This is a genomic window from Aeromonas sp. FDAARGOS 1410, assembly GCF_019048745.1.
GTDB lineage: Bacteria > Pseudomonadota > Gammaproteobacteria > Enterobacterales > Aeromonadaceae > Aeromonas > Aeromonas jandaei.
Genome location: NZ_CP077401.1, coordinates 592,501 through 650,171, shown reverse-complemented (window position 1 = coordinate 650,171; position 57,671 = coordinate 592,501). Strand labels below are relative to the sequence as shown.

At 58.8% G+C, this 57,671-nt stretch carries 49 protein-coding genes and 2 rRNA genes (2 of these 51 only partly in view); 29 read left to right on the top strand and 22 right to left on the bottom strand.

Annotation, left to right across the window (positions count from 1 at the left end; all coding sequences use genetic code 11):
* From hslV to mgtE, 14 genes are all read left to right on the top strand, one after another.
* Window positions 1-387: the 3' portion of an ATP-dependent protease subunit HslV gene (gene hslV, locus I6L40_RS03030; protein ID WP_216994973.1), read on the top strand. It extends 147 nt beyond the left edge of the window; the window shows 387 of its 534 coding nt (coding positions 148-534); its start codon lies beyond the left edge, outside the window; its stop codon occupies window positions 385-387.
* 67 nt (window positions 388-454) lie between these two features.
* Window positions 455-1,783: an HslU--HslV peptidase ATPase subunit gene (hslU, locus tag I6L40_RS03025; RefSeq protein WP_033115662.1), complete on the top strand. Its 1,329-nt coding sequence runs from the start codon at window positions 455-457 to the stop codon at window positions 1,781-1,783.
* 258 nt (window positions 1,784-2,041) lie between these two features.
* On the top strand, window positions 2,042-2,683 hold the full coding sequence (locus tag I6L40_RS03020) for a TetR/AcrR family transcriptional regulator (RefSeq protein WP_216994972.1): 642 nt from the start codon (window positions 2,042-2,044) through the stop codon (window positions 2,681-2,683).
* Entirely contained in the window at window positions 2,680-3,648 is a 969-nt protein-coding gene (gene hlyD / locus I6L40_RS03015; protein WP_216994971.1) for a secretion protein HlyD, read from the top strand. The genes I6L40_RS03020 and hlyD overlap by 4 nt, the downstream gene beginning before the upstream one ends.
* Entirely contained in the window at window positions 3,645-5,414 is a 1,770-nt protein-coding gene (locus I6L40_RS03010) for an ATP-binding cassette domain-containing protein (RefSeq protein ID WP_216994970.1), read from the top strand. The genes hlyD and I6L40_RS03010 overlap by 4 nt, the downstream gene beginning before the upstream one ends.
* Window positions 5,411-6,520 (top strand): ABC transporter permease, encoded by a 1,110-nt coding sequence (locus I6L40_RS03005; protein WP_216994969.1) that lies wholly within the window; start codon window positions 5,411-5,413, stop codon window positions 6,518-6,520. The genes I6L40_RS03010 and I6L40_RS03005 overlap by 4 nt, the downstream gene beginning before the upstream one ends.
* Before the next feature lie 3 nt (window positions 6,521-6,523).
* The gene (locus I6L40_RS03000; protein ID WP_216994968.1) at window positions 6,524-7,612 is read left to right on the top strand and encodes an ABC transporter permease; all 1,089 of its coding nucleotides are present in this window, start codon (window positions 6,524-6,526) and stop codon (window positions 7,610-7,612) included.
* Between the two features lie 305 nt (window positions 7,613-7,917).
* Entirely contained in the window at window positions 7,918-10,464 is a 2,547-nt protein-coding gene (nirB, locus tag I6L40_RS02995) for a nitrite reductase large subunit NirB (protein WP_071913920.1), read from the top strand.
* Window positions 10,464-10,781, top strand: coding sequence for a nitrite reductase small subunit NirD (gene nirD / locus I6L40_RS02990; protein WP_071914036.1), 318 nt, complete (start codon window positions 10,464-10,466; stop codon window positions 10,779-10,781). The genes nirB and nirD overlap by 1 nt, the downstream gene beginning before the upstream one ends.
* A gap of 57 nt (window positions 10,782-10,838) precedes the next feature.
* Entirely contained in the window at window positions 10,839-11,651 is an 813-nt protein-coding gene (gene nirC / locus I6L40_RS02985; RefSeq protein WP_071913918.1) for a nitrite transporter NirC, read from the top strand.
* Window positions 11,652-11,663: 12 nt separating this feature from the next.
* Window positions 11,664-13,064 (top strand): siroheme synthase CysG, encoded by a 1,401-nt coding sequence (gene cysG / locus I6L40_RS02980; RefSeq protein WP_071913916.1) that lies wholly within the window; start codon window positions 11,664-11,666, stop codon window positions 13,062-13,064.
* A 166-nt stretch (window positions 13,065-13,230) separates the two neighbouring features.
* A complete protein-coding gene (locus I6L40_RS02975) occupies window positions 13,231-14,193 on the top strand; it encodes a YopT-type cysteine protease domain-containing protein (protein ID WP_071914033.1) in 963 nt (320 codons plus the stop codon).
* Entirely contained in the window at window positions 14,190-14,585 is a 396-nt protein-coding gene (locus I6L40_RS02970; RefSeq protein ID WP_041209779.1) for a CesT family type III secretion system chaperone, read from the top strand. Before I6L40_RS02975 ends, I6L40_RS02970 begins: the two co-directional genes overlap by 4 nt.
* Before the next feature lie 354 nt (window positions 14,586-14,939).
* Window positions 14,940-16,364 (top strand): magnesium transporter, encoded by a 1,425-nt coding sequence (gene mgtE, locus I6L40_RS02965; RefSeq protein WP_216994967.1) that lies wholly within the window; start codon window positions 14,940-14,942, stop codon window positions 16,362-16,364.
* 86 nt (window positions 16,365-16,450) lie between these two features.
* Here mgtE and I6L40_RS02960 read toward each other — a convergent pair whose 3' ends face one another.
* Window positions 16,451-17,428: a hypothetical protein gene (locus I6L40_RS02960; protein WP_254204073.1), complete on the bottom strand. Its 978-nt coding sequence runs from the start codon at window positions 17,426-17,428 to the stop codon at window positions 16,451-16,453.
* 346 nt (window positions 17,429-17,774) lie between these two features.
* Between I6L40_RS02960 and I6L40_RS02955 the strand changes: the two genes are divergently transcribed.
* A complete protein-coding gene (locus tag I6L40_RS02955) occupies window positions 17,775-19,760 on the top strand; it encodes a bifunctional 2',3'-cyclic-nucleotide 2'-phosphodiesterase/3'-nucleotidase (RefSeq protein WP_216994966.1) in 1,986 nt (661 codons plus the stop codon).
* Window positions 19,761-19,931: 171 nt separating this feature from the next.
* Here the strand turns inward: I6L40_RS02955 and I6L40_RS02950 are convergent, their stop codons facing one another.
* From I6L40_RS02950 to I6L40_RS02935, 4 genes are all read right to left on the bottom strand, one after another.
* A complete protein-coding gene (locus tag I6L40_RS02950; protein WP_033115673.1) occupies window positions 19,932-20,897 on the bottom strand; it encodes an ABC transporter permease in 966 nt (321 codons plus the stop codon).
* A 2-nt stretch (window positions 20,898-20,899) separates the two neighbouring features.
* Window positions 20,900-22,015 (bottom strand): ABC transporter permease, encoded by a 1,116-nt coding sequence (locus I6L40_RS02945; RefSeq protein ID WP_041209784.1) that lies wholly within the window; start codon window positions 22,013-22,015, stop codon window positions 20,900-20,902.
* Window positions 22,015-23,580 (bottom strand): ABC transporter ATP-binding protein, encoded by a 1,566-nt coding sequence (locus I6L40_RS02940; RefSeq protein WP_041209785.1) that lies wholly within the window; start codon window positions 23,578-23,580, stop codon window positions 22,015-22,017. Before I6L40_RS02940 ends, I6L40_RS02945 begins: the two co-directional genes overlap by 1 nt.
* 91 nt (window positions 23,581-23,671) lie before the next feature.
* Window positions 23,672-24,670: a BMP family protein gene (locus tag I6L40_RS02935; protein WP_033115676.1), complete on the bottom strand. Its 999-nt coding sequence runs from the start codon at window positions 24,668-24,670 to the stop codon at window positions 23,672-23,674.
* A gap of 508 nt (window positions 24,671-25,178) precedes the next feature.
* Here I6L40_RS02935 and uvrD point away from each other — a divergent pair.
* The 4 genes from uvrD to I6L40_RS02915 all read left to right on the top strand — a co-directional run bounded on the left by uvrD (window position 25,179) and on the right by I6L40_RS02915 (window position 29,822).
* Window positions 25,179-27,350 carry a DNA helicase II gene (gene uvrD / locus I6L40_RS02930; protein ID WP_041209786.1) on the top strand — a complete coding sequence of 724 codons (2,172 nt, stop codon included), beginning with the start codon at window positions 25,179-25,181 and terminating at the stop codon, window positions 27,348-27,350.
* Between the two features lie 213 nt (window positions 27,351-27,563).
* On the top strand, window positions 27,564-28,673 hold the full coding sequence (locus I6L40_RS02925) for a hypothetical protein (protein ID WP_216994965.1): 1,110 nt from the start codon (window positions 27,564-27,566) through the stop codon (window positions 28,671-28,673).
* A gap of 28 nt (window positions 28,674-28,701) precedes the next feature.
* Window positions 28,702-29,151: a hypothetical protein gene (locus tag I6L40_RS02920; RefSeq protein WP_216994964.1), complete on the top strand. Its 450-nt coding sequence runs from the start codon at window positions 28,702-28,704 to the stop codon at window positions 29,149-29,151.
* Window positions 29,148-29,822: a hypothetical protein gene (locus tag I6L40_RS02915; RefSeq protein ID WP_216994963.1), complete on the top strand. Its 675-nt coding sequence runs from the start codon at window positions 29,148-29,150 to the stop codon at window positions 29,820-29,822. Before I6L40_RS02920 ends, I6L40_RS02915 begins: the two co-directional genes overlap by 4 nt.
* 84 nt (window positions 29,823-29,906) lie before the next feature.
* Here the strand turns inward: I6L40_RS02915 and I6L40_RS02910 are convergent, their stop codons facing one another.
* The gene (locus tag I6L40_RS02910; RefSeq protein WP_216994962.1) at window positions 29,907-30,437 is read right to left on the bottom strand and encodes a transposase; all 531 of its coding nucleotides are present in this window, start codon (window positions 30,435-30,437) and stop codon (window positions 29,907-29,909) included.
* A gap of 672 nt (window positions 30,438-31,109) precedes the next feature.
* Window positions 31,110-31,307: a putative selenium delivery protein YdfZ gene (gene ydfZ, locus I6L40_RS02905; RefSeq protein ID WP_005357022.1), complete on the bottom strand. Its 198-nt coding sequence runs from the start codon at window positions 31,305-31,307 to the stop codon at window positions 31,110-31,112.
* A 77-nt stretch (window positions 31,308-31,384) separates the two neighbouring features.
* On the opposite strand from ydfZ, the gene I6L40_RS02900 reads away from it, so the two are divergent.
* Window positions 31,385-31,777 carry a hypothetical protein gene (locus tag I6L40_RS02900; protein ID WP_216994961.1) on the top strand — a complete coding sequence of 131 codons (393 nt, stop codon included), beginning with the start codon at window positions 31,385-31,387 and terminating at the stop codon, window positions 31,775-31,777.
* Window positions 31,778-31,935: 158 nt separating this feature from the next.
* On the top strand, window positions 31,936-32,436 hold the full coding sequence (locus I6L40_RS02895) for a DUF1993 domain-containing protein (RefSeq protein WP_216994960.1): 501 nt from the start codon (window positions 31,936-31,938) through the stop codon (window positions 32,434-32,436).
* 102 nt (window positions 32,437-32,538) lie between these two features.
* On the opposite strand, the gene I6L40_RS02890 is transcribed toward I6L40_RS02895, so the two are convergent.
* The 6 genes from I6L40_RS02890 to I6L40_RS02865 all read right to left on the bottom strand — a co-directional run bounded on the left by I6L40_RS02890 (window position 32,539) and on the right by I6L40_RS02865 (window position 37,063).
* Window positions 32,539-32,985, bottom strand: coding sequence for an SRPBCC family protein (locus tag I6L40_RS02890; RefSeq protein WP_216994959.1), 447 nt, complete (start codon window positions 32,983-32,985; stop codon window positions 32,539-32,541).
* A gap of 79 nt (window positions 32,986-33,064) precedes the next feature.
* The gene (locus I6L40_RS02885; RefSeq protein ID WP_156854398.1) at window positions 33,065-33,577 is read right to left on the bottom strand and encodes a cupin domain-containing protein; all 513 of its coding nucleotides are present in this window, start codon (window positions 33,575-33,577) and stop codon (window positions 33,065-33,067) included.
* Between the two features lie 239 nt (window positions 33,578-33,816).
* Window positions 33,817-34,482 carry a DUF3313 domain-containing protein gene (locus I6L40_RS02880; RefSeq protein ID WP_216994958.1) on the bottom strand — a complete coding sequence of 222 codons (666 nt, stop codon included), beginning with the start codon at window positions 34,480-34,482 and terminating at the stop codon, window positions 33,817-33,819.
* Between the two features lie 229 nt (window positions 34,483-34,711).
* Complete coding sequence (locus I6L40_RS02875) at window positions 34,712-35,347, bottom strand: LysE family translocator (protein WP_216994957.1); 636 nt, start codon at window positions 35,345-35,347, stop codon at window positions 34,712-34,714.
* A 40-nt stretch (window positions 35,348-35,387) separates the two neighbouring features.
* Window positions 35,388-36,209, bottom strand: a complete 822-nt coding sequence (locus I6L40_RS02870) for an AraC family transcriptional regulator (RefSeq protein ID WP_041209800.1) — start codon at window positions 36,207-36,209, stop codon at window positions 35,388-35,390.
* A gap of 74 nt (window positions 36,210-36,283) precedes the next feature.
* Window positions 36,284-37,063 (bottom strand): ABC transporter substrate-binding protein, encoded by a 780-nt coding sequence (locus tag I6L40_RS02865; RefSeq protein WP_254204072.1) that lies wholly within the window; start codon window positions 37,061-37,063, stop codon window positions 36,284-36,286.
* Between the two features lie 205 nt (window positions 37,064-37,268).
* On the opposite strand from I6L40_RS02865, the gene I6L40_RS02860 reads away from it, so the two are divergent.
* Window positions 37,269-37,808: a hypothetical protein gene (locus I6L40_RS02860; RefSeq protein WP_216994956.1), complete on the top strand. Its 540-nt coding sequence runs from the start codon at window positions 37,269-37,271 to the stop codon at window positions 37,806-37,808.
* A 44-nt stretch (window positions 37,809-37,852) separates the two neighbouring features.
* Here the strand turns inward: I6L40_RS02860 and I6L40_RS02855 are convergent, their stop codons facing one another.
* The 5 genes from I6L40_RS02855 to rfaD all read right to left on the bottom strand — a co-directional run bounded on the left by I6L40_RS02855 (window position 37,853) and on the right by rfaD (window position 44,330).
* Entirely contained in the window at window positions 37,853-39,052 is a 1,200-nt protein-coding gene (locus tag I6L40_RS02855; RefSeq protein WP_216995403.1) for a 3-deoxy-D-manno-octulosonic acid transferase, read from the bottom strand.
* A 135-nt stretch (window positions 39,053-39,187) separates the two neighbouring features.
* Window positions 39,188-40,285 carry a glycosyltransferase family 9 protein gene (locus I6L40_RS02850; protein WP_071913891.1) on the bottom strand — a complete coding sequence of 366 codons (1,098 nt, stop codon included), beginning with the start codon at window positions 40,283-40,285 and terminating at the stop codon, window positions 39,188-39,190.
* Entirely contained in the window at window positions 40,269-41,492 is a 1,224-nt protein-coding gene (locus tag I6L40_RS02845) for an O-antigen ligase (RefSeq protein ID WP_216994955.1), read from the bottom strand. Before I6L40_RS02845 ends, I6L40_RS02850 begins: the two co-directional genes overlap by 17 nt.
* Window positions 41,493-41,507: 15 nt before the next feature.
* The gene (locus I6L40_RS02840; protein WP_071913887.1) at window positions 41,508-43,268 is read right to left on the bottom strand and encodes a polysaccharide deacetylase family protein; all 1,761 of its coding nucleotides are present in this window, start codon (window positions 43,266-43,268) and stop codon (window positions 41,508-41,510) included.
* A 108-nt stretch (window positions 43,269-43,376) separates the two neighbouring features.
* Window positions 43,377-44,330, bottom strand: a complete 954-nt coding sequence (gene rfaD, locus I6L40_RS02835; protein ID WP_042029589.1) for an ADP-glyceromanno-heptose 6-epimerase — start codon at window positions 44,328-44,330, stop codon at window positions 43,377-43,379.
* A 157-nt stretch (window positions 44,331-44,487) separates the two neighbouring features.
* On the opposite strand from rfaD, the gene I6L40_RS02830 reads away from it, so the two are divergent.
* The 5 genes from I6L40_RS02830 to I6L40_RS02810 all read left to right on the top strand — a co-directional run bounded on the left by I6L40_RS02830 (window position 44,488) and on the right by I6L40_RS02810 (window position 50,546).
* Complete coding sequence (locus I6L40_RS02830) at window positions 44,488-45,132, top strand: TetR/AcrR family transcriptional regulator (RefSeq protein ID WP_071913885.1); 645 nt, start codon at window positions 44,488-44,490, stop codon at window positions 45,130-45,132.
* A 115-nt stretch (window positions 45,133-45,247) separates the two neighbouring features.
* A complete protein-coding gene (locus I6L40_RS02825) occupies window positions 45,248-46,438 on the top strand; it encodes a glycine C-acetyltransferase (protein WP_071913883.1) in 1,191 nt (396 codons plus the stop codon).
* 60 nt (window positions 46,439-46,498) lie between these two features.
* Entirely contained in the window at window positions 46,499-47,527 is a 1,029-nt protein-coding gene (tdh, locus tag I6L40_RS02820) for an L-threonine 3-dehydrogenase (protein WP_071913880.1), read from the top strand.
* A 196-nt stretch (window positions 47,528-47,723) separates the two neighbouring features.
* Complete coding sequence (locus I6L40_RS02815; RefSeq protein WP_041209812.1) at window positions 47,724-48,179, top strand: cytochrome c5 family protein; 456 nt, start codon at window positions 47,724-47,726, stop codon at window positions 48,177-48,179.
* A gap of 90 nt (window positions 48,180-48,269) precedes the next feature.
* A complete protein-coding gene (locus tag I6L40_RS02810) occupies window positions 48,270-50,546 on the top strand; it encodes a bifunctional diguanylate cyclase/phosphodiesterase (protein WP_071913878.1) in 2,277 nt (758 codons plus the stop codon).
* 2 nt (window positions 50,547-50,548) lie between these two features.
* On the opposite strand, the gene rep is transcribed toward I6L40_RS02810, so the two are convergent.
* Complete coding sequence (gene rep / locus I6L40_RS02805; protein ID WP_071913876.1) at window positions 50,549-52,561, bottom strand: DNA helicase Rep; 2,013 nt, start codon at window positions 52,559-52,561, stop codon at window positions 50,549-50,551.
* A gap of 181 nt (window positions 52,562-52,742) precedes the next feature.
* On the opposite strand from rep, the gene I6L40_RS02800 reads away from it, so the two are divergent.
* Window positions 52,743-53,963: a cysteine desulfurase gene (locus I6L40_RS02800; RefSeq protein WP_071913874.1), complete on the top strand. Its 1,221-nt coding sequence runs from the start codon at window positions 52,743-52,745 to the stop codon at window positions 53,961-53,963.
* 13 nt (window positions 53,964-53,976) lie between these two features.
* A complete protein-coding gene (locus I6L40_RS02795; protein ID WP_071913872.1) occupies window positions 53,977-54,411 on the top strand; it encodes a SufE family protein in 435 nt (144 codons plus the stop codon).
* Between the two features lie 21 nt (window positions 54,412-54,432).
* Here the strand turns inward: I6L40_RS02795 and tcdA are convergent, their stop codons facing one another.
* From tcdA to I6L40_RS02780, 3 genes are all read right to left on the bottom strand, one after another.
* Window positions 54,433-55,269 (bottom strand): tRNA cyclic N6-threonylcarbamoyladenosine(37) synthase TcdA, encoded by an 837-nt coding sequence (gene tcdA, locus I6L40_RS02790; protein WP_071913869.1) that lies wholly within the window; start codon window positions 55,267-55,269, stop codon window positions 54,433-54,435.
* Window positions 55,270-55,462: 193 nt separating this feature from the next.
* A 5S ribosomal RNA gene (rrf, locus tag I6L40_RS02785) occupies window positions 55,463-55,577 on the bottom strand.
* Between the two features lie 81 nt (window positions 55,578-55,658).
* Window positions 55,659-57,671 (bottom strand): 23S ribosomal RNA (locus I6L40_RS02780) (it continues 877 nt past the right edge of the window).

The following is a 57,671-nucleotide window of genomic DNA, read 5'->3' as shown; positions in this document are numbered from 1 at the left end:
GGTACCGCCGACGCCTTCACCCTGCTCGAACGCTTCGAAGCCAAACTGCAGGCCCATCAGGGTAATCTGGAGCGCGCCGCCGTGGCGCTGGCCAAAGATTGGCGCACCGATCGCGCCCTGCGCCGCCTCGAAGCGCTGCTGGCCGTGGCCGACGAACACAAATCCTTCATCATCACCGGCAACGGTGACGTGGTGCAGCCGGAGCACGATCTCATCGCCATCGGCAGCGGCGGCAACTTCGCCCAGTCCGCGGCCATCGCCCTGCTGGAAAACACCGATCTGGATGCCAGGAGCATCGTCGAGAAGGCGCTCAAGATCGCCGGCGACATCTGCGTCTTCACCAACCAGCACCACACCGTCGAAGTGCTGGACTATTCGGCCAAATAAGCCGGCTACATAGCAACCAATTCTCCAAGGGGTGGGCACTGCCCGCCCCTGATACAGGAACTCCATCATGTCCGAGATGACCCCGAGAGAAATCGTCCACGAACTGGATCGTCACATCATTGGTCAGGCCGATGCCAAGCGCGCGGTGGCCGTCGCCCTGCGCAACCGCTGGCGCCGGATGCAGCTCAACGAAGAGATGCGCCATGAAGTGACCCCGAAGAACATCCTGATGATCGGCCCGACCGGTGTCGGCAAAACCGAGATCGCCCGTCGTCTGGCCAAGCTGGCCAACGCCCCCTTCATCAAGGTGGAAGCGACCAAGTTCACCGAAGTGGGCTATGTCGGCAAGGAAGTGGACAGCATCATTCGCGATCTGACCGATGTCGCCATCAAGCTGGTGCGCGAGACCGAGATGGAGAAGATGAAATACCGCGCCGAGGAAGCCGCCGAAGAGCGCATTCTCGATGCGCTGCTGCCCAACCCGCGCAACACCTGGGGTGAGGAAGAGAAAGCCGACAACTCCAACACCCGCCAGATCTTCCGCAAGAAACTGCGCGAAGGTCAGCTGGATGACAAGGAGATCGAGCTGGATCTGGCCGCCTCCCCGATGGGCGTCGAAATCATGACCCCGCCGGGCATGGAAGAGATGGCCAACCAGCTGCAGGGGCTGTTCCAGAACCTGGGCCAGAACCAGAAGAAGAAGCGCAAGATCAAGGTCAAAGAGGCCATGAAGGCGCTGATCGAAGAGGAAGCGGCCAAGCTGGTCAACCCGGAAGAGCTGAAGCAAAAGGCCATCGCTGCGGTCGAGAACAACGGCATCGTCTTCCTCGACGAGATCGACAAGATCTGCAAGCGCGGCGAGAGCTCCGGCCCCGATGTCTCCCGTGAAGGGGTTCAGCGCGACCTGCTGCCGCTGGTCGAGGGCTGCACCGTCAACACCAAGCACGGCATGGTCAAGACCGACCATATCCTGTTTGTCGCCTCCGGTGCCTTCCAGATCGCCAAGCCGTCCGACCTCATCCCCGAGCTGCAGGGCCGTCTGCCGATCCGGGTCGAGCTGACCGCGCTGACCACCGAAGATTTCGAGCGGATCCTGACCGAGCCGAACGCCTCCCTGACCGATCAGTACAAGGCGCTGATGGCCACCGAAGGGGTCAATATCGAGTTCACCCAGGATGGTATCCGCCGTCTGGCCGAAGCGGCCTGGCAGGTCAACGAGCGTACCGAGAACATCGGTGCCCGCCGTCTGCACACCGTGATGGAACGCCTGATGGAAGATATCTCCTACGACGCCTCCGAGAAGTCCGGCGAGACCTTCGTCATCAACACCGACTACGTCAACGCACACCTCGGCAAGCTGATTGAAGACGAGGATCTGAGCCGCTTTATTCTGTAAACGCGCCCCTCCCGATAAAACGCCTCCCTTCGCGGAGGCGTTTTTATTTCTCCACCACCTCCGTCATCTGCCCGGATTCTGGCCCACACCTGCGGCAACCCGTTCAATCCCAAGCCGTTTCCAAACCTCTCCTTGCCAACGCCCGCCGTTTTTCATCTCCGCTGAAATCTGCTCAAAAAAAGATCTTTCCTATTCTCGGCGGCTGATTTATACATACGTATAAATCAGATCAAAATCTGTGCAGCAGGAACCAGAACAATGAATCCAACCCGGCAGAAACTGCTCGATACCGGCCTCGCCATCGCCACCGAGAAGGGGCTGCGCGGCCTGACGGTGCGCGAGCTGGCGGCGGCGGCCGAGGTGAACCTCGGCTCCTTCGTCTACCACTTCGGCAACCGCGACGCCTTTATCGACGAGCTGGTGGAGCTCTGGTATGCCCCCCTCTATGACGAGCTCAAGGCGGTGGCTGCCAAAGGCTCCTACCCCTCTGCCATCGCCATGTTCGAGGCCACCATGGAGGCGCTGATCGGGCTGGTGGCGCGCCAGCGCGGCTTTATCAACCACCTGTTTGGCGATGCGCTGGCGGGTGAAGGGGCGGCCCAGCGCTTTCTGCTCAGCCTGCCGCGCCGTCATCCCCTGCTGCTGATCGAGCAGGTACGGATGGCACAGGCGGAAGGGTCGCTGGTCGCGGGTCACCCGCTCCAGCTGATGATCTTCATCATGGGGTCGGTCGGCCTGCCGCTGGTGATCGCCGGCAGCGGTCGCCAGCTCGGCTGGCTGCCCGAACAGGCCGCCCCCTTTCTCAGTCAGATAGACAGCCCTGAGGCCGCCAGACAACGGCTGGTATGGGCCCTGTGCGGCCTGCGCCCCACCGACATGAAAGAAGGAGAAGCGGCATGAAACAACGCATTGCAATCGTGGCCCTGCTGCTAACCGTTATCGGTGGCTACCTCTGGTGGCAGGGGCGCCCGGCCGACGGTTCCATCCTCTACGGCAACGTCGATATTCGCGACGTCAATCTGGCCTTTCGGGTCGGCGGCCGGGTCGATCAGGTGCTGGTCGATGAGGGGGATAGGGTAAAAGCCGGTCAACTGCTGGCCCGCCTCGATCCGGTTCCCCTCACCCACAGCCGCGACAGCGCCCGCGCCAATCTGGCCGCGCTCACTGCCGCCAACACCTTGATCCACAAAGGCTATCGCAGCGAAGAGACCGACCGCGCCCGGGCCGCACTGGCCGCCGCCGAAGCCGCTGCACTGGAAGCCGACCAGCAGTGGCGCCGCCAGAGCGCACTGGCCGCCACCGGCGCCATCTCCCGCGGTCAGCTCGATACCGCCCGCTCCCAGCGGGATCAGACGCAGGCGCAGGTACGCTCGGCACGCGAACAGCTCGCCCAGCTCGAAACCGGCTACCGCCCGGAGGAAATCGCCCAGTCCGATGCCCAGCTGGAAGGGGCCAAAGCGGCGCTCGCCAGTGCCGAGCTGGCGCTGGCAGATGCCAACCTGACCGCCCCCAGCGATGGCATCATCATCAGTCGCGCCATCGAGAACGGCAGCATGGTGCAAAGCGGAGCGACCGCCTTCAACCTCTCCCTGACCGCGCCAGTCTGGGTGCGCGCCTATGTGGAGGAGCCCTGGCTCGGCCACTTCCCGAGCGGCGCCAAAGTGACCCTCACCACCGACTCGCGGCCGGACAAGCCCTATCACGGGGTGGTGGGATTTGTCTCGCCGACCGCCGAGTTCACCCCGAAATCGGTGGAGACGCCTGACTTGCGCACTCACCTCGTCTACCGGCTGCGCATCGTGGTGCAGGATCCCGACCCGGCCCTGCGCCAAGGGATGCCGGTCACCGTCAGGCTGGCCCCATGAGCTGCGCCATCTCCCTCGAGGGGCTCACCAAACGCTTTGGTGAGCGGGTCGCCCTCAACGCCATCTCGGCCACCATTCCGGCTGGCGGCATCACCGGGCTGGTCGGCCCCGACGGCGCGGGCAAGAGCACTTTGCTGCGCCTGCTGGCCGGTCTGCTGATCCCCGAAGCGGGCACCATCCGGGTGCTGGGGCTGGATCCGGTGAGCGAGGGGGATCTGCTGCGTCAGCGCCTCGGCTACATGCCCCAGCAGTTCGGCCTCTACGAGGATCTCAGCGTGCTGGAGAACCTCACCCTCTACGCTGACTTGCGCGGTGTACTGGAGCCCGAACGCACGCCCACCTTCGCGCGGCTGCTCGCCTTCACCGATCTCGCCCGTTTCACCGCACGGCCGGCAGGCAAGCTCTCTGGCGGGATGAAGCAGAAACTCGGGCTGGCCTGCGCCCTGCTCGGCACCCCGGATGTGCTGCTGCTCGACGAACCCGGGGTCGGGGTCGATCCCATCTCCCGCCGCGCCCTCTGGCAGATGGTGCGCGAGCTGGCCAAGGGAGGGATGACGGTGCTCTGGAGTACCGCCTATCTCGATGAGGCGGAACTGTGCGACCACGTGCTGCTGATGGCGGATGGCGAGGTGCGCACCAGCGGCACCCCGGCCGATCTGATGGGAGCCATGGCCAGCCGCTGCTGGCTGCTGGAGGCGGGGCAACTGGATGGCCGCGAGCGGCGCGCCCTGCTGCGCCGGGCACTGGCTCACCCGGCGGTGATGGATGGCGCGGTGGCGGGGGAGCGGGTTCGCCTGCTGCTGCACCCAGGCGTGACGCCCCCGCCGCTGGCGGAGCTGCATCTCGCCAACGGCGCCTTTCAACCGGCCCAGCCCCGGCTGGAGGATGCCTTTATCGACCTGCTCGGCGGCGGCCCCGGCGGGGAGTCGAGTCTGGCAGCCGGGATGCGGGAAGCCGAACTGCCGCAGGGGGTCTCCCCCGAGGCGGTGATCGAGGCACGCCACCTCACCAAGCGCTTCGGCGATTTCGCCGCCACCGATGATGTCAGCTTTGCGGTGCGCCGCGGCGAGATCTTCGGCCTGCTCGGCCCCAACGGGGCGGGCAAGTCCACCACCTTCAAGATGGAGTGCGGCCTGCTGCGCCCGAGCGAGGGACAGGCGCTGGTGACCGGCATCGATCTGGCCCACAGCCCCTCGGCGGCACGCCAGCGCCTCGGTTACATGGCGCAGAAGTTCTCCCTCTACAAGCAGCTCACCGTGGCCCAGAACCTCTCCTTCTTCGCCGGTATCTACGGCCTGTTTGGCCGCCACCAGCAGACGCGGATCGACGCCATGGTGACTGCCTTTGCCCTCGCCCCCTGGCTCGATCAGAAGGCGGAATCCCTGCCGCTCGGTCTGCGCCAGCGCTTATCGCTGGCCTGCGCCCTGCTGCACGAACCGCCGCTGCTGTTTCTCGACGAGCCCACCTCCGGGGTCGATCCGGTGACCCGGCGCGAGTTCTGGTCGCACATCAACGCGCTGGCCGACCACGGCGTCACCGTGCTGGTCACCACCCACTTTATGGACGAGGCGGAGTATTGCGACCGCATCGCCCTCATCTATCGCGGCAAGCTGCTGGCGCTCGGCACTCCGGACGATCTCAAGGGGCTGGCCGCCAAAGAGGCGGCGACCTCTTTGCCAACCGGCTCCTTGCCGACCTGTTCTTTGCCAACAATGGAAGAGGCCTTTATCACCTTGGTCGAGCGGGCCAGCGAGGAGGACGCATGAGCATCAACCGTCGACGACTGCTGGCCCTCTGCCGCAAGGAGACGCTGCAAATCGTCCGTGACCCGAGCAGCATCCTCATTGCCTTCATCATGCCGGTGGTGCTGCTGGTGGTGATGGGTTACGCCATCAATCTGGATGTGGACCATCTGCGCCTCGGCATCTGGCGTACCGACAGCGGCGCCCCGGCGGTGCGGCTGGAGCAGGCCCTGCGCGGCTCTACCGCGCTGGAGATCCACAGCGGCCCGAGCAAGGAGTCCCTGCTCGCCAGTCTGGCCCGCGGCGAGATCCGCGGCCTGCTGGTGATCGATGACGGCTTCTCCCGCGCGCTGGCCGGTCAGGGCAATGGCACGCCGCAGGCGCTGCTGCTGACCGACGGCTCCGAGCCCAACACCGCCAACTTCGTCACCAACTATGTGCAGGGGATCTGGCAGGGGTGGCTCGCTGGCGAGAGGGTTGCCATGCCGGTGTCGATAGAGAGCCGCGCCTGGTTCAACCCGGCTCTGGTGAGCCGCAACTTTCTGGTGCCAGGCTCCATTGCGGTGGTGATGACCATCATAGGGGCCCTGCTCACCTCGCTGGTGGTGGCGCGGGAGTGGGAGCGCGGCACCATGGAGGCGCTGCTCGCCACCCCGGTCACCAAGGGGGAGCTGCTGCTCTCCAAGCTGCTGCCCTACTATGGCCTTGGCATCATTGCCATGCTGCTCTGCCTGCTCTTCTCGGTGGCGGTAATGGGCGTGCCGTGGCGCGGCTCCCTGCTGCTGCTCTTTCTGGTCACCAGCGTCTTTCTCGGCAGCGCCCTCGGGCTCGGGCTGTTTCTCTCCACCGTGATGCGCAGCCAGTTCAACGCCGCGCAGGCAGCGCTGATCGCCGCCTTTCTGCCCGCGGTGATGCTGTCGGGCTTCGTGTTCGAGATCGCCAGCATGCCGCCGCTGCTGCGGGCCATCACTCACCTCATTCCGGCCCGCTACTTCGCGAGCTCCTTGCAGACCCTCTATCAGGCGGGCAGCGTCTTCTCGATCCTGCTGGTCAACGGTTTCTGTCTGCTGCTGCTGGCCGGTTTCTGGCTGGCCCTGACCGCCCGCAAGACGCGGCGCACTCTGGAGTAACCCATGCTGATCCGACTCTGGTGGCTGATCCGAAAAGAGCTGCAGGCCCTGATGGGCAATACCCAGGGGCGCTTTCTGCTCATCATGCCGGTGCTGCTGCAGACCGCCCTCTTCCCGTTCGCCGCCACTCTGGAGGTGACCGGCAACACGCTGGCCATCTACAACCAGGATGGCGGCGCCCAGAGCCGCGAGCTGCTGGAGCGCCTCACCCATATGCCCGCCTTCACCACCATCATCCCGGTGCAAGGCGAGGCGGGCATGACCGAGGCCATCACCGGGCAGCAGGCGCTGCTCGGGCTGATTATTCCGGGGGATTTCTCCCGCCGGCTGGCGCGCGGCGAACCGGTCAAGGTGCAGCTGATCATCGACGGCCGCCGCTCCAACGGTGGTCAGGTGGCGGCGGGCTACATCAGTCAGGTGATCGCCCGCTGGCAAAGTGAGGGCAAGGGGCAACCCGAGCTGGCGGTACGCAACCTCTACAACCCCAACGTCGAGTTCCACTGGCATATCCTGCCAGCGCTGGTGGCCATCATTACCACCACCGGCTGCCTTATCGTTACCGCCCTCTCGGTCGCGCGGGAGCGGGAAGAGGGCACCTTCGATCAACTGTTGGTCTCCCCCCTCACCGCAGGCTGGATCATGGCGGGCAAGGCGGTGCCCGGCATCATGGTGGCGGTGGGACAAGGGTGCATAGTCGCGCTGGCCGCCCGTTTTGTCTTTCACCTCCCCTTTGCCGGCAGCCTCAGCCTGCTGATGGCGGGCATGGTCTGCTACGGGCTGGCACTGGCCGGGATCGGGCTCTTCATCTCGTCGTTCTGCTCGACCCAGCAGCAGGCCTTTCTCGGGGTCTTCTCCTTCACCGTACCGGCGGTGATCCTCTCGGGCTACATCTCGCCGGTGGAGAACATGCCGCAGGTGTTCCAGTGGCTGGCGGCCATCGACCCCCTCACCCACTTCATCGTGCTGCTCAAGGGGGTCTTCCTCAAGGGGTTTGACTGGTCGGCCGCCTGGCCCCTGCTCTGGCCGCTGCTCGCCATCGCCGGCGTCACCCTGTCGCTGGCGCTCGCCATGTTCCGCCGCCATATCGCCTGACGCGCAGCCTTGCTCGGCTGATACCCATTGATGCCGGTCTCGCCCAGCGCGAGACCGGCCTTTTCCACCAGAAGTTTTCACTCCCCGGCAGTTGTTAAACTAGGTTTTCCCTCCACCATCCCTCACCCCAAGCCAGCGCAGAAATCATCAACTGGTATACCTATTTTTGTATATCTTTGAATTTTATCGAATTACCCCTGACGAGATATATAAATAGACACTTGATTTGCATCAATTGCCCGCCCCTGCCGACTGGGTAGCCTAGCCCCAGAATGATGTTTTATTACTCCAAACTAGAGGCAATCATGAGCAAAGTCAGACTGGTCGTTGTGGGCAACGGCATGGTGGGGCACCGCTTCATCGAAGAGTTGATCGAGCGGGCCGACCCGGGCCGCTACGAGATCACCGTCTTCGGTGCAGAACCCCGTCCCGCCTACGATCGCGTCCATCTCTCCTCCTACTTCTCCCATCACACCAGTGAAGATCTCTCCCTCGTCAAACCCGGCTTCTACGACAAGCACGGCATCCGCCTGCTGCTCGGCGAAGCGGTGAAAAAAATCGACAGGGCCAACCGCGAAGTGCACTCCAACAAGGGCACTGTGGTCGGGTACGACAAACTGGTGCTGGCCACCGGCTCCTACCCCTGGGTGCCGCCCATTGCGGGCAGCCAGCACCACGAGTGCTTCGTCTATCGCACCATCGAGGATCTGAAAGCCATCCGCAGCGCCGCCAGGAGTGGCAAGAGCGGGGTGGTGATCGGTGGCGGCCTGCTTGGCCTCGAAGCCGCCGGCGCCCTCAAGGCACTGGGTCTCGAAACCCATGTGGTGGAGTTTGCTCCGGTACTGATGGCCGAGCAGCTCGACGGTCAGGGCGGCCAGCTGCTGCGCCGCAAGATTGAATCCATGGGCGTGCAGGTACACACCAGCAAGAGCACCAGCGAGATCCTGATGCATGGCGGCGAGCAGGCGAAACACCGCCTCGCTTTCGCCGACGGCAGCCAGCTTGAAGTGGACGTGGTGGTCTTCTCCACCGGCATTCGCCCGCAAGATACCCTCGGCCGTTACGGTGATCTCGCCATCGCCGAGCGCGGCGGCATCGTCATCGACGATCACTGCCTCACCTCCGACCCCGACATCTATGCCATCGGCGAGTGCGCCGCCTGGCAGGGCCGCTTCTTCGGGCTGGTGGCACCGGGCTACAAGATGGCCCAGATCACCGTCGACCATCTGCTCGGCGGCGACAGCCGTTTCGAGGGGGCAGACATGAGCGCCAAGCTCAAGCTGCTCGGCGTCTCCGTCGGCTCCATCGGTGATGCTCACGGCCGCACCCCGGGCAGCCACAGCTATGTGTTTCAGGACGATCAGGCTGGCGTCTACAAGAAGATCGTGGTGAGCGAAGACAACAGCCGCCTGCTCGGCGCCGTGCTGGTGGGTGACGTGGAAGATTACGGCAACCTGCTGCAGATGATGCTCAACGCCCTGCCGCTGCCGAGCCACCCGGACACCCTGATCCTGCCCGCCTACGCCGGCGCCAAGCCGACGCTGGGGGTGGATGCCCTGCCGGAGAGCGCCCAGATCTGCTCCTGCTTCGACGTCTCCAAGGGCGACATCGCCAAGGCGGTGGCCGAGGGTCACACCACGCTGGCCGCCATCAAGCAGCACACCAAGGCCGGTACCGGCTGCGGCGGCTGTGTGCCGCTCATCAGTCAGGTGCTCAACGCCGAACTGGTGAAGCAGGGCATCGAGGTCAACAACCACCTCTGCGCCCACTTCTCCCACTCCCGTCAGGAGCTGTTCCATCTGGTCAAGGTGGAGGGGATCAAGAGCTTCGACGAACTGCTGGCCAAACATGGCCAAGGCTATGGCTGCGAGGTGTGCAAACCGACTGTCGGCTCCATCCTCGCCTCCTGCTGGAACGAGCATGTGCTGAGCCCGCGCAACATCCCGCTGCAGGACACCAACGATATCTTCCTCGGCAACATGCAGAAGGACGGCAGCTACTCCGTCATCCCGCGCATGGCCGGTGGCGAAGTGACTCCGGAAGGGCTGCTGGCGGTGGCCGAAGTGGCCCGCGACTACAAGCTCTATACCAAGATCACCGGCGCCCAGCGCATCGGTCTGTTCGGGGCCCAGAAGGATGATCTGCCCGCCATCTGGCGCAAGCTGCTGGCGGCCGGATTCGAGACAGGTCAGGCCTACGCCAAGGCACTGCGCATGGCCAAAACCTGCGTCGGCAGCACCTGGTGCCGCTTCGGCGTGCAGGACAGCGTCGGCCTCGGGGTCTTCCTCGAGAACCGCTACAAGGGGATTCGCACCCCGCACAAGATGAAGTTCGGCGTCTCCGGCTGTACCCGCGAATGTGCAGAAGCGCAGGGCAAGGACGTTGGCATCATCGCCACCGACGCGGGCTGGAACCTCTATGTAGGCGGCAACGGCGGCATGAAACCGCGCCACGCAGATCTGCTGGCTTCTGACCTCGACCGCGAGACCCTCATCAAGCTGATCGACCGCTTTATGATGTTCTACGTCACCAGCGCCGACAAACTGCAGCGCACCTCGGTCTGGCTCGGCAATCTGGAAGGGGGCGTCGACTACCTGCGCGAGGTGATCGTCGACGACAAGCTGGGACTGGCCGAGACGCTGGAGCGCGATATCCAGACCCTGATCGACAGCTACGAGTGCGAATGGTCGCGCACCCTCAACGAAGAGGAGGCGCTCAAGCGCTTCAGCCACTTCATCAACAGCGACAAGCGCGATCCGGACGTTCAGTTCGTCAGCGAACGCGACCAGCATCGACCGGCGACCCCGGCCGAGCGCATCCCCGTCTACCAGATCGAGGTGGAAACCAAATGATGAAATTCGCCTGCCAACTCAACGATATCCTGCCGGGAACCGGTGTGTGCGCACTCATTGAAGGTCGCCAGATCGCTCTGTTCCGCCCGAGCGCGGCGGCCGAGGTGTTCGCCATCGACAACCGGGATCCCTTCTTCGCCGCCAACGTGCTGTCGCGGGGCTTAATCTGCGAACACGACGGCGAACTCTGGGTCGCCAGTCCGCTCAAGAAGCAGCGCTTTCGCCTGAGCGATGGCCACTGCTTCGACAACCCCGCGATGTCGGTTCAAAGCTACCCCGTTGAAGTACGCGACCAGCAGATCTGGGTCGCCGTCTAACGCCGATTTCACTCTCTTTCGGGCTGCCTGTGGGCAGCCCTTTCAAGGACTCACAAGATGTACACGGAAACCATCAACAAGTGCGCCGCCAACGCGGCCCGCATCAACCGCTTCGAGCGCAGCGACAAGCTCGGCTTCTGGCTCAGCTCCGCCATGGCGGGGGCCTATGTGGGCCTCGGCATCATCCTCATCTTCACCCTCGGCAATCTGGTGGATCCCGCCATCCGGCCGCTGGTGATGGGGGCCACCTTCGGCATCGCCCTGACCCTGGTCATCATCGCCGGCTCCGAGCTGTTTACCGGCCACACCATGTTCCTCACCTTCGGGGTGAAGACGGGCAAGATCACCATGGCCGACCTGCTGCGCATCCTGCCGCAGACCTGGGCCGGCAACCTGATTGGCTCCATCGTGGTAGCGCTCATCTACTCCTACGGCGGCAGCCTGCTGCCGGATGCGGGCAGCCTAGCCCACAAGGTGGCGCTGGCCAAAACCCAGGCTCCGGCCCTGACCCTGTTTATGAAGGGGATCCTCTGCAACTGGCTGGTCTGCCTCGCCATCTGGATGGCGCTGCGCACCGAAGGGGCTGCCCGCTTCATCGCCATCTGGTGGTGTCTGCTGGCCTTTATCGCCTCCGGCTACGAGCACTCCATCGCCAACATGACCCTGTTCGCCCTCTCCTGGTTCGGTGCCCATTCCGATGCCTACACCCTGGGCGGCATCGGCCACAACCTGCTGTGGGTGACCCTGGGCAACACCGTCTCCGGCGCCCTCTTTATGGGCCTCGGCTACTGGTATGCCACCCCCAAGGCTGAGCGCCCGCTCGCGGTGAGCGAAACCACCAGCACCGCCAACCAGACCCGAACCGCCTGATCCGGAGGCCCCATGGACTACTTGCCCATCTTTTGCCGACTCGACAACAAACCCGTGCTGCTGGTCGGCGGCGGCGACGTGGCAGAGCGCAAGGCGCGCCTGCTGCTGGATGCCGGTGCCCAGCTCACAGTGGTCGCACCCGAGCTCGACCCCGAGCTGGCGGAACTGGTTGCCAACGGGAGCATCGAGTGGCTGGCCGGTGAATTTGTGCCGGAACAACTGGCGGGCAAGTGGCTGGTGGTGGCCGCTACCGATCGGCGCGAGGTGAACGCACTGGTCTACCAGAGCGCCAATCAGGCGCGGATCTTTGCCAACGTGGTGGATGACCCGAAACGCTCCAGCTTCATCATGCCGTCGATCATCGACCGCTCGCCGCTGATGGTAGCCATCTCCTCCGGCGGCAAGGCGCCGGTGCTGGCCCGGCTGCTGCGGGAAAAACTGGAAGCCCTGCTGCCGCAACATCTGGGGGCCGTGGCGACCTTTGCCGGTAGCCTGCGGGAGCGGGTCAAGGCCCGCTTCGCCAGCATGGGGGAGCGGCGTCGCTTCTGGGAGCGGATGCTCGGAGCGGATCGGCTCGGTCAAGCGCTGGCCCGCGGTGATAGCGCCTCTGCCAACCAGCTGGCCGACAACCTGTTTGCCGACGGGAGCCAGACCGGAGGCGAGGTGGTACTGGTGGGAGCCGGCCCCGGCGATCCGGGTCTGCTCACCCTGCACGCCCTGCGCCAGATGCAGCAGGCCGACGTGGTGGTCTATGACCGGCTGGTCTCCGACGAGGTGATGGCGCTGGTGCGCCGCGACGCCAAACGCATCTTCGTCGGCAAGCAGGCGGGCAACCACTGCGTGCCGCAGGAGGGGATCAACCAGCTCTTGCTGGAGGAGGCGAAGAAGGGGCAACGGGTGGTGCGTCTCAAGGGGGGCGATCCCTTTATCTTCGGCCGTGGCGGCGAGGAGCTGGAGACGCTGGTCGGCACAGGCATCGGCTTTCAGGTGGTGCCCGGCATCACCGCGGCCAGCGGCTGCGCCGCCTACGCCGGCATTCCGCTCACGCACCGCGACCACGCCCAGAGCGTGCGCTTCGTCACCGCCCACGGCAAGGGTGGCGCCCGGGATCTCGACTGGCCGCTGCTGGCCAAAGACAAGCAGACGCTGGTGTTCTACATGGGGCTCTCATCCTGCGCCACCATCCGCGAGCAGCTGCTGGCCCACGGCAAGGGGGGCGACACCCCGGTGGCGCTGATCGAGCGCGGCACCCAGCCCTGCCAGCGGGTCATTCGCGGCACCCTTGATGAGCTGCCCGCGCTGGCGGTGGGGGTCGAGAGTCCTGCCCTCATCATGGTGGGCTCGGTGGTGACCCTGGCCGACCGGCTCGCCTGGTTTGGCGCGGCACCACAGCCTCAGCGAGCCCTCGCCTGAACCCTGCCAACGCCTCTCTTAAGAGGCGTTTTCTCTGCCCCGCAACCTGACCCGACAATGCGCCCAATAGTGTTAAAATCAGGCTGAATTCCTGACAGCCCGCTGCACTGGACAACCTCTATCATCAAGCCCCCATGTAAAGAGCAAACATCCACGGGTAATGATGATGACAATCACCTCCATCAGCCAATCGCAGCATACCAGCGGCACCTCAATATCAGCCCCCATCAGCCCAACAAACATCCCCAAGCACGATGGTCCATTAGCCAAACGTGACCTGCAATCCATAACCGAACGCCCCGGGCTGCTGGCCCGCTTCTCCGCCGCCGTGCAGCACAACCTGCCTGGTCGCTCTCTGCTGGATCGCCAGCTGACCAGCGACGGCAAACCCAACCCGACCAGCGCCTTCCGCTTCAGCATGATCAAAGATCGCCTGATACACCTCGGCGTTCGCCTATTCCTCGGCACAGTCCGTGACTCGGTACCCCAGCATGGCGGCAGCGTCACCTTCAAGTTCGCTCAGACCAAGGGGGCCTTCCTCGGTGAGATCATGAAACACGGGGACACTTCGGGCGGCGTGTGCGAGTCGATCTCCGCCCACTGGATCAGTAGCCATGCCAAGGGTGATAGCCTGTTCAACCAGCTCTATACCGGCGGCCAGAAAGGTCAGTTTCAAATTGACACGCTGGTCTCCATCAAGCAGTTGCAGATGGACGGCATGCAAGAACACGTCGATCAGGCTCAGGTCACAAGCAACTGGCTCACCGACCACAACCTCGTACCGCGAATGAGCAAATCCGGTTATCCAATGCCCCCTGTTTCTGGCCAGACAGGTTCACAAGGCCCGGAGCAGCTGGTTGCAGCGATTCTGGATACCCGAGGTGAAAGTGCCGAGTACAAGAAGATCAGTTTCTCGGGCAAGATGGCCGGCCACACAGTGGCAGCCCATGTGGATGAACAACAGGGAGTTACCTTCTTCGATCCCAACTTTGGCGAGTTCCATTTCCCTGACAAGGAACAGTTCAAAAACTGGTTTACCAACGCCTTCTGGCCAGGCTCCAAATACAATCTTGAGATCGGACTTGGGCAGGAGTTCGAGGTTTACAACTTCAAGGGGGCTGACGCATGAGCCATTCCACCTATCGGGAACTGGTAGAGGGGCTGTTCAACCGGCTGGGGATAACTCCTCTTCCCTCCGAAGAGGGGGTTTATACCCTGCTGGTCGACGAGCGCCTGCGGGTGATGATCGGCTGTTATCAGGAACAATGGCTGCAACTCTACTGTGAACTGGGCCCCCTCCAGCCCCCCAGCGACAACCTGTTCGGTGCCCAGTGGCCAGCCCATGTACAGGGTACGCTGGATGGGCAGACGATCCTCTGGTCACAATATCCTCTGGCACTGCTGGATCAGACGAGTCTTGAAGCTTGGCTAGAACGATTTATCGACGATGCCGAGGCCCGGCTTGCCCCGCCAGACTGCCACGGCTCGTTGCGAGCAAGCCCCCACCTGCTGAGAATTTGAACCACCTCAGCCCGGGGTCGCCCCCCGTCACCCGATCCTGGCCGAGCAACCGTCTCACCGGGATCGGGCGATGGCCATGGCTGGCAATCTGTGAGCATTGAAACGGGCTGAAGGGATCAACCCACTCGCTATAAGTTAAAGTTGGGCCATTCAGGGAAAACCCATAAATTAAATTTATACCCAGTCATTTTCACCTCGAAACCGCCCTCCTCCTGTCACTCCACCTGCGCCAAGCCCCCGCCCGATCTCTGCCGGATAAATCTCTGCACCACTGCGCGCCGTCATAACCTGTTGTTTTAAGTCTGGTATCCTATGGCTATTCGACCCTATGGCCACCAGCTCTGGAACCTCTTCATGTCTCTTCCCATCAAAAACAGCGCCAGGCAGCGTGCGGAAGACAGATCCCGCATTCTCACCCTGCTGCTGCACGATGACGCCCTCACCGACAGCCTGCTCGATCCGCAGGCAGTACAGGATGCCGAACAGCGCGACCAGACCAGCGAGCTGACCCGGCTGGTCAACAGCCTGCCAGCCGCCGACGTCGCCGATGCGCTGGAGTCGCTGCCGCCGGATGAGCGCCATGTGTTGTGGGCGCTGGTGAGTGAAGAGAAGCGCGGCCAGACCCTGGTCGAAGCGTCGGAGACGGTGTGGGACAGCCTCATCAGCGGCATGAGCGACAAAGAGCTGCTCGATGCCCTGCGCACCCTCGACATCGACGATCAGATCTATCTGGGCCAGTACCTGCCGCGCAACCTGATGGGACGGCTGCTCACCTACATGGCCCCTGCCGACCGGGATCGGGTGCGCGAGGTGATCCGCTACGGCAAGCACACCGTCGGCGCCATGATGGATTTCGAGATCATCACCATCCGCCCCGAGGTGACGCTCGCCACCGTGCAGCGCTATCTGCGCCTGCGCGGCAAGATCCCCGCCAACACCGACAAGCTGTTCGTCATCGATCGGCGCAACCACCTGCTGGGGGAGCTGCCGCTCACCACGGTGCTGCTGCACAAGCCGGATACCCGGGTGAATGCGGTGATGGAGCAGGACCCGGTCACCTTCGATCCGGAGGATAACGACGAAGCGGCCGCCCGCACTTTCGAGCGGGATGATCTGCTCTCCGCCGCCGTGGTGGATGGCAAGGGCAAGCTGATGGGTCGCCTCACCGTCGAAGAGGTGGTGGATCTGGTCTATGAGGAGAGCGACACCGACCTGCGCCGGATGGGGGGTATCAGTGAAGAGGAGGATGTGTTCGCGCCCGTCTCCAAGGCGGTCAAGACCCGCTGGGCCTGGCTTGCCATCAATCTCTGCACCGCCTTTGTCGCCTCGCGGGTGATCGGCCTGTTCGAGCACACCATCTCCCAGCTGGTGGCGCTGGCGGCCCTGATGCCCATCGTCGCCGGGATCGGCGGCAACACCGGCAACCAGACCATCACCATGATAGTGCGGGCGCTGGCGCTGCAGCACATTCAGGCGGGCAACCTCTCCTTCCTGCTGCTGCGCGAACTTGGGGTGGCGCTGATCAACGGGCTGGTGTGGGGCGGCACCATGGGGGTGGCGACCTTCCTGCTCTATCAGGATGCGGCGCTGGGCGCCGTGATGACGCTTGCCATGGTGCTCAACCTGCTGGTGGCGGCGCTGATGGGGGTGATTATCCCCATGACCATGAACCGGCTCGGCCGCGATCCGGCCGTGGGCGCCAGCGTGATGATCACCGCCATCACCGACACCGGCGGCTTCTTTATCTTCCTCGGCCTCGCCACCCTGTTCCTGCTCTAAACCCGCGCAAGAAAATCCCCTCCTCTCCATATAAAAAACCCCGGCATAGCCGGGGTGAAAACGGAGAGGGAAACTACAGGTAAAAATTATTTCTTCTTTTCCGCAACCAGCATAAAACCATCCATCTCAGGGAAACCGATCACTAGCTGATCTCGCCCTTCAACGCTAAATGCTGTGGTATATGCTGTGACCGTTTCAGCCTTCGCTAATGCCATAGTCCAACGCATTTCAAGCATGCTCTGAACTTTTGCCTCGTTGAACACACAAACACCCTTATCCGGTGACTTCAGGTTGAAAGTCAGCTTGTTGAGGCCTTTAGTCGGCTTGTCTCCCTTACCAATCAGAGTGCAGCCTGCAGCAGGCATTTCAATCAGAACGCTCAATTTACCATCAGCGGCAATTGCGGTTTCGAGATTGCCGGTCATGGCATAGCTAAAACCCTGATCATCCTTGCTAACCCAGAGAGCAGGCTCAACTGACTTTGTCCCACCAACTATTGGATTGAGCGCTATCATTCCCTCCCACTGCGGGTAGAGCGGAGATTTGGTTGTACCAAACTCGATCCCTGTACGACGGAAATCAAAGACCCAGCGTTTGACTTCTTTATCTTGAGAATCACGCACGGACTGATCTTTGAAAGAGATTAAGTTATGGTCATTACTCGAATTATCGCCAGCAGGTAATCCACCGCTTTCTTGGAACCGCTCAGAATTGCGGGTCAGCACGACAGGGTAAAAGTCTTTGTCTTTCGGCAGCTGTTGGGCTGCCTTACCAACCCACTGGCTTGCCGTGACAACCCCCTTATCGTTGTTATCAACCCAAACCCCCCAACGCTGCTCGATATCGCTTTTCGGGTAGATCAACGCCACACCATCCAGACCGGACAGCATTCTTAATGGAGACTTTTCACTGGTACCACTCAGCAGCTGAGCCTGATACAAACCGGCTTCTTGCATGATCAACGGATCACGCTTGGCGATGCTATTGGCTACTTTCTCGCCATCACAGGCGGACAGTGCTGCAGTGCAGGCCAAAGCCAGCAGCGCCTTGTTACACATTCTCATGGTTGTTGTTCCTTGCGATTGCTTTGTAATTAGAGGTGCAATAAATCGGCGCTGAATTTAATTGAGAGGTCACTCGGCAGTCGAATGGAGATCTGTAACCAACCATTACAGACGAGCAAAAAGGCCCCAAAAAGATCCAGTGACCCCACCCTTTTTAGCGAAACCGCAGCAATACAAGGCGTCACGCATGGCGAGAAAAAATTGGAAAAAACTGCCAAATCAGACCCATAGCTCTATTGATAGGAGCCATCTTAGCCGGGAGTGTTAGCAGGCTCACAGCCCGTCTCTTTGGTCGCCGATAAAATGCCCGGTGCTGGCAATTCCCATAACAAAGAGAACCCTACCCATGAAAACCACTCTCAAATTGAGCGCAGTGGCCGTTATTCTTTTGCTGTCCGGCTGCAACGACAACAACTCTCAGGCTCCCGGTGACGTCAACCTGAGGCTGATAGAGACCTCGGATATCCACTCCAACCTGCTGGGTTATGACTACTACCAGAACAAGCCGGATGCCTCGCTCGGCTTCTCCCGTACTGCAGTTCTGATCCGCAAGGCGCGCGAGGAAAACGCCAACAACCTGCTGATCGATAACGGCGATCTGATTCAGGGCACCCCGCTGGCCGACTACATCCACGACCAGCAGGTCAAACAGCAGTGGCTGAGCAAGCAGACCCACCCCGCCATCAAAGCGCTGAACACCCTGAACTATGATGTCGGCAACCTGGGTAACCACGAATTCAACTTCGGGCTCGATTTCCTCGCCGCGACGCTCAAGGGGGCCAACTATCCCTATATCAACGCCAACGTCTTCGAGGCCGATGCCTTCAGTCGCGATGGCAAGGGCACCATCGACTGGAGCAAGCAGAAGTTCAAACCCTACGTGCTGCTTGATCGTCAGGTGAAAGATGCCAACGGCAACAACCAGACCATCAAGGTTGGCGTACTCGGCCTGACACCGCCCCAGATCAGCCAGTGGGACAAGCGCAATCTGGAGGGCAAGGTAGTTGTGGCCGATATGGTCGAGACCGCCGAGCACTATGTGCCCGAGATGCAGGCCAAAGGTGCCGACATCGTAGTGGTGGTCGCTCACACCGGCATCATTGGCGACCCGCGCGAACCGCTGATGGAGAACGCCGCTCTGCCGCTGGCCAAGGTGAAGGGGGTCAACGCCCTGCTGCTGGGCCATGCCCACCGCACCTTCCCGGGCGATTACCCCAACATGACCGATGTGGACAACGACAAAGGCACCCTGGCGGGCGTACCGGCTGTCATGCCCGGCGTATGGGGCAACCACCTCGGCATCATCGACCTGCATATGACCTGGCAGGATGGTCGCTGGCAGGTCAGCTCCAGCCAGGCACAGCTGCGCAAGATCGACAGCAGCGCCACCAGCGTGGAAGATCAGGCGGTGGTCGATCAGGTCATCACCGAACACGAGCAGGCCAACCAGTGGCTGGACGAGCCCCTCAGCAAGATTACCCAACCCATCCACAGCTTCTTTGCGCTGGTACAGGATGACCCCTCCATCCAGATCGTCAGCGATGCCCAGCTCTGGCACGCCAAGAAGTTGCAGCAGGATGGTCAGCTCAAGGAGAAGTGGCCGATCCTCTCCGCCGCCGCACCGTTCCGCGGGGGCCGCAATGGCCCGACCGATTTCACCTATGTGCCGGCGGGCAATATCTCCCTGCGCAATGTGGCCGACCTCTATGTCTACCCCAACACCCTGCAGGTCGTGGCCATCAACGGTGCCACCGTCAAGGAGTGGCTGGAGAAGAGCGCCGTCCAGTTCAACAAGATCGACCCCGCCAATCCCGCAACCCAGTGGCTGGTCAACGAGAAGTACCGTACCTACAACTTCGATGTCATCGACGGGGTCAACTACAAGGTCGATGTGACCAAGGCGGCCCGCTACGACGTGGATGGCAACAAGGTGAGCGACAGCTACCGCATCACCGATCTCACCTATCAGGGGCAACCGGTCGATCCGGCCCAGATGTTCTACGTGGTGACCAACAACTACCGTGCCAGCGGCGGTGGCAACTTCCCGGGCATCAACAGCAAAGTGATCGTCCATGAAGATCCCTTCGAAACACGCGAAGTGCTCTCCGAGTATCTGAAGCTGCTGGCCACCAACAACCCGGGAGGCTTCACGCCAGCGGCAGACAACAACTGGCAGCTGGCCCCCCTGCCGGGCACGCTGGATCTGCGTATCTACAGCTCCCCGCGCAGCGAGGCGCAAGCCCTGACCGGCGGCAAGCTGAACTATGTGGAGACCCTGCCGGCCAGCGATCCCAAACACCCCGGCTTTGGTGTCTACAAGCTGGTTCCCTGAGTCAGAAACCAGCCATCCGGCCAAGCCCCCTCCCGTATGAGGGGGCTTTTCATTTCCAGCCCACCCGGCAAGGCGGCCGCAGTATCCACGCAGCAGCAGCCATAAAAAAACAGGCCCACCGAAGTGGGCCTGCTGTTATCTGGGTGGTCGGGAATATCGCGATAAAGGGCGCTATTCCCGCTCCTTCACATAGGGTGTACCAAGTGCCTTCGGTGCCACGGCGCGGCCGATAAAGCCGGCCAGCAGGAACACGGTCAGGATGTAGGGCAGCGCCTCGATGGCCTGTACCGGGATCGGGAAGTCGCCGATGGTCACCCCTTGCAGACGGATGGCGACCGCATCGAGGAAGCCGAACAGCAGGCAGGCTGCCATGGCATTCCAGGGGCGCCACTTGCCGAACACCAGTGCCGCCAGCGCCATAAAGCCCTTGCCCGCACTCATGTTGGGGATGAACTGGGCCGTCTGGGCTACCGCCAGATAGGTGCCACCGATACCGGCCAGCAGGCCGCCGATGATGAGCGCGGTGTAGCGCATCCGCACCACAGAGATACCGGCGGTATCGACCGCCGCCGGCGCCTCGCCCACCGCCCGCAGCCGCAGACCGAAGCGGGTACGGAACATCACCCACCAGGCCAGCGGCACGCAGGCGAACGCCACGTACTCCAGCAGGGAGTGGCCGCTCAAGAGCTCGCTGTAGAGCTGGCCAATCACTGGGACATCGTAGAGCTCCTTGGCATAGGGGAAATCGATGGGAGCGAAGCGGGCATCGCCGGAGAGCGCCGGCGTCTGGCCACCCTGATCGAACCAGTAACGGCCCAGCGTCACGGTCAGACCGGCCGCCAGAATGTTGATGGCCATCCCGCTCACCACCTGATCACCGCGGTGGGTGATGGTGGCAAAGCCGTGCATCAGGGCAAACAGCACCGAGATGGCAATCCCGGCCCCCAGTCCCACCCAGGCGGAACCGGAGACCGCAGCCGCTGCACCACTGGCGAACGCCGCTGCCAGCAGTTTGCCTTCCAGCGCAATGTTGACCACCCCGGAGCGCTCGCAGAACATGCCGGCCATGGCGGCCAGAATGAGGGGCGGCGCGGTACGGATGGTGGCATCCAGCATCAGGATCAGAATTTCAAACATGATCAGGCCCCCTTGACTTGCGCAGAGCGGTTGGCAAACGCCAGATAGAGCTGCTCGATGCGCGGACGCATCATGTGCTCAAGGGCGCCACAGAACAGGATCACCAGACCCTGCAGCACCACGACGATGTTGCGGTCGACACCGAACTCGAAGCTGAGCTCGGCGCCCCCCTGATAGAGGAAACCGAACAGCAGGCTGGCGATGATGACGCCGACCGGGTGGTTACGCCCCATCAGCGCCACCGCGATACCGGTGAAGCCGAACCCTTCCACGAAGTTGAGCTTGATCTGGTGCAGCTCACCCTGCAGCACGTTGAGGGCGAAAAAGCCCGATAGCATGCCGGAGATGACCATGGCCAGGATCACCACCTTGGGATAGGAGATACCGGCGTAGGCGGAGGCACTCTGGCTGGCACCGACCGAGCGGATCTCGTAGCCCCAGCGGGTGTGCCAGATAAAGACCCACACCAGCGCCGCACAGATCAGCGCCCAGAAGAAGCTGATGTTGAGCGGGCTGTTCGGCATCTCGACGCCAAACAGGCTCGCCAGCCCGGTCATCTTGGGCAGCCAGCTCGCTTCGGCAAACACCCGGCTCTCGGTCGCCATCGAACCGGGCGGCTTGAACACCTCCACCAGCAGATAGGCCATCAGCGAGGCGGCGATGAAGTTGAACATGATGGTGGTGATAACGATGTGGCTGCCGCGCTTGGCTTGCAGCCAGGCCGGAATAAAGGCCCAGGCCGCACCGAACAGACCACCGGCAACGATGGAGAGCGGCAACAGCAGGGAGAACGGCAGCACATCGCCGAGGGTCAGACAGACCAGACCGACCCCCAGACCACCGATATAAGCCTGACCTTCACCGCCGATGTTGAACAGACCGGCGTGGAAGGCGACCGCTACCGACAGACCGGTGAAGATAAAGCCGGTTGCGTAGTAGAGGGTAAAGCCAAACCCTTCACCGGTACCAAACGCGCCGTACCACATAATCTTGGCGGCATCGACCGGGTTGATCTCGAGGTAGTAGAACAGGATGGCCGACACCAGGAAGGCCAGCAGGATGTTGACCGCAGACACGACGCCCACGGAGACCCAGGCAGGAATACGTACTTGGCTCATCAGTGGGCCTCCTTGGCAACTTCATCCGGCACTATGTTGGCCATCATCAGGCCGATAGTGCGCTCGTCCGCTTTGGCGGCATCCAGCTCGCCGACGATGCGACCGTCGGCAATGACCAGAATGCGGTCAGAGAGACTCATGATCTCGTCCAGCTCCACCGAGACCAGCAGTACCGCCTTGCCCTTGTCGCGCATGGCGATGATCTGCTGGTGGATATACTCGATGGCGCCGATGTCGACCCCGCGGGTCGGCTGGCCGATCAACAGCACATCCGGGTCCTGCTCCACTTCACGGGCGATCACCAGCTTCTGCTGGTTGCCACCGGAGAAGTTGGCGGTCTTGTGGTCGGGATGGGGCGGGCGCACGTCCCACTTCTCCATCTTGGCCTGGCAATCCTGCTGGATCGCCTCCTTGTTCTGCAGCCACCCCTTGTTGTATTGCGGACGGCGGTGATAACCGAGGATAAAGGCCTCTTTCGCCTCGAAGCGGTTGATGAGACCCATCTTGTGGCGATCTTCCGGCACATGGCCGAGACCGAAGTTACGTACCATCTCGGGATCGGCCGCATGATCGGCGCTCACCTTGTGCACGCCGCTGCGGCTGCTGATGGTAAAGCCGCCCTTGCTCGGCTTGATGATGCCGCCAAGCAGGCTGAGCAGCTCGGACTGGCCGTTGCCGGAGACCCCGGCAATGCCGACCACTTCACCGGCGCGCACCTCGAAGCTGACCGATTTGACCCGCTCCACCTTGCTGGCGTCGAAGTAGCTGAGCCCCTCGACCTTCAGCTTGGCTTCGCCCGGCTGGGTCGGCCCCTTGTCGACCTTGAGGCGCACCTTGCGGCCCACCATCAGTTCGGCCAGCTGCTCCTTGTCGGTATCCTTGGTGGCAACGTGCGCCACCATCTCGCCGCGGCGCATGATGGAGACCTGATCCGTGATGGCCAGGATCTCGCGCAGCTTGTGAGTGATGAGGATGATGGTCGCCCCCTGATCCCGCAGCTTCTCCAGCACCTTGAACAGGTGATCCGCCTCTTGCGGGGTGAGTACCCCGGTCGGCTCGTCGAGGATCAGGATGCGGGCGCCGCGATAGAGCGCCTTGAGAATTTCGACCCGCTGTTGCAGGCCCACCGGCAGATCTTCCACCTTCTCGTGCAGCGGCACCTCGAGACCATAGTCCCGCGCCAGCTCGCCGAGCAGCTTCTCTGCCGACGCCACGCTCTGCTGAAGGTGCCAGCCATTTTCAGCGCCGAGGATGACGTTTTCCAAAACCGTAAAGTTGTTCACCAGCATGAAGTGCTGGTGCACCATGCCCACGCCTGCGGCAATCGCATCTTGTGAACCGTGGGGTTTGAAAGGATTCCCGTCGATGAACATCTCGCCTTTATCGGCATGGTAGAAGCCGTAAATGATGCTCATCAGGGTGGATTTACCGGCGCCGTTTTCGCCAACGATGCCGTGAATACTGCCTTTCCGAACCTTAAGGTCGATCAGCTTGTTGGCGTACACTTCGCCGAACCGCTTATCGATACCTCTTAATTCGATGGCATAGCGATCTGTCTGGTCCATGATGCAGCCCTGCGTTTCATGAAATAAGACTGTAAAAACCGGCCCGTGCGGGCCGGTCGGTGCGTTGAGAGTCGTAGCAGCAACTATCTAATTAGTATTTGCAGGTATTGTCGCTCATGTAGTCATGAACCTTGACCTTGCCTGAAATAATTTCGGCCTTGATGGCATCCACCTTGGCTTTCATCTCCGGGGTGATCAGCTTCTCGTTGTCCTTGTCGAGCGCCCAATCCACACCGCCTTCGGCCAGACCCAGGTTCTTGATCCCCGGTTTCCACTGGCCTTTGGCCGCGTCATCCCAGGTTTGGTAGGCAGCCAGGCCCACAGACTTGACCATGGAAGTCAGCATGGTGCCCGGTTGCAGGTGGTTCTGGTTGGAGTCTACGCCGATGGCAAACTTGCCGCTGTCCTTGGCTGCCTGATAGACACCGATACCGGTACCGCCAGCTGCGGCGTAAACCACGTCAGCGCCTTTGGCGAACTGGGACTTGGCCAGCTCGGCACCCTTGGCCGGGTCAGCAAACGCGGCCGGGGTGGAGCCTGCCATGTTCTGGAACACTTCGATCTTCGGATTGACGTACTTGGCACCCTGCTCGTAGCCGCACTCGAACTTGCGGATCAGCGGGATATCCATGCCGCCCACGAAGCCGACCTTGCCGGTTTTGGAGGCGATGGCAGCCAGCGCGCCCACCAGGAAGGAACCTTCATGCTCCTTGAAGATGACGGACTGGACGTTCGGCTTGTCGACCACCATGTCGATGATGGTGAACTGGGTTTTCGGGAATTCGGTCGCAACCTTCTCTACCGCAGAACCCATGTTGAAGCCGACCGCTACGATCGGGCCGTTGCCACGGCTGGCCAGACGACGCAGACCCTGCTCACGCTGGGCTTCGTTCTGGGGCTCAAACTCTTTGACCTTTACCCCTTTGTCCTTGTTGTAAAGCTCGACGCCGTTACGGAACACGGCTTCGTTGAATGATTTGTCGTACTTGCCCGCGGTGTCATAGATCACGGCCGGCTCGGAAGCAGCCTGAGCAGAGAGAGCAGCGAGAGTGAGGGAGGCCACGGTGGCCAGTTTGAGCACTTTAGTCACGATCGTATCCTTGATTGTTATTAAGTGAGGGAACTTGCTTGCCCGCCGAAGCGGGTCATCTAGCACGCAGGGTTACTCTAAGTCAGCCCCGGTGCGGGTCAAGCAAATGATAAGGGAAAAACGTTTGCGTTAACGGTTTGAATTATAAGCAAATAACCTTATAAGCAGTTGTTTTTTAGCTACTTTTCAGTTGTTTATGCTGACAACTCAGAGACCCAAACGACATTTCTCTTATTGTTCAATTGGTTACTCTAAACCGTTTTCCCCGGTTGGGCATCCGCCCCACCCATCGCCCCGTGATCCGGCTCGCAAAATAACCGCGCGGCGCGCCATCCGGCCGTCGGCTACAGCTGGAAACCATCCCCCCTCCGCAACCATTTTGCCGACCAGAAACCGCCGCAGCCGCCCTGCCCGACTCCCCTCGCCTGCCCGTCGTGCGGAGTTTGCAGTTGGTCTGACGGGGGGATGGCCGTATAATCGCCGCCTGTATAAATAAACAGGAGTGGTGATGGACGTTTCAACCCTGCTCGACGGGCTCAACGACAAGCAAAGAGATGCCGTTGCGGCGCCCCGCAGCAACCTGCTGGTGCTGGCCGGAGCCGGTTCGGGCAAGACCCGGGTGCTGGTGCACCGTATCGCCTGGCTGATGCAGGTGGAACGCTGTTCACCCTTCTCCATCATCGCGGTCACCTTTACCAACAAGGCGGCGGCCGAGATGCGCGGCCGGGTCGAGAAAGTGATCGGCGACGGCGTGCGCGGCATGTGGATCGGCACCTTCCACGGTATCGCCCACCGTTTGCTGCGGGCCCATCATCTGGATGCGGGCTTGCCGCAGGATTTCCAGATCCTCGACTCCGACGACCAGTACCGGCTGATCCGCCGGGTGCTCAAGGCGCTCAATCTGGACGAGAAGCACTGGGCCCCGCGCGCCGTGATGGGCTACATCAACGGCAAGAAGGACGAGGGGTTGCGCCCCGGCGACATCGACCTCTACGGCGACCCCGTCACCCGCACCTATCAGCAGATCTACAAGACCTATCAGGAGACCTGCGATCGCTCCGGTCTGGTGGACTTTGCCGAGCTGCTGCTGCGCGCCCACGAGCTGTGGCTGAACAAGCCGCACATCCTCGAGCACTACCGCGACCGCTTCCAGAACATCCTGGTGGACGAGTTTCAGGATACCAACGGCATCCAGTACGCCTGGTTGCGGATGCTGGCGGGCAACAGCGGCAAGGTGATGATCGTCGGCGACGATGACCAGTCCATCTACGGCTGGCGCGGCGCCAAGATCGAGAACATCCAGCGCTTCCTGACCGACTATCAGGGCGCCGAGACCATCCGCCTCGAACAGAACTACCGCTCCACCGCCAATATCCTCAAAGCGGCCAACAGCGTCATCGCCAACAACGCCGAGCGTCTTGGCAAGGAGCTGTGGACCGAAGGGGCCGAGGGCGAGCCGATTTCGCTCTACGCCGCCTTCAACGAGGTGGACGAAGCGCGCTTCGTGGTCGGCCGCCTCAAGGATTGGAAGGAAAAAGGGGGCCTGTTGGCCGACTGCGCCATCCTCTATCGCTCCAACGCCCAGTCGCGGGTGCTGGAAGAGGCGCTGATGCAAGACGCCATGCCCTACCGCATCTACGGTGGCCTGCGCTTCTTCGAGCGGCAAGAGATCAAGGACGCCATGGCCTACCTGCGCCTTATCAACAACCGTGGCGACGACGCCAGCTTCGAGCGGGTGGTCAACACCCCGACCCGCGGCATCGGCGATCGCACCCTCGAGATCCTGCGCGGCAACGCCCGCGATCAGGGGCTCAACCTGTGGCAATCGGCCAAGGCCTTGCTCAACGACAAGGTGCTGACCGGTCGCGCCGGCAATGCGGTGCGCGGCTTTGTCGAGCTGATCGACGCGCTGGAGGAGCAGGTCGCCATGCTGCCGCTGCACCAGCAAGCGGATATCGCCATCCAGAACTCTGGCCTCAAGGCGATGTATCTGGCAGAAAAGGGCGAGAAATCCCAAGCGCGGGTAGAGAACCTGGACGAACTGGTCACCGCCTGCCGCCAGTACCAGCGCCCGGACGAGCTGGAGGATATGAGCGATCTCTCCGCCTTCCTCGCCCACGCGGCGCTGGAATCCGGCGAGAATCAGGCGGACGAATATGCCGACGCGGTGCAGCTGATGACCCTGCACAGCGCCAAGGGCTTGGAATTCCCGCTGGTGCTGCTGGTCGGCGTCGAGGAAGGGATGTTCCCCAGCCAGCAATCCACCGAGGAGTCGGGCCGGCTGGAAGAGGAGCGCCGCCTCTGTTACGTCGGCATGACCCGCGCCATGGAGAAGCTCTACATCTGTTATGCCGAGAGCCGCCGCATCTACGGCCGCGAGATGTTCCACAAGCCGAGCCGCTTTATCCGCGAGATGCCCGCCGAGTGTCTGGAAGAGATCCGGCTGCGCACTCAGGTCAGCCGCCCCACCCAGTACGGCCGCTTTAGCCAGAACGAGGTGCAGCAGAGCTTCGACGCCAGCGGCATCAAGCTCGGCCAGCGGGTACTCCATCCGAAATTCGGCGAAGGGGTGGTACTCAACTTCGAAGGGGTCGGCCAGCAGAGCCGGGTGCAGATCCAGTTCGACGACGTCGGCGCCAAGTGGCTGGTGACGGCGTATGCCAGATTGGAAGCGCTGTGATTTTTCCCGCTTTTTGATAAAACCAACCCGGCTTAGGCCGGGTTGATTGTTTAGTCCTCCTCCTCCACCCAAATACGCCCTAAGTTGATATTCAATATCCATTTTGTGAACTATCGGCGCACTACATAGGTTTTATAGCTTCATATAGAGCTTATTTCTTAGTAAACTAAGTTATCAATAAAGTGCGTTTCTAGCTTGAGGGTTCAGTTAAAAATGGGCGAGATGATTAGTATTGAAGATGCTGATTTTGATGTGATGAAACAAAAAGCTGTATCACTACTGAATGACATTTCATGTCGAGTTCCTTGGAGCATTTTTTCAAAACTCTTACTTGAAGACGCCATGATCAAAGCGAGAGGTTTCGAACGACTATCCAAAAAATTATTGGATTTGAATAATAGCCTAGTTAATAGAATCTTGCTGGGACGATTCCTTACATTATCTAGCGTACTAATTGAACATTATCTCTCTGGGGAAAAATCCCTCAGGCTATTTAAAGTCCACGATTCTCTAGATACGGTGAAGTTTAAAGAGACCCTAGACTCAATAAACCCAGATCAAAAGTACAAAGGCATACTATTAATTAACAAAGATGACTTTGTTGCTAGCCCTACCCTTGTATACAAAAAAGTAGATGGCCTTGGGCACTATTTTGGTTTTGCATCAAATCGTCGCGTAAAATTAAAGCAGAAAATCCCATCAGATGCTCTTACAGAAGAGTACTCAAAGGGTGTTCCTTTGGGTTCAGAAATGTATATTATCAAAATGGAAGAGAAATTTTGTTTTGATGTAATTTTTATACCGTTAGGTATGGACAGAATAGAGTTTAGAATCGACACAACTGAGGGATTAACACCAGAATACAGATCTTTGGCATACTCTCAATTAAGCTCACTATTTTTCTCTGAATGTAGAAAAAGTGGTTTTGAAGTAACCGGCAGCTTAATAGACTTCTATCCCGCCATCAGAAAGGTTTTAGAAATTCCAGTTGGTGATGGTCGAGTTGTGGAGCTTAAATTTACCACCGATGAAGGTGCAATGAAACACCACAAAAACAGACGTGGTAACAAATGCATTCTCAGAGATAAGTACCATCTAGCCGGAGCCGAGGTGATCAAAGATCAATTCGATCCATATTATATCTCTCGAGTATGGACTAATCCCACAACTGGTACTGAACCTGAGTTAGTATTGCCTGGATCGATGAGATCTAATAGTGCTTATGGGGCAACTATTTTAGATGAGGCAATTATCACAAAAACACTAAATGAGGATGATTATAGATTTATAGTGATAAAACTTTTAGATATAATGATCCATTAACAACCGCCGAACATAAAGGGCTATTGGTATGAAGGTGGCAGATAAAAACTATATCATGGAGTATGCTAAAATCTGGCATAATAAGCCTATGCATATGTCTGCTGCTTACAAAATACTTACCCATCTGGTTGAACAACCATTATATAATTTACAACACTTAAGTTTTTCTTCAATAAAAAGAATTACTAATTCAGAGTTAAATGACTACGATGTCATGTCCATCACAATGTCAATAGCTCTTGTTTCTGGTCTTTTAGAGATAAAGCATGAACTAATTGACGGTGATGATCAAATTGATATTGATGCAGAAGAGATAAAATCAGCAGAACAGTCTGGCTACTTAGTTCATCCTGTTACCGGAAGGGAAATTCACGACTACAAATCTCATGTTTTCATTTATTTTGAATATAGCAACATGCTATATTCAATGAAAGAGAGTGACTCCAATGAAAGCGGAAGTGTGGAGGCCCTCTCATGAGTTGCAATATATCTCTGCAAGACATTGATAGAATGGCACAACATCCACAATATCAAAGCATGATATTTGAGTGGCAGTACAAAGTCATGGGAATCGAGCAGAGCTACTCTGATTTTGCAGATAGGATAGAATCCGAAATTGAAAGCATAGTACTGGATATTGAGTCTAATAGGCCATATTACACAGAAAGTGAAGAAGACCAAATATCTTCCCACATTGTAAGTATGCTTAAACAAAAGTGTATTGATGCTACTCATGGTACTTTTTATGCTGGTTCTACAGACATTTTGGTAAAGCATGGCAGCTGTCAGTGGATCGGCGAGGCAAAATGGCACAGAAGCGATGACAATATTCTAGAAGGGATGAGGCAACTATCTACAAGATATAGCAGTGGGTCTGATAAATGCTGTCGGGGGGGGCTGATAATCTACAATAACACCTCCAACCTAAATGAAAAGATCATGCGTCTGAAGAAACACTGGGAAAACAATGGTGCTAATGAGTACGTAAATATGAAAGTACTAACGTGTCTTAAATCTTCCAGCTCATTTTTGACCACGCATGAACACTGCTCTTCTGGTCTTTCATATCTTGTGAGACATCGCTGGATATCTCTTCATCATGACCCACAAGATAAAAGTGCCAAAGCTAAGAAAAATAGAGAGCCGTAGGTTCGATTAGCGAAGCGTAATCGGACGATCGCGTAAGACGTTCGCGTAATCGAACGCTTACAACGGAACAACCCTGTTAGGGGTTTACTCCAATCCCCCCAGCACCCCATCTACCGACCCGCACCAATCCGGTGGATAGACGCCGCTCGCCACGTAACGATGGAAGGTGGAATACGGCCAATCGGCCACCCGCGTGACATGACCATGTTTGAGCGGGTTTATATGGACGTAATCCATATGGTGGCGGTAATCCTGCTCATCCCTGATCAGGTGTTCCCAATAATGGCGCTGCCAGATGCCCCGCTCCCCGTGGCGTAACCGGGTCTGGCTGCGCCGCTCAGTCACCGGCAAGGCGCGGGAAAAGTGGCTTTTGATCAGCCGCCAACGCAGGGGGAAATCGGTGTCCCCCTCCGGCAAAGAGAGAATGCAGTGGAGATGGTCGGGCAACACCACCCATGCATGAATGGCGAAGGGGTGAGCCTGTTGCACCTTGGCAACGCTTTGACGCAGCAGGTCGATCTGCTCCACCAGCAGCCGGTTGTTGCGCCGCTCCAGCAGGTTGACGGTGAAGAACCAGGTTCCTCCGGGCCACCATGCCCGCCGCCAATTGGCCATCCTTTTCCCCTCATCGAGACCGAAAAGCCAAGCATAGCCTTGCCTCACTTCGATCTGCTTGCGGGTCGTGATGGTGCGGATGTTCCATTGCGCGATCGTCCGATTACGCTTCGCTAATCGAACCTACATATCCCTTTTACTTCGAGCCATTCCCGTTATCTCAAATCGGCCATTGCCCTTCAGCGCCCTGCTGGCCGCCAAACGGGAGCTTGTGGCTTGCCGCCTATCGGCATAAGACAAAACGATGGTATTTTCGCAAAACCTATAAATTAAATTTATACATACCGTTTTGGCTGCCATTCAAGCTCGGGGCTGTTATCACAGGCGCCAACAAGGGGTTGGCCGATTTACAGGGTGGTGAGAGTGGATGGGTTAGCGGGTGGATGATAGCGGCGGCCAGTGGGTGGCAAGTAATGCCCTCACCCCAGCCCTCTCCCGCAGGGCGAGGGAGCAACACCGGTCAGCTCGTGACAACCGACCCCCTCACCCCGCCCCTCTCCCGCAGGGCGAGGGAGCAACATCGGCAAGATAGCGGGCCGGCGGCATGCGGTGCGCAGCGGCAGAGAGAGTGGCCAAACGAGATTGAGGCAATAGAGGAAGGGAGATCAGAAACCCGGCCGTCAGGCGCGGCGGCCGGGTGAATTGTAAAGAGTAGGGTGACAGGGAAAGGGATCAGCCTAGTCTAATCAACTCGATGGGGGCGTAGCGCTCACCGGAGTTTGCCAGCAGCACGCACTTCTCGTGCTCCGCCTGATAGGGAGTCATGTTGTCGGTATGAGCCTCTTTCAGGAAGTCGACGGCGCCGGTGGCGGCAATCATGACGCGCTGACCCTGGTTCAGCACATTTCGGTTCCGGTCATAGATCTTCATTACACTCTCCTTTTCTTGTACCCGGGTGGGTGCTCCGGGCAGCGGGATCAGCCTACGCCTCTGAAAAAAGGTGATTTATGTCACAGATCAAAAAAGGGACAGAGAGGGACTCACAGGGCGAAAAAGTCAGCGTTGCAGCGACCGCCCCCTGCGTTGGCCCGGCTGGCTATCACGCGCGCGGATATCGCCCGCCACCCGGTCGTGCCAAGCTGAGGGAACTGGGTGTGACGGCGCCACCGGAGGGGATGATGTCACTGCTGCAACTGCTCGACGACCTGCTCGACCTTGTCGATTTCATTACCGACTTCCCGCGCTTCTGGCGGGTCTATGTGGGGCTTCTCTGCACCCTTGGCGCCTGCGCGCTGGTTGCCCGCACCCGGGATTCGCCCGACGGGCTGGAGTTCGTGTTCGGCGTCATTATGGTGCTTGGCATCGGCCTGACCCTGCTCTGGCAGCGCGCCGCCCGCTGATCGCCACCTCCTGTCGTATCACAGACCCCTGCCCCGCGCTTTTGTGCGCGCCGGGCTCGAACCCGACAGCGGTTGGGGTATATTGGTGGCCGATTAGCCAGTCTCATTCACCGTGGCCGCGCACGCGGGCCGCTGTTTCAACAAGATGGAGAGTGCTCATGAATCGCGATATCACCGCCCAGTTCATCAAGATGCTGACCAATCTGGATCACTGTCTGGCCAAGGCCGAGGCCCACGCCGCGGCGAAGCAGTTCAACGTGGACAACTTCTTCGGCGATCGGCTGATTGTCGATATGCTGCCCTTCAGCAAGCAGGTGCTGATCTGCTGCGATGCAGCCCGCAGCGTGGTCGCCACCGCCAGCCACAGCGAGCTGCCGGCCATGGGCGATGATCCCAAGACCATCGCGGATCTGCGCGCCCATATCGGCAAGACCATCACCTATCTGCAGGGCAAGCTGGACGCGGACTACAGCCAGTACGCCAGCGGCCGTTACGTGCCCCACTGGGCGGGCGGCAAGGGGATGGATGGCCATACCTGCGTCCATGAGTACGGCATTCCCAACTTCTACTTCCACCTCACCATGGCCTACGCCCTGCTGCGCCGCGCCGGGGTCGATCTCGGCAAGCGCGACTATCTGGGCGGGCTCAATATGCAATAATAAAGTCGCCCCGACCAGAATGAGGAGAGCCTGCCATCTGGCAGGCTCTTTTTATTGCAAGCGGCTGGCGAGCGGGGTGAATGCCCGGCCCGCCACCGGCCATTAAGCGGGGATATCCGGTTCCACCAGCGCCACCAGCTGGGTCAGCGACTCCTGCCAGCCGAGATAGCACATCTCCAGCGGAATGGCGGCGGGGATCCCCTCCTGCACCACCGCCAGCTCGGTACCGCAACTCACCGCGGTCAGGATGATGGAGACATGGATCACCCCGGCGAGACCGGGCTCATCGAAGCGATCGGTGTAGCGAATCCGCTCGCCCGGCACCAGTTCGAGGTATTCACCGCCGAAGGTCTGGTTATGGCCGCTGGCGAAGTTGGTGAAGGACATCCGGAACGAGCCGCCAACCCGGGCATCCAGATGCTCCACCTGACAGGTAAAACCGTGGGGCGGCAGCCATTTGGCCAGCGCCTGCGCCTCGATAAAGGCCCGATAGACCCGCATCGGCGGCGCCTTGATGACGCGATGAAGTCGCACTGTTCCTGTTGTCATGTTCACCTCCTTGCTGGATTGAGTCCCAAAGGATAGTCGCCAGAGCGGGAAACGCCCCATCGGGCGGCCCTCCCCTGCGCTAGAAGGGGCCGTTGCTCTCGCGCAGCTTGTCGGGCAGGCCGTCGTGATCGCCCAGCTCGCGCGCGGGTACGTCGTCCCAGTGCAGCTTGCCGAGGGTGATATTGCGCTCGGGGTGGACGGCGTAGTGGATGCGGTTATCCTCCCGGTCGGTATCGCCGATGCAGAGCAGGCGGACAATCTCTTCGGTGTTGTTGATAAAGGCGTGGGCCAGCCCGTCACCGGCCTTGAAGCCGACCGAATCGCCCGGTTGCAGCCGATAGAGCACGCCATCGAGCCAGACATCGGGGGTGCCTTCCAGCACGTGGACGAACTCGTCCTCGGTCTTTTCGGCGTGTGGCCAGCTGGTACGGTGGCCGGGCTCGACGATCTCGTGGTGGATGCCGATGCGGCTGAAGCCAAAGTGCTTGCCGAGGGCGCAACCGCGCGACAGGGGCTCCTGACTGCCGGAGTAGTAGCGCGGCTCCTGCTCTTGCAGCTCGCTCCAGTGTTTGATGCAGGGGTGGCGGTTCATAGTGATTCCTTATGCTATGAGGCTGACTCGGGAAGGGTCATCCTAACTGCCAAAATGCGGGGGAGAAAAGCAGAAATCGGTCGGCCCGTTGCACCACGGATGGTGTGGCGGCGGACTCGGCAACGGGCTGATCGCCCGACTGGCAAGGACTGCGAGCCATGGCGGCAGCCCGCCAGCGGGCCAAAAAAGAGGGCGCCGCTGGCTCCCCTCTCGATGATGTCGGCGCTTACTTGCCGAGCTTACTTGCCAAGATTGTCGGCCAGCTGTTTGGCGCGATTGGCCGCCCACTGGTCGATCATCTTCTCCATCTCCTCGGCGGTGATGGGCGAATCCTTGTGAGTCGTATCCGGGGTCTCGCGGGCATCCATCACCCGCACCAGCAGCTTGCCGCTCTGGGAGTCGAGCAGCTGGGCCATGCTGCCCACCTTGAGCAGGTAGGGCTCCTTGCCAATCACTTCGCGGGTGACGTTGATGGCGATTTTGGCCGGCATCAGGTCACGCAGTTTCGGGTCGGGGCGGGTCAGGTCGAAGTTGGTGACGGCAGCCTGGATCCGCATCACTTTCGGGCCGGGGGCGGTGGCAATCTTGACGCCATGCTTGATCAGCTCGCTCTGGAACTTGTCGTGGTAGTAGCGGCCAATCTGGTTCTGTTCGTTGGCGGTCAGCAGATACCACTGGCCATTCTCCTGCCGGATAAACTGGAGCGGATCGAGCAGCACCTCATTGTATTGGCGCAGATCAACGCCAGGCTCCTTGTAGACCCGCTGATTGGGGTTGCTCTCGCTCGGCTGGAAGGCGCTGAAGGGGACAGTTTGCAGCGACTGCAAGCTGTAGGAGACCTGATTTTTTACGGCGCAGCCGCCCAGAAGGGCCGCCGCCATGGCAACCATCACGACCTTTTTCATATTTGCTCCTGCATTGACCGATTGTTTTTGCTGTGGATTTTGCTCCACACGGCGGGCGATCCCGTGCTGGTTGCCTCCGATTCACCCAGAGAAATACCCTATTTCCCCCCTCTCTCACAAGCGCCATCTACCGAATGTTCAGGCGCCATCCAAGTTGTCATACGGAAATGGGGGAAATGTCCACAATCGGTGCTCGGAGATGGGGGACGAATCCCCCACCTCCTCTCTGTCAGGCGATAAGCTCGACGCCCATGCTGGCCAGAATGGAGAGGCTCACCGTCGCAAACAACACGCCGGTGACCAGATTGAGTGGCCGCTGCACCCGTTGCAGCAACTGCTGGGCGCGGGAGGTGGAGAGGCTCCAGGCCAGCATGCCGAACCAGCAGACCGAGATGATAAAGAGCTCGACCACCAGCAGGCTGCGGGTCACTCCATCCACCTCTGGTGACACCATGGCCGCCAGCATGCCGATAAAGAACACCAGCGCCTTGGGGTTGAGCAGGTTGGTGGCGATACCGGCGCGCACGCCCTTGCCCCAACCGGATAGCTCGTTGGCGGCGCTCTGCATCACGGTACTGCTCTGCTGGCGAGCAGCCATCAGGGCGCCCCAGCCCAGCCAGCCCAGATAGAGGGCGCCGCCGCACTTGATCACCATAAACAGCATGGGGTTGTTGGCGATCAGCATACTGATGCCGGTCAGGCTCAGGGTGGCGTGCACCATGATAGCGAGCGAGATGCCAAGCGCGGCGCCAAGGGCGGTCGGCCGGTGCAGGCTGGTACGCAGGATCAGGGCAAAATCGGGGCCGGGGCTGGCCAGCCCGATCAGGTGCATAAGGCCAAGGGTAAGGAAAAGACTGGTCAGCATAGCAACTCTCAAAAAAGTGATATGCCGCCAGCATGGCGGATCAGCGGGGAGTCCGGCTTGTAAAAGATTGCATCTGGGCACGAAATTCGGCGGGGGTCAGGCCAAAAGCCTGGCGAAAACCGTGGTGGAAGTGGCTCTGGTCGAAGAAACCGACCGCCAGCGCCACCTCGCTCACCGCCATGCCGCTCGCCAGCAACCGCTTGCCCTGCTCCAGCCGCAGCCGCTTGAGCCAGGCGTAGGGCGTCATGCCGCTGCGCTTCTTGAACTGGCGCAGAAAGGCGAAGCGATCGAGCCCGACCAGCCCCGCCAGCTCCTCCAGCGAGTGAGGCTCGTCGAGCCGGGCCAGCAGATAGTCGCGCAGATAGCGCAGCTGGGGATCGGCCAGCTGGTGTACTTCGGGCGCCAGTTGCAGCAGCTCCCCGAGCAGGGCGAGCAGCTGCCCCTCGATCAGCAGGCCATCAGCCTGCGGATTGTCGAGGTAGCTGTGCAACTGGGCAAAGCCCTGATAGAGGTCGGGGCGGCTCTGCAACCCCTTGTCGAAGAAGGGCTCCGGCTGATCGGGCAGCCAGAGGGAGAGCTGCTGCGGATCGATGGCAAAGACCCGCACTTCGTACCCTTCCGGCAGCAGGCTGAGGCCGTCGTGCACCTCGTCCGGGTTGACGGTCGACAGCTCGCCGCGCACCAGGGTGTGGCTGTTTCCCTTGTGGATAAACTTCTGGCCACCGCGCTGCACCAGCCCGATATGGTAGTCGAGATGGACATGGCGGCCGTAGCTGAACGCCCGATGATGGGAGTGTGACAGCTCGACCCCCGGCAGGTGCGGGGATTGCCAGTAGCGGATAAGGGAATCAGTAGTACTCATGGGCTATAGATACACCGCAAGCAAGCAGAAGAGCTTGTAGATTATTGCATTCCGGCCGCGTGGTTGCAGCAGGCTCAACGACCCCCCAAACGAGACGGCGGATCCACCAGCGAGACGAGGGGGTGCTGCTCGAACACATGTTGCAACGCCTGCGCCAACGCGGGCTGCCGCGCCGCCAACGTTTTGGCCAGCGCCATGTGCACTTCCAGCGGGGTAACCGGCAGATAGATGAGGCGGGTCGCCACCGACTGCTGGGCCCGAAAGTAGTTGGCCGAGATATCGTTGGAAAAGAGTGCGGCATCGATCCGCCCACGCACCAACTTCTGCATGTTGCCATGCTCCCAGTTACGCTGGGAGAGAGCATCAATCCGGATCTGAGGATGCTGCAGCAATGGCGGCACGATCGCCTGACTCGACCAGCCAATCGCGGCGCCGAAGAGATCCTCCTGCCGCTCGACCGACCGCAACAGTGATGGCGCCAGCACCACCAGCACAGGCCGCAGCAACAACAGATAAGGCTCGACATAGTGGATATGCTTTGCCCGCTCGGGGGTATAGCTCAACAACGGCGTCAGTTCGCATTCACCACTTTCTAGATTACTGAGCAAGCGCGCGACATTGAGACCCTGCCATGCGATCGGCCGCCCCAGCACGGGCTCTACATGAAGTCTGAAATAGTCGATCACCGGCCCGGAGACCTTGCCCTGCGGATCGATGGAAACCAGTGGAGCCAGCTGGAAAACACATCCCCGCAGGGGCGCACTGGCCGCGACAGATGGGTTGAACATGATAGAGGGAAGAACAAGTGCCGAGAGCACTGACAGCAAACGCATACCTGAAAGAGAAATGCCCATAAGTGCCGACCCGATACCCTGATAGCCATCAGCATGGCACAAGGCAGTAGGGCGGGCTATCTCCCCCCTTGCCCCCAACTTGCCGCCGGATATCACCAGCCGGTTCTATTGCGATAAAAATCAATAAACCCTTTGTTTTGATAGGTTTTTTATCATTGCGTATATTGCCTTCAAAATTCACGCCCATCTCTTAAGTGGTACTTTTATGAGACTATTACTGATTGCTTTATCCTTTTTTGCTGCAACTGCAAGCGCCAGTGAACAACTGTCCGTGCCTTACTACGACTGGGGCAGTTGCCCGTTTGAAGGGTGTACCTATCAACAGTGGACAACCAAGCAGGAAGTGATTGCCAGAGCCAAGCCCTCTTGGACCGCCAAAGCTCTGTTCAAGGTACCGCGTGGTAAAAAGGTCGAGGGACTGACCGGCGTGGTCATCGTCGAAAAGGCCGGGACAGTCAAGATTCTGAAACCGGTCAAGCTCGGCTATAACGACAAGGGTGAGGGCCCGTTGCTTAGCCTGAAAGCGGGTGAGCAGCTCTATACCCTGGTCAGCCTAGGGGAAGGGGCGATGCGGTTCTGGTACAAGGGCAAGACTTACACGCTGGACTATGACTACGAGCGCCCCCAGATCAAATATGGCGCCACACCGAAAAGCCAATGGTGGGTAAAAATTCGTGACCAGCAAGGACGTGAGGGCTGGGTTGCCGAAGCCAAGAACTTCGCCCATATGGACCGTTTCGAGTAATAACGACAGCCTGCCCCAGCTAGGGGGCAGGCTGTTGACGAGAGTTACTGCCCGGGTTGCAGCTTCATCTCCTGCAGATACTCCTGCACCTGCAGCTTGTAGTCAGCCTGATAGGAGAACTTGGTGCTGTCGCTCGCCGCAATCAGGTTGACTGCGGTGCAGAACAGGGCGGCCGCCAGCAGCCCCTTGCCAACCCACTGCGGGTAACGACGGCTCCAGCGCACCAGCAGCAGCAGGATCGGGAACAGGGCGTAGGGGAAGATCAGCATCAGGTGCCAGTAGTTGAAGATGATGGGCGACAGGGCCGCACTCACCAGTACCGCCAGCACCGCCGCCAGTGCATAGAGGCCGAGCCAGCTCTCGCCATCTACTGGCGCACGGTCGCTGCGCAGCAGACGCGGCTTGAGTTCCCGCCACAGCTGCCAGTTGGCCTTGGCCGCCAGCAACACAGTTGCGGAACCCACGCCGTAAATCACGATGCGCCACACCCAGATCGCTGCCATCTGCAGGTATTCGTGCCCCGCCAGCCAGATAAACTGGGTGTCGTTGACCAGCTTGCTGGCAAACAGCCAGGAGCCGTAGCGCAGCCAGTAGAGCACTGATTTCAGCACCGGATAGACATGCACCAGCCCCCAGCCGATATAGCGCTGACGAGCCTCGGGATCGACGTTCTGGGTGATGTGGCTATTGCTCATCACTTCCATCGCGTAAGGGATCAGGGAGGCACCGATCAACAGGGCTGCCACCACCACCCCGCTCCAGCTCACCTTGAGAATGCGGCGCCAGAAGAGATAGGTGGACATCACCGCCAGCAGCGGCCAGGAGTAGTGCAGCTGCATCGCCATGCCGATAGCCAGCAGGTGCACGATCATGTGCCAGAAGGAGGCTCGCTCGCGCATATGCCAAGCCGACCAGCAGTGCATGGCCGAGAAGAGAAACAGATAGGAGGGGTTGTAGAGCAGGCTCTCGTACTGGAACCAGGGGTTGAGCCAGCAGAGCACCAGAAACAGCAGGCGCACCCTGTCATCAAACACCTGACGGATCACAGCATCAAACAGCAGGAATCCGACCAAGCGCATCGCCAGCAGCAACACCATGGGGGCATAGGGAGAATCCCACAGCAGCAGCGGCCCACCGATCAGCCAGGCCGACAAGCTGCCCGGCACATTGCCCACCGCACTCGCCGCATTGCCATAGCTGAGCCAGACCCCCTCATAAGCCCCTAGGTAACCCTTGTAGAGCATCTGGGTCTGATCGCCGGTGAGGAGTTGCAACTGGAAGAAAATCAGGGAGATCAGCAGCCCCCCGCCAAGGCCCAGATAAAACAACCCTTTGGATCCGCTCCTCTTTTGTAATTCGTTCAATCCCTGTGGCTCCTGTTATGTAGGGTTCTTGCAATTCATCGAGGCAATCCATCTGACGAAGGTCTGCTCGAACTCGTTCATATCCAGCGAATTGATATCCTGACTGGTCAGTGACTTGGAAAAAAGCGTCATGGCATCCCGGGTATTGGGGTGCCACTCAGCGTAGTTTTCACCTCCCCCGCCCAGATCCGGGTTATAGAGTCCCAGGATCGGCAAGTTCAGCCCCGCCGCAATATGCACGGTGGCGGTATCTACCGACACCAAAGCAACCGAGTGACGCAGCTGGGTAAAGAGCCCGCCGAGCGATGGTGCCTCTGGCGACAGCAGGATCCGTGCTGGCTCGCTGGCTTTATCGCGCAATGTGGCGACCTCCTGCTCCATCCCTGGCGGGAAAAGCAGGCAGAGGGGTTGCTGGCAATGGGCCAGCATCAGCTCCAGCATGCGGGCAATCATCTCCGGTCGCAGACGGCGGGCGCCACCGCTGCCATACGGGTTGAAAGCGATCACCTGTTGCGCGGCAGGCCACCATGCTGCCAGATTTTGCTCCCACTCGGGACTATGGGGGATCACATATCGGGTATCGGGGTCGCGAATCCCCATGCTGTCCAGCAGCGCCGCAAACTTGTCGGCAAAGTGGCGTCCGGCCGTGCGTTCGCCAAGCTTGATATCAATGGAAGCCAGCGCATCATCCATGCCCGCAATGTGGCAGGCATCGACCTGATTCAAAAAGTAGATATCTTTCATCTTCAGTGACTTGCCAAGATGAACCAGATATCCGACCCGCCCCAGAGAGTGGGCAAGCGCCTTGAGCTCACCATAACCCGGGCGCTTGGGCACCTCGATGACCCGATCTGCTCCCAGATGATCGCGAAATAGCGGAGCCATGGCTCGGGTCGTCACAACCCACACTTCCCGCCTGGGCTGGACCCGGCGAATCTCCCGTGCAACCCAGGAGGAGACGATGGCATCACCCAGCTTGGCATCCCAACGAAGCAGCACCACCTTGCCACTGCCATCGTCAGCCGGACGACTGCGCGCCCGGTCAAACAACCAGCGACCCAACCGGCGACGCAATACATCGCGCGCCAGTTGCAGGTTATTTATGTATGACATTAAGCCCTTTACTCTCGGAATAGAACATTGCGATTAAAAAGAATAGCATCGATGTTTGATATTCAATATAATTCGCATAAAACATGCCCATAATAAGAAACGAACTGACCAGCCCAACTCCTGGAAATGCCTTTCCACTCTGGATAAAAGACCAGGCTATATACACGATGAAAAAATAAAAAATCACTGTATACAACACACCCATTTTATTCCCTGAATCTATATATGCGTTATGTAAATCACGAAGCGAATAATTTCCCAATGTCTGCTCAATTAATTTTTTAGAACCAACTTCAGATTCAGAGTCCAAGTATGAAACATATTCTTTTTCGAAGTTTTTAAATCCAATGCCAAATAAAAATTGCATAGGTTCTTCTGACGCATTAAAAGAAATCCATTTTAGACCATTTTTCCACATCAATAATCTACTATAGTTTGAGTAATCACGCTCTGTCGTTTCAGTCACAGACAACGCTCGATTGATAACTACTTCTATTTTTTCTGGTTGTATTTTATAAATAGAAAAAGTGAATGCACTGAACAACACAACGAAAACTACCAAGTATTTTCTATTGAAAAACAACATATAGATAGCTGAAACAATTATCACAGCGATCCAACCAGATCTACCACCGGAAAGAATCAAGCTAATAAATGTCAATGCCATACATATGCCGAGCATAAGTTTTTTAGATAAAACTACTTCATCAGAAATTTTCGCTAACAAGAAAATGAAAACAAAGGTTGTAATTTCAGTCCAGCGCAGCACATCCCATAATCCAGCGACTCTTTGTCCACTCCACCCACCTTCCTGTAATATGAAAGCTTGCACAAATGACCAGAATACTGATATCGCAAAACCTGACATTGATAAAATTAAGGCCATTTTTCTGCTTTCTTTATCACGCAGAGCCAATACTAGCGCGGGAAATGCCAATAGGAAAAGTCCCTTGTAAAAAAAATAGCCTACATCACCAATATATCCAGGAGATAATACCCTTGACAACACTCCAATTAAAAATAAAAAAACCGCACTAAAAATAACCTTATCACCTTTTAATTCGCCATAATAACTTTCATCAACAATACAACGGTAGATAAAGAACAAAACCAATAATGCCGTAGATATAGTAATCGCTGGCTTACTGACAAATATACTTACCGAAAAAATATAGAGTAATATTTTCTCTATCTTTTGAAAATTCATATCACTTTGCTCTGTTTATTTTCTGAACATATAATTCCCGCGGATTTTGCGCCACAGCCCAAACACATCCGTGCGGGGGAAGATGGCGATCCGGCGGATCTGGTAGGGGTCCTGGTGCATCGCTTTGGGGCCACTGTTGGTGGCAACCGCAAAACGATACCCTGCGGCGATGGCCTGCTCCTTGGCACTGTCGTTGATGTCTCCGTAAGGATAGGCAAACGAGAGCAGCGGCTGGCCAAGCAAGGCCTCCAGCTGGCGTTTGTTTTCCTGAATTTCATGGGCTTGTTGCTCTGGCGGGAGTTTGCTCAGACGAGGATGGGTCAGGGTGTGACCCCCAATCTCCACATGGCCACTCGCCGCCAATGCCTTGACCTGCTCGCCATTCATCAGGGGAACAGATGTATCGGGATTGGTCGGATGCTCCACATCCCAACGGTTATAACCTTCGCCAGTCACCACGTACACCACTGCTTTGTAACCATATTTTTCCAGCAGTGGCAACATGCGGGTCAAATTGTCCTGATAGCCGTCATCGGCGGTGATCATCAGGTACTTCTTGCCGTATTGCAGACGGTGGATAAAGCCTTTGTCCGCCAGATCGCGGAAAGTCAGGGTCTCGTAGCCGAGCCACTTCATCAGGCGCAGATGCTTCTCGAACATGGTGATCGGCATCCAGGTACCGTGCACCCCTTTCTCGCTCTCGTGTTCGATAAAACGGTGGTACATGATGACCGGCATCTCGCGGCACAGGGTTTCAACCACAGCATCCTGATAGATGGTTTCGAGGCCGGATACTACCCCCTGCAAGCCGTACTCGTCCTGAATCCGCTGGCGAATGGCTTCCGGCACCACCTTGCTGGCCAGGGCGGATTTGATTTCGCCCTTCAGCGCAGCAAAATCGATAGCCAGATCCTTGGGACCGATATCGCCGAAGTTGCTGGCCAGCGCTTCATCCAGATTCTGTTCAGTCACCAGACCAATTGCCTTGGCTTCGCCGATAGCGAAGGCGGGCCGGCCGCAGAGCAGCGCTTCCATGGCTACCCGACCGGCACCAATGACCAGGTCGCAACCCGCCAGCAGAGCAGGCACATCATCGACATAACCGACAAACTCGGCACGATCCTGAAAACGGGCAAAACGCTCGGGCACGCGGGTACCGCTGACAACCCGCACCTTGCAGGTCTCCAGATCGAGCACTTCATCGAGCAAGCGGTAGCAGAGTTCCCCTTTGGGACCACTCAAGCGGCCAATGATGGCGATCACCGGCTTGTCATTATCCGGCGCCGGCACGGACTGGAACTTGTCGGTTTCGATACCGTTGCGCAGCACCTGCACAATGGCGGGATCCACGCCAAGGTTGTCGATGATCTGCCGGGCGATGTCCTCGCAAACGGCAACCGCCCTGAACCCAAGGGCATGGAACGCTTTGCGGGATGCGTGTACCGGCTGGCGGCCATGTACCGTGGTGATCATCGGGGTACCGGTCAGTTTGCAAGCGACATAGCTGCTCCAGCCGGAGGCACGGGAGTGAGCATGTACCAACTGGATATGGTGCTTCTTGATCAGATAGATAAGGTAAAAGACGTGCCAGAAACGGCGCAGGATACTGCGCTTGTTGAATCGAAGCTTGAAGACGGGACCAAGGGTTGGCTTGGTCAGCGTATCCGACACATAAAAGACGTTGTGACCACGCCGGGTCAGTTCGTTGCCGACCGTGGTGGCATAAACCTCGGCGCCCGTCACTTCGAGCTGGGAGAGTGCCATCAATATGTTCATTGCGTGGTTACCCGGTAGAAACTGAGAAAAACAGTGACAAACAACAGAGCCGGAAACAGGTATGGCCTGCTTCCGGCTTGTCTACATAGGCAGTGTAAAACTCACCCGTTAGCGGTTGAGCCACGCCATGTAATCTGCAACCCCTTCGGCCACAGTCTTGAACTCGGCGTCATAACCTGCGTTGCGCAGCTTGGTCATGTCGGCCTGGGTAAAGCTCTGGTAGCGACCCTTGAGGTGATCCGGGAAGGGGATGTATTCGATAGAACCCTTCTGATGATGCTTGATCACCGCTTCGGCCACGTTCTGGAACGGCTCGGCGCGACCGGTACCACAGTTGAAGATGCCGGAGTGCTGCGGGTTCTGCCAGAACCACAGGTTTACCTTGCAGACGTCGTCGATATAGATGAAGTCACGCATCTGACCACCGTTGGGGAAACCGTCGCAACCTTCGAACAGCTTGGGATTCTCGCCCTTCTTCACCTGGGTATTGAGGTGGAAGGCAACAGAGGCCATGGAGCCTTTGTGCTGCTCGCGCGGGCCGTAGACGTTGAAGTACTTGAGACCAACGACCTGAGAGTTGATCTCCGGCATCCAGCGGCGCACGTACTGGTCGAACAGCTGCTTGGAGTAGCCATAGACGTTGAGCGGCTGCTCGAACTTGGGATCTTCAATGAAGTTGTCGTTGCGACCGCCGTAAGTGGCGGCAGAAGAGGCGTAAATGAAGGGAATTTCACGCTCGATGCAGTAGTGGAACAGGTCCTTGGAGTACTCGTAGTTGACCTCCATGATGAACTTGCCGTTCCACTCGGTCGTCGCCGAGCAGGCACCTTCGTGGAAGATAACCTCAATGCCGTCCCACTCTTCGAATTCGTCGCCGGAAACGATACGCGCCTGGAACTCGTCTTTGTCCATGTAGTCAGCGATGGTCAGATCGACCAGATTGACGAACTTGGTGCCGTCGGTCAGGTCATCAATGACCACGATATCGGTCCGTCCTTGAGCGTTCAGCTGCTTGACCAGATTGCTGCCGATAAAGCCAGCACCGCCAGTTACTACGATCATGGAGTTTGCCTCTCGTACGTTGATGGCTACATGTGACTGCTTGTTAAAGCTGTGTATAGTGAGCCAATTTGAAATTGCCGAAAAGTTTATCACGGGCAGTCTGGGGATTCGACCTTGTTCCATTTGCCCCGGACGGAACCCGTTGGAGGAATGAGTGATGAAGACCAGAGACAGGATCATTCACAGCGCCACCGAGCTGTTCAACGATCAGGGTGAGCGTAACATCACCACCAACCATATTGCGGCGCACATGGGCATCAGTCCGGGCAACCTCTATTACCACTTCCGTAATAAAGAGGACATCATCCACTCCATCTTCGATCAGTATGCCCGCCACCTGAGCGAAAGCTTCATCCCGACCCGCAACCGTGAAATCACCCTGCAGGATTTGATGGGCTATCTGGATGCCATCTTCTATCTGATGTGGCAGTTCCGCTTCTTCTACGCCAACCTGCCGGACATCCTGAGCCGGGACGAGCCACTGCAGCAGAAATACCTCAAGGCGCAGGAGCAGATGAGAGCCTCGGTCGTGACCCTGCTCAAGAGCCTGCGCGAAGGGGGCATTATCGATGTCAGCGATGAAGACCTGCCGGATCTCGGTCAGACCATCAAGATGGTGGTCACCTGCTGGATCCCGTTCCAGATTGCCCAGGCACCCAATACCCGCATCACCAAGCCACTGCTCTATCAGGGAGTGCTGAAGGTGCTGTTTCTACTGCGCCCCTACGTGCAACCGCAAGTCGCCGAACAGATCCGGCAGCTGGAGCAACACTACCGCCAACTGGCCCAACCAGCCGGGTGAGATCTGTTTCACAATTGTTTAATTGCAGAACAATAATTTGAATTAACCGCAACAAACTGAAGTAAAATGTGGCCCTCTGTTGATACTCAGCTGAAATAGCCAATAAGGATCGAGGATGTCTAACGGATTCTATCGTCACCTGACCGAGCAACTGCATCAGGTGCAAGCTGAAGGGTTGTACAAGCAGGAACGCATCATCACCTCCGCCCAGCAGGCAAGCATCGCCGTGGGTGGGGAGCAGGTACTGAACTTCTGTGCCAACAACTATCTGGGATTGGCCAACCACCCGGATCTGATCGCCGCTGCCCATCAAGGCCTCGACAGCCACGGCTTCGGCATGGCCTCGGTTCGCTTCATCTGTGGCACCCAGGATCAGCACAAGGAGCTGGAGCAGAAGATGTCTGCCTTCCTGGGCACTGAAGACACCATCCTCTACTCCTCCTGCTTCGATGCCAACGGAGGTCTGTTCGAGACCCTGCTCGGCGCCGAAGACGCTATCATCTCCGATGCACTCAACCACGCCTCCATCATCGATGGTGTGCGCCTGTGCAAGGCCAAGCGTTATCGCTACGCCAACAACGACATGGCCGAGCTGGAAGCCCAGCTGAAACAGGCTGACGCCGATGGCGCCCGCTTCAAGCTGATCGCCACCGATGGCGTCTTCTCCATGGATGGCGTTATCGCCGACCTCAAATCTATCTGCGATCTGGCCGACAAATACGATGCGCTGGTGATGGTGGATGACTCCCACGCCGTCGGCTTTATCGGTGAAAACGGTCGTGGCACCCACGAATATTGCGGTGTGATGGATCGGGTCGATATCATCACCGGCACTCTGGGCAAGGCGCTCGGTGGCGCCTCCGGCGGTTATACCTCGGGCAAGAAAGAGGTGATCGACTGGCTGCGCCAGCGCTCCCGCCCCTACCTCTTCTCCAACTCGCTGGCCCCCTCCATCGTTGCAGCCACCATCAAGGTGATCGACATGCTGGCCGAAGGTCACGACCTGCGCGCCCGCCTGCAAGAGAACAGCCGCTATTTCCGCGAGCGCATGAGTGCTGCCGGCTTTACCCTGGCTGGGGCCGATCACGCCATCATTCCGGTGATGCTGGGCGATGCCAAGCTGGCTGCCGAGATGGCCAGCCGCATGCTGGCGGCCGGTATCTACGTGGTAGGTTTCTCCTTCCCGGTAGTGCCGAAAGGTCAGGCGCGCATTCGTACCCAGATGTCCGCCGCTCACACCCGCGAGCAGCTGGACAAGGCGATCGACGCCTTCATCCGCATTGGCCGCGAACTCGCCATCATCTGATTTGCATCGAGGGGCCCTGTGCCCCTCCCTTCTTTCTGCATTCATAGCAAAGGATCCGCCATGAAAGCCCTGTCCAAACTCAAGCCCGAGATCGGCATCTGGATGACCGACGTTCCCACACCGGAGCTGGGCCACAACGACCTGCTGATCAAAATTCGCAAAACCGCCATCTGCGGCACCGACATCCATATCTACAACTGGGATGAGTGGTCGCAGAAGACCATTCCGGTTCCTATGGTGGTAGGCCACGAATATGTCGGCGAAGTCGTCGCTATCGGCCAAGAAGTTCGAGGCTTCGCCATCGGTGATCGCGTTTCCGGTGAAGGCCACATCACCTGTGGCCACTGCCGCAACTGCCGCGCCGGCCGCACCCACCTCTGTCGCAACACCACGGGGGTGGGCGTCAACCGGCCCGGGGCCTTCGCCGAATATCTGGTGATCCCCGCCTTCAATGCCTTCAAGCTGCCGGACAACATCCCGGACGAACTGGCCGCCATTTTCGACCCGTTTGGCAATGCAGTGCATACTGCCCTCTCCTTCGATCTGGTGGGTGAAGATGTACTCATCACCGGTGCCGGCCCTATCGGCATCATGGCTGCCGCCGTCTGCCGTCATGTTGGTGCCCGCCACGTGGTGATCACCGACGTCAACGAATACCGGCTGGAACTGGCACGCAAGATGGGCGCCACCCGTACCGTCAACATCGGCAAGGAGAAGCTCGCCGACGTGATGAGCGAGCTGGGAATGACGGAAGGGTTTGACGTGGGGCTGGAGATGTCCGGCGTACCGAGCGCCTTCCAGGAAATGCTCGACAAGATGAACCATGGCGGCAAGATCGCCATGCTCGGCATCCCCCCCTCGACCATGGCCATCGACTGGAACAAGGTGATCTTCAAGGGGCTGTTTATCAAAGGGATCTATGGCCGCGAGATGTTCGAAACCTGGTACAAGATGGCCAGCCTGATCCAGTCAGGACTGGATCTCTCCCCCATCATCACCCACCGCTTCCACATCGACGAGTTCCAGCAAGGCTTTGATGCCATGCGCTCCGGCCACTCCGGCAAGGTGATTCTGAGCTGGGATAAATAACCTGTTGCCCTTAACTTGTTAAAACCCGGCATCCGCCGGGTTTCTTTTTCAGAAGCACATCGTCAGACAGCGTGATACGGGCCAAAAGTTTACTTGCAGAGTGTTTAACACTTCACACACAAGCGTTTAAATGGCTGTAACTATTCGGTTATAATCCGTCCGGTTCACAGGGATAATAAGAGAGTGCTGGGAGTATATGAGCGTGCTGAAAAAACTGAGCTATCTGCTGGCTGTCGGTATGACCGCTGTCAGCCTGTCCGGAGCAGCATTTGCTGCTGACGATATGTCACCGGATGCCATTGCCGAACGGATCAAACCGGTCGGTCAGGTCTATACCGCCAAGGATCTGGAAGGTATTGCCGGTGCGGGCGCAGCGCCTGCGGCAGCCGCTTCTTCCGGCCCGCGCGATGGCGAAACCGTGTTCAAGGGCGCCTGCTTCGCCTGTCACGACACCGGTGCAGCCGGCGCGCCCAAACGTGGCGACAAAGCGGCTTGGGAGCCCCGTATCGCCCAGGGCATTGAAACGCTCAAGAAGCATGCCATTGGTGGCTTTACCGGCAAATCCGGCATGATGCCCCCGCGCGGCACCTGCGCAACGTGTAGTGACGAAGAGATTGAGAACGCCATCCACTACATGATCGACAAGCTCTAAGTATTTGAAAGGGCCGCATATGCGGCCCTTTCAATCTATCGCCTTCCAGCTACTCTTGTATGGTAGACATACTCGGGAGTTGCTCATCTCATGTCGTCCCAATCCATCGAATCCCACTATTCAACTCCTCTGCTGGCGTTGGTCTCGGCCATTATGGACTTTCCCGCGCCACACACAGCAACGACCGACAACTACAACGCCCTGATCCAGCAGATTGACCAACTCTGCCCTCTGCAACATTTTGGCATGCTTGGCCTCTCCGATACCGGATTGAACTGGGTATATGCCCACAAGATCAGTGACTCGTTCAAACAGCAACTGGGACGGGAACAGTCCCGGATCACCGATCAACTGACCCAGCTGGATGAGGCCGATGGCTGGTGCGTTTTTCCTATCGAACATGGCCAGGTACAGTGGTTGCTGGCACGCAGCACACCAACAGATCTCCCGACCCTGCGCCTGCTGCTCGAATGTCTGGCCAAACGGCTGACCGAAACCCAGGCAGGCTCCCATCTGGCAGAGCCCCCCTCTCCACTGATCCGCAAAGACCCCAACTGGCAGAAGAAAATCGAGAGCATCAGCCGCATCATGCGACTGGCCAATACCCTTCCCAGTCAAGCGCTCTTCTCCCAGCTGGAAGCTGTGCTGCGCCAGATGCTGGCTATTGAGGACATGCTGCTGGTCAGGCTCAATACTCACAAGCTGGAAAAGGTCTACCCAGCGACCCCGCATCAGAGCGATGAATTCATCAGCGGTCTGTGTCATAGCACCAGCAATATCGAGGTCAGCAAAGAGTCGCTGTTCTGGCACAGCATGCCGCTGCGCCTGCAACAACAGTATTTCGCTCATTTCATCATCAGCACGTCCACCCCATTGGAGGCAGATGACAAACTCTTCCTCGACTTTTTGCGTGGCCAGCTCACGCTGCTGCTTGAGCTGAAGCGGATCCGTCAGCAGCTTAACGACATCAATACCGAAGACTCCATCAACCAGCGCCTCCAGCAGCTGCGCCAGACCAACCTCAGATTGCAAAAGCAGCTCAAACAGCATCAGGAGCTGGAACGCAGACTGCAATTTGACGCCCTGCACGACCCTCTAACCCAGCTGCCCAACCGGGCTTTGCTGATGAATCACCTCAACCACGCAATGACCCACTACAACCGCTACAAATCGCCCGGGTTTGCCGTGATTTTTATCGATGTGGATCACTTCAAGCAGATCAACGATACCCTGGGCCACAGCGCCGGGGATCAGTTGCTCAAGGAGATAAGCCGCCGCCTGCAAACCTGCATTCGGCAAAATGATCTGGTAGCAAGACTGGGGGGAGACGAGTTCGTCATCTATCTGGACAGCAGCAAGAACGATGACGACATCAGCCCGGTTTTGAACCGGATCATCAGCCGGCTCTCCTACCCTTTCAGGCTGCTCGGCAACGAGCTGAGCATCACCGTCAGCCTGGGCGTCTCCATCGCATCCGAACAAACAACGGATATAAGCCAGTTGCTTCATCAGGCCGATCTCGCCATGTATCAGGCCAAGCGCAATGGCCGAAGCCGCATCGTCAGCTACTCGGAGGATTGCATCAACCAGAACTGGAACTCGCCGGAAGAGATGCTGGCCAGAGCACTGCGCGAAGGGCGTATCGTCCCCTACTTCCAGCCTGTGATCCGACTGCAGGACAGCCGACTGACCGGCCTTGAGGTGATGGCTCGCTGGCTGACGGAAGAAGGTGTGCTGAAAGATGCCTTTGATTTCATCCCGCTGGCGGAACAGTGCGGCCTTATTCTCGATCTGGATTACCAGATCCTGCGCCACACCTGCCAGCAGCTGAAAAACTGGTTGCCACTGTCGGGACAGAGCAAATTCAAGGTGGCTATCAATCTCTCCGGTAAGCATCTGGTCAACCACGACCATATCATGCGGCTGATAACCATCCTGGAAGAGGAGGGGGTCTCCCCCAGCTACCTGATATTTGAATTCAACGAGCGGGAGCTGTCACGGCAGGATTCCGATGCCCTGGCCTCGCTGCACGAGCTACGCGCCAAGGGCATCCAGATCAGCCTCGACGATTTTGGGACCGGCTTCTCCTCCCTCAACGCTCTGTTCCACTTCCCGGTGGACTACATCAAGGTGGATGACAGCTTTACCCAGCGCATGTTGCAGTCCCCCAAAGACCTCGCGCTAATCCGCGCCATGCGCGACATCTGTCAGGATCTGGATTACACCCTTGTAGTGGAAGGCATAGAGAACCAGCAGCAATTGCAGAAGCTAATCGATATTGGCTGCCGGATGGGACAGGGGCGTTATATCTCACCGCCCATGCCAGGCACCGACATAGTCCCGCTGCTTACCCCGGCCAGCCTTTAGGGTTAATCCTTCTTGAACATGGCTCGCAGATTGGCCACCGCCATCTGCCCCTTCTGCTGGCGCTCCTCGGCCGTCACCTTCTTCTGGTTTTCCCACTCCAGATCATCCTGTGGCAGCTCCAGCAGGAAGCGGCTCGGCTCCGGACGCACCGACTCGCCGTACTGACGCCGCTCCTTGCAAAGAGTAAAGGTCAGCTCGGTCTGGGCCCGGGTAATGCCCACATAGGCGAGACGCCGCTCCTCCTCGACATTATCTTCATCGATGCTGGTCTGGTGGGGCAGCAAGCCCTCTTCCATCCCCACCATGTAGACATAGGGAAACTCCAGCCCCTTGGAGGCGTGCAGCGTCATCAACTGCACCTGATCAGCGTCATCCTCCCCCTCGTTGCGCTCCATCATGTCACGCAGGGTGAGGCGAGTGACCACCTGTGCCAGCGTCATCGACTCCTCCAGCTCATCCCCCTCCAACATCTCGGTGATCCAGCGATAGAGGGTAGAGACGTTCTGCATCCGCATCTCGGCTGCTTTCGGGCTGGGCGAGGTCTCGTAGAGCCACTCTTCGTAGTGGATCTCCTTGATCATGTCCCGCACCGCCTCCACTGGATTGCCGCGCAACGCCTCATCGCCAAGGCGTACCAACCAGTTGGTGAATGCCTGCAGGGCCACGAGGCCACGCCCGGAGAGGTGCTGTTCCAGCCCCAGCTCGAAGCTGGCGGCAAACAGGCTCTTGCCGCGCTGATTGGCGTATTGGCCAAGCTTTTCGAGGGTAGTGGGGCCAATCTCGCGGCGCGGCAGGTTGACCACCCGCAGGAAGGCGGTGTCCTCATCCGGATTCACCAGCAGCTTGAGATAGGCCATGATGTCCTTGATTTCGGTGCGGGAGAAAAACGAGGTGCCGCCGGAGATGCGATAGGGAATCCGGTTGGTCATCAGCGCCTTCTCGAAGATGCGCGACTGATGGTTGCCCCGATAGAGGATGGCGTAATCTTTGAACCGGGTGCGGTTCATAAATTTGTGGCCCATCATTTCGGCGGCGATGCGCTCCGCCTCGTGCTCCTCGTTCTTGGCAAACAGCACCTTGACCGGCACCCCGTAATCGAGCTCGGAGAAGAGCGCCTTGTCGAACACATGGGGGTTGTTGGCAATCAGGATGTTGGCGCACTTGAGGATGCGCCCCTTGGAACGGTAGTTCTGCTCCAGTTTGATGAGCCGCAGATTCGGAAAGTCTTCGTTCAGCAGCACCAGGTTCTGCGGCTTGGCGCCGCGCCAGGAGTAGATGGACTGGTCATCGTCCCCCACCACGGTGAAGCGGGCGCGCTCGCCGACGATCTGCTTCACCAGCTCGTACTGGCTGGTGTTGGTGTCCTGATACTCGTCGACCAGCAGGTAGCGGATCTTGTTCTGCCAACGCTCACGCACCTCCTGATTGCTCTTGAGCAGCAGGGTCGGCATCACGATGAGGTCGTCAAAATCCAGCGCGTTATAGGCCACCATCTGGCGGTGATAACGCTCGTAGAGCTGGGCCATCAACACCTCTTCCGGCCCGCGAGCAATACGCATGGCGCGGGCGGGCAGGATAAGATCGTTCTTCCAGTTGGAGATCTGGGTAATGAGGGCCGAGAGCTTGTCCTTGTCGTTGTCGAGCTCGTCTTCAGTCAATTCTTTCAGCAGCGCCAGCTGGTCGGTGTCGTCAAACAGGGAGAAGTTCGCCTTGAGATTCAGGCTCTTGTGCTCCCGACGAATGATATCGAGCCCTAGGGTATGGAAGGTGGAGACCATCAGCCCCCGCGCTTCCTTGCGACCCAGGGTCTGGCCGACCCGCTCCTTCATCTCCCGCGCCGCCTTGTTGGTAAAGGTGACCGCAGCGATGTTGCGCGCACTGTAGCCGCACTGCTGCACCAGATAGGCAATCTTGTTGGTGATGACGCGGGTCTTGCCCGATCCGGCACCCGCCAGCACCAGGCAAGGGCCGGAGACATACTTGACCGCTTCGTTCTGATTGGGGTTGAGCTTCATGGGCCGGATCTCTTGGCTTATGATGAGGGGCGGCATTGTACCAGAAATCACCCGACGAGCCGTACCTGCTGCACGGCAGGCAACCGCCAATCGGGCTTATCGCGCCTTGTGTTCGGGCGCTATTTTCAGGATCATGGCCGACCTTTCGAGATGATGACTTTTTCCAGATGATGAGGGGAGCATGAATCAGCAACAGCACGACCAGCTGCGCAGCCAGTTTCCGGCCTTGACGCAGGAGGTAAACAGCCACCCTCTGGTCTATCTGGACAACGCCGCCACTACCCAGAAGCCGCACGCTGTACTGGATGCCATCGCTCACTACTATGGGGTCGACAACGCCAACGTGCACCGTGCCGCCCACGCCCTGAGTGGCCGCGCGACCCGCGCCTTCGAAACTGCCCGCGAGACGGTCGCCCGCTTTATCAATACACCCCGCAGCCAAGAGGTGATCTGGACCCGCGGCACCACGGAAGCGATCAATCTGGTGGCCCAGAGCTGGGGGATGAGCGAGCTCAAGGCAGGGGACGAAATCATCCTCAGCACGCTGGAGCACCACGCCAATATCGTCCCGTGGCAGCTGGTCGCCCAGCGTACCGGCGCAGTCATCCGGATTATTCCCCTCGATGAGCGGTGCGATCTCGATCTGGCCGCCTATCACGCCATGTTGGGGCCACGCACCCGGCTGGTAAGCGTGGCCCACGTCTCAAATGCCCTCGGTACCGTCAATCCGGTCAAAGAGATAGTGGCGGCCGCCAAAGCGGTTGGCGCCGTGACGTTGATCGACGGTGCCCAAGCGGTGGCTCATCTCGAGGTGGATATGCAAGCTATCGGTTGCGACTTCTACGCCTTCTCCGGCCACAAGCTCTATGGCCCGACCGGCATCGGTGTGTTGTGGGGCCGCACCGAGCTATTGGAGCGGATGCCGCCCTGGCAAGCCGGTGGCGAGATGATCGATCGGGTCAGTTTCAGCGGCACCACCTTCAATACCCTGCCTTTCAAATTCGAGGCGGGCACCCCCCATATTGCTGGCGCTATCGGCCTCGCCGCCGCCATCGACTTTGTGATGGCGCAAGATCGGCAATGGCTCGCCCAACATGAGCAGGCACTGACCGACTATCTGGTAGCTGGCCTGCAACAGGTGCCGGGGTTGCGTCTGGTCGGCGAACCCGGCCAACGCGCCGGTGCTGTCTCTTTCTTGCTCGACGACATCCACCCGCAAGATGCTGCTACCCTGCTCGACATGCAGGGTATCGCCCTGCGAGTCGGCCATCACTGCGCCATGCCACTGATGGAATCCCTCGGGATCGGCGGCACCATGCGCGCCTCGCTGGCCTGCTACAACAATCGGGATGATGTCGACGCTCTGCTGGCCGCCCTGCACAAACTCAGTGACTTCTTCTAAGGCAGATAACCGAATGAGTGACCTCGCAAGCTATACCCAGATTGGCCTTGAGCCCAACGCCGACACCATCCGCCAGCAGTTTGCCGCCGCTCACGGCTGGGAGAACCAGTACCGGCTCATCATCCAGCTCGGTAAACAGCTGCCGGAGCTACCCAGCGAATGGCAGCAGGAGGAGTCCCGCCTCAAGGGGTGTGAAAGCCAGGCCTGGCTGAAGGGAGAACAAAGCGAGGATGGCTGCTGGCATTTTGCCTGTGATTCCGATGCCCGCATCGTGCGGGGCCTTATCGTCATCGTACTGGCAGCGCTCAACCACCAATCGTCTGCGGCGATCCAGGCTTTTGATATGGAGGGATATTTTACCGAACTGGGGCTTGAGAAACACTTGAGCCCGTCACGAGGTAACGGGCTCAGAGCGATCGTGCTGGCGATCCGGGAGCAGGCTGTCTAACCCGCTTTGTGCAGAGGTCGATTAGGCTTCGCCAATCGACCCTACTTCTTCATTCCCGGCCTCTTTCTCGGCGCGGGCCCCCCGCTCGGCAATCTTCTTTAATACCCGGGATGCGGCAACCAGTCCAAAGGTTGCCGTCACCGGCGTCACGGCGCCAAAGCCGGAGGCGCAATCCATCTTCATGGTGCCATCGCTGGCCGCCTTGGCCTGACAGGTGCCACCATTGCCATCCGGATAGCTCAGCTGCTCGGTTGAGAAGACACACTCCACCCCGAATTTGCGCGCCGGATTCTTGCTGAAGTTGTGCAATCGGCGCAGATCGGAGCGCACCTTGGCCGCCAACGGGTCTTGAATAGTCTTGGCCAGATCGGCCACAGTGATCTGGGTCGGATCCATCTGCCCGCCAGCACCACCCGCCACAATCACCGGGATCTTGTTGCGCTTGCAGAAGGCAATCAGCGCCACCTTGGCCTTGACCGAATCGATGGCATCCACCACATAGTCAAACTCCCGCTTGATATGCTCGGCCAGGTTATCAGCGGTGACGAAATCGTCCACCTCGATCACTTCGCAATCAGGATTGATGGCGCGAATACGCTCGGCCATCACCTCGGTTTTGAGGCGACCAACCGTACCCTGCATGGCGTGGATCTGGCGATTGGTGTTGGTGATGCAGATATCGTCCATGTCGATCAGGGTGATCTGGTTGATACCAGCGCGGGCCAGCGCCTCTGCTGCCCAGGAGCCCACGCCACCGATACCCACCACACAGACCTTGGCCTGGCTAAAGGAACGCAGTGCGCTCTGACCATAAAGACGGGCAATGCCCCCGAATCGCTGTAGATATTCTGCTTTCATACCACCACCTTGCTTGAGGGCGGCCATTATAGCGACAAGCACAGCCAGCGGCGATGGCATAACCGGAGAAAATCGGGGAGGAAAAACAGAGAAAACGGCGGAGAAGAGAGAATGATCGGTCAATTATCAGGCGATTTGCTGATTTTCAGGCAATAAAAAACCCCGCTCGATGAGCGGGGTTCTTAAATTGGGTGCCTGGCAGTGTCCTACTCTCGCATGGCGAATGCCACACTACCATCGGCGCTACCGCGTTTCACTTCTGAGTTCGGCATGGGATCAGGTGGTTCCACGGCGCTATTGCCGCCAGGCAAAATCTTCAATCTGAGAAAGCTGACGTAAGTAATTCGTTCGTATTTGCTACAAGCCTTAGAACACTTCTTGGGTGTTGTATGGTTAAGCCTCACGGGTAATTAGTATGGGTTAGCTCAACACGTCGCCGCGCTTACACACCCCACCTATCAACGTTGTGGTCTCCAACGGCCCTTTAGGACCCTCAAGGGGTCAGGGATGACTCATCTCAGGGCTCGCTTCCCGCTTAGATGCTTTCAGCGGTTATCGATTCCGAACTTAGCTACCGGGCAGTGCCACTGGCGTGACAACCCGAACACCAGAGGTTCGTTCACTCCGGTCCTCTCGTACTAGGAGCAACTCCCTTCAATCATCCAACGCCCACGGCAGATAGGGACCGAACTGTCTCACGACGTTCTGAACCCAGCTCGCGTACCACTTTAAATGGCGAACAGCCATACCCTTGGGACCGACTTCAGCCCCAGGATGTGATGAGCCGACATCGAGGTGCCAAACACCGCCGTCGATATGAACTCTTGGGCGGTATCAGCCTGTTATCCCCGGAGTACCTTTTATCCGTTGAGCGATGGCCCTTCCATTCAGAACCACCGGATCACTATGACCTACTTTCGTACCTGCTCGACCTGTCCGTCTCGCAGTTAAGCTGGCTTATGCCATTGCACTAACCTCCTGATGTCCGACCAGGATTAGCCAACCTTCGTGCTCCTCCGTTACTCTTTGGGAGGAGACCGCCCCAGTCAAACTACCCACCAGGCACTGTCCGCGGCCCAGATTCATGGGCCTGCGTTAGAACATCAAACATACAAGGGTGGTATTTCAAGGACGGCTCCAGCGCAACTGGCGTCACGCCTTCAAAGCCTCCCACCTATCCTACACATGTAGGTTCAATGTTCAGTGCCAAGCTGTAGTAAAGGTTCACGGGGTCTTTCCGTCTAGCCGCGGGTACACCGCATCTTCACGGCGAATTCGATTTCACTGAGTCTCGGGTGGAGACAGCATGGCCATGGTTACACCATTCGTGCAGGTCGGAACTTACCCGACAAGGAATTTCGCTACCTTAGGACCGTTATAGTTACGGCCGCCGTTTACCGGGGCTTCGATCAAGAGCTTCGCTTGCGCTAACCCCATCAATTAACCTTCCGGCACCGGGCAGGTGTCACACCCTATACGTCCACTTTCGTGTTTGCAGAGTGCTGTGTTTTTGATAAACAGTCCCAGCCATCTGGTCACTGCGACTCCCGCCAGCTCCATCCGCAAGGGACTTCACCAACAAGAGCGTACCTTCTCCCGAAGTTACGGTACTATTTTGCCTAGTTCCTTCACCCGAGTTCTCTCAAGCGCCTTGGTATTCTCTACCCGACCACCTGTGTCGGTTTGGGGTACGATGACTTGTAATCTGAAGCTTAGAGGCTTTTCCTGGAAGCAGGGCATCAATGGCTTCCGCACCGTAGTGCGTTCGTCTCGTGTCTCAGCGTTGCACCTCCGGATTTACCTAAAGGTACCGCCTACGCACTTTCACCAGGACAACCGTCGCCTGGCCCACCTAGCCTTCTCCGTCCCCCCATCGCAATTACAAGTCGTGCAGGAATATTAACCTGCTTCCCATCGACTACGCCTTTCGGCCTCGCCTTAGGGGTCGACTCACCCTGCCCCGATTAACGTTGGACAGGAACCCTTGGTCTTCCGGCGAGGAGGCTTTTCACCCCCTTTATCGTTACTTACGTCAGCATTCGCACTTCTGATATCTCCAGCATACCTCTCGATACACCTTCGCAGACTTACAGAACGCTCCCCTACCACTCACACATAAGTGTGAATCCGCGGCTTCGGTGCCTGGTTTGAGCCCCGTTACATCTTCCGCGCAGGCCGACTCGACTAGTGAGCTATTACGCTTTCTTTAAATGATGGCTGCTTCTAAGCCAACATCCTAGCTGTCTGAGCCTTCCCACATCGTTTCCCACTTAACCAGAACTTTGGGACCTTAGCCGGCGGTCTGGGTTGTTTCCCTCTTCACGACGGACGTTAGCACCCGCCGTGTGTCTCCCGGATAGTACTTACTGGTATTCGGAGTTTGCATGGGGTTGGTAAGTCGG

Bases quoted from the DNA above. Each gene is read 5' to 3' on its own strand.
- hslU (WP_033115662.1), top strand. From the start codon at position 455: ATGTCCGAGATGACCCCGAGAGAAATCGTCCACGAACTGGATCGTCAC.
- I6L40_RS03020 (WP_216994972.1), top strand. From the start codon at position 2,042: ATGAATCCAACCCGGCAGAAACTGCTCGATACCGGCCTCGCCATCGCC.
- hlyD (WP_216994971.1), top strand. From the start codon at position 2,680: ATGAAACAACGCATTGCAATCGTGGCCCTGCTGCTAACCGTTATCGGT.
- I6L40_RS03010 (WP_216994970.1), top strand. From the start codon at position 3,645: ATGAGCTGCGCCATCTCCCTCGAGGGGCTCACCAAACGCTTTGGTGAG.
- I6L40_RS03005 (WP_216994969.1), top strand. From the start codon at position 5,411: ATGAGCATCAACCGTCGACGACTGCTGGCCCTCTGCCGCAAGGAGACG.
- I6L40_RS03000 (WP_216994968.1), top strand. From the start codon at position 6,524: ATGCTGATCCGACTCTGGTGGCTGATCCGAAAAGAGCTGCAGGCCCTG.
- nirB (WP_071913920.1), top strand. From the start codon at position 7,918: ATGAGCAAAGTCAGACTGGTCGTTGTGGGCAACGGCATGGTGGGGCAC.
- nirD (WP_071914036.1), top strand. From the start codon at position 10,464: ATGAAATTCGCCTGCCAACTCAACGATATCCTGCCGGGAACCGGTGTG.
- nirC (WP_071913918.1), top strand. From the start codon at position 10,839: ATGTACACGGAAACCATCAACAAGTGCGCCGCCAACGCGGCCCGCATC.
- cysG (WP_071913916.1), top strand. From the start codon at position 11,664: ATGGACTACTTGCCCATCTTTTGCCGACTCGACAACAAACCCGTGCTG.
- I6L40_RS02975 (WP_071914033.1), top strand. From the start codon at position 13,231: ATGACAATCACCTCCATCAGCCAATCGCAGCATACCAGCGGCACCTCA.
- I6L40_RS02970 (WP_041209779.1), top strand. From the start codon at position 14,190: ATGAGCCATTCCACCTATCGGGAACTGGTAGAGGGGCTGTTCAACCGG.
- mgtE (WP_216994967.1), top strand. From the start codon at position 14,940: ATGTCTCTTCCCATCAAAAACAGCGCCAGGCAGCGTGCGGAAGACAGA.
- I6L40_RS02960 (WP_254204073.1), bottom strand. From the start codon at position 17,428: ATGAGAATGTGTAACAAGGCGCTGCTGGCTTTGGCCTGCACTGCAGCA.
- I6L40_RS02955 (WP_216994966.1), top strand. From the start codon at position 17,775: ATGAAAACCACTCTCAAATTGAGCGCAGTGGCCGTTATTCTTTTGCTG.
- I6L40_RS02950 (WP_033115673.1), bottom strand. From the start codon at position 20,897: ATGTTTGAAATTCTGATCCTGATGCTGGATGCCACCATCCGTACCGCG.
- I6L40_RS02945 (WP_041209784.1), bottom strand. From the start codon at position 22,015: ATGAGCCAAGTACGTATTCCTGCCTGGGTCTCCGTGGGCGTCGTGTCT.
- I6L40_RS02940 (WP_041209785.1), bottom strand. From the start codon at position 23,580: ATGGACCAGACAGATCGCTATGCCATCGAATTAAGAGGTATCGATAAG.
- uvrD (WP_041209786.1), top strand. From the start codon at position 25,179: ATGGACGTTTCAACCCTGCTCGACGGGCTCAACGACAAGCAAAGAGAT.
- I6L40_RS02925 (WP_216994965.1), top strand. From the start codon at position 27,564: ATGGGCGAGATGATTAGTATTGAAGATGCTGATTTTGATGTGATGAAA.
- I6L40_RS02920 (WP_216994964.1), top strand. From the start codon at position 28,702: ATGAAGGTGGCAGATAAAAACTATATCATGGAGTATGCTAAAATCTGG.
- I6L40_RS02915 (WP_216994963.1), top strand. From the start codon at position 29,148: ATGAGTTGCAATATATCTCTGCAAGACATTGATAGAATGGCACAACAT.
- I6L40_RS02910 (WP_216994962.1), bottom strand. From the start codon at position 30,437: ATGGCCAATTGGCGGCGGGCATGGTGGCCCGGAGGAACCTGGTTCTTC.
- ydfZ (WP_005357022.1), bottom strand. From the start codon at position 31,307: ATGAAGATCTATGACCGGAACCGAAATGTGCTGAACCAGGGTCAGCGC.
- I6L40_RS02900 (WP_216994961.1), top strand. From the start codon at position 31,385: ATGTCACAGATCAAAAAAGGGACAGAGAGGGACTCACAGGGCGAAAAA.
- I6L40_RS02895 (WP_216994960.1), top strand. From the start codon at position 31,936: ATGAATCGCGATATCACCGCCCAGTTCATCAAGATGCTGACCAATCTG.
- I6L40_RS02890 (WP_216994959.1), bottom strand. From the start codon at position 32,985: ATGACAACAGGAACAGTGCGACTTCATCGCGTCATCAAGGCGCCGCCG.
- I6L40_RS02885 (WP_156854398.1), bottom strand. From the start codon at position 33,577: ATGAACCGCCACCCCTGCATCAAACACTGGAGCGAGCTGCAAGAGCAG.
- I6L40_RS02880 (WP_216994958.1), bottom strand. From the start codon at position 34,482: ATGAAAAAGGTCGTGATGGTTGCCATGGCGGCGGCCCTTCTGGGCGGC.
- I6L40_RS02875 (WP_216994957.1), bottom strand. From the start codon at position 35,347: ATGCTGACCAGTCTTTTCCTTACCCTTGGCCTTATGCACCTGATCGGG.
- I6L40_RS02870 (WP_041209800.1), bottom strand. From the start codon at position 36,209: ATGAGTACTACTGATTCCCTTATCCGCTACTGGCAATCCCCGCACCTG.
- I6L40_RS02865 (WP_254204072.1), bottom strand. From the start codon at position 37,063: ATGGGCATTTCTCTTTCAGGTATGCGTTTGCTGTCAGTGCTCTCGGCA.
- I6L40_RS02860 (WP_216994956.1), top strand. From the start codon at position 37,269: ATGAGACTATTACTGATTGCTTTATCCTTTTTTGCTGCAACTGCAAGC.
- I6L40_RS02855 (WP_216995403.1), bottom strand. From the start codon at position 39,052: ATGCTCTACAAGGGTTACCTAGGGGCTTATGAGGGGGTCTGGCTCAGC.
- I6L40_RS02850 (WP_071913891.1), bottom strand. From the start codon at position 40,285: ATGTCATACATAAATAACCTGCAACTGGCGCGCGATGTATTGCGTCGC.
- I6L40_RS02845 (WP_216994955.1), bottom strand. From the start codon at position 41,492: ATGAATTTTCAAAAGATAGAGAAAATATTACTCTATATTTTTTCGGTA.
- I6L40_RS02840 (WP_071913887.1), bottom strand. From the start codon at position 43,268: ATGAACATATTGATGGCACTCTCCCAGCTCGAAGTGACGGGCGCCGAG.
- rfaD (WP_042029589.1), bottom strand. From the start codon at position 44,330: ATGATCGTAGTAACTGGCGGTGCTGGCTTTATCGGCAGCAATCTGGTC.
- I6L40_RS02830 (WP_071913885.1), top strand. From the start codon at position 44,488: ATGAAGACCAGAGACAGGATCATTCACAGCGCCACCGAGCTGTTCAAC.
- I6L40_RS02825 (WP_071913883.1), top strand. From the start codon at position 45,248: ATGTCTAACGGATTCTATCGTCACCTGACCGAGCAACTGCATCAGGTG.
- tdh (WP_071913880.1), top strand. From the start codon at position 46,499: ATGAAAGCCCTGTCCAAACTCAAGCCCGAGATCGGCATCTGGATGACC.
- I6L40_RS02815 (WP_041209812.1), top strand. From the start codon at position 47,724: ATGAGCGTGCTGAAAAAACTGAGCTATCTGCTGGCTGTCGGTATGACC.
- I6L40_RS02810 (WP_071913878.1), top strand. From the start codon at position 48,270: ATGTCGTCCCAATCCATCGAATCCCACTATTCAACTCCTCTGCTGGCG.
- rep (WP_071913876.1), bottom strand. From the start codon at position 52,561: ATGAAGCTCAACCCCAATCAGAACGAAGCGGTCAAGTATGTCTCCGGC.
- I6L40_RS02800 (WP_071913874.1), top strand. From the start codon at position 52,743: ATGAATCAGCAACAGCACGACCAGCTGCGCAGCCAGTTTCCGGCCTTG.
- I6L40_RS02795 (WP_071913872.1), top strand. From the start codon at position 53,977: ATGAGTGACCTCGCAAGCTATACCCAGATTGGCCTTGAGCCCAACGCC.
- tcdA (WP_071913869.1), bottom strand. From the start codon at position 55,269: ATGAAAGCAGAATATCTACAGCGATTCGGGGGCATTGCCCGTCTTTAT.